This window comes from Pseudomonas sp. UFMG81, assembly GCF_015354575.1.
In the GTDB taxonomy this organism is placed as follows: domain Bacteria; phylum Pseudomonadota; class Gammaproteobacteria; order Pseudomonadales; family Pseudomonadaceae; genus Aquipseudomonas.
This window is the reverse complement of record NZ_JACAFQ010000017.1, coordinates 1-57,671: the sequence shown is the minus strand read 5'-3', so window position 1 is coordinate 57,671 and position 57,671 is coordinate 1. Positions and strand designations below refer to the sequence as shown.

Below are 57,671 nucleotides of genomic sequence, written 5' to 3'. Positions count from 1 at the left end.
CGGGGCGCGTAGTGGTGGCAGGCGATCAACCCCCACAGCGCGCCATCGACGATGATCGAAATGGACATCGAGGCGCCCACGCCCATGTTGCACAGGTATTCGCAGTGCACCGGCGACACGCTGCGCAGGTGCGCATAGGACAGGTCCAGCGGTTCGCCTGACGGGTCCAGCAGCGGCTGGATCGGCACCGACTTGAAACGAGTGTCGGCGATCACCCGGATCGGGTTGCGCAAGTACAGGGCGCGGGCCTGCTGCGGGATATCCGAGGCGGGGAAATACTGCCCCATGAAGCTTTCCAGGTCGCCGCGCTTGGCCTGGGCCACCACCTTGCCGGCGCCATCGGCACCCAGCTGGTAGATCATCACCCGGTCGTAGCCGAGCACGGCCCGGACGAAACGCGCCGAGTCGCGGAACAGCTTGGCGGTCTGGTCCACCTCGCGCAGCTGGGCGATCAGCGCGCGGGCCAGTTCGATGGGCTCGGCGACACTGGCACCGGCGGGCTCGAACTCGAGGATGGCATTACCCTTGAACACATGCGCCGACACATCGAAAGCCCGGCCGCAGGGCAGGCGCAGGCCGAAAGTGAGCGACGGCCGCGCGGCTTCGCGGGTACGGGCGAGCGCGTTGCGCAGGGTATGGGCGGCTTCGTTGCCCAGCAGTGCGTGGAGTTTCTGGCCGTTGAGCTCACCGCTCAGGCCCAGCATCTCAGCTACGTTGCCGGAATTGCGCAGGACCCTGTGCGCCGAGGCATCGCAGGCCAGCAGGCAGCCGTGGGGCTGGATGCTGCCGGGGATCTGGATCGGCTCGCGATCGCAGTTGGTCAAGTTTACCGGTGGTTGCGAGGCCATCATCCCCTGCCTGTTGACGAAAAGGCGGCTGCCCAACTGACTGTCGAAGTCATTCAAGAGGGATTGGCTGGCAAACGCGTGCGGTGGGTAGAACGCCTGCGCCCCGTCGCAGACGACGTGAGTCTAGCAGGCTTCGCTTGTGCGCATGGGGTGGCATGAGGGCCGCCAGGTGCTTGCCGAGAGGTTTGCAGCGCCTATGAGATCGAGCGCCGCCCGCGCGGCGCATCGCTGGCAAGCCAGCTCCCACATCTGTTTCGGGACAGTTACTCCTGGTCCATCTCCACTGTACGCCTTGTTTATACGACGCGGTTTCAGCGTTGGCGCTGATGCCGCACCACCAGACTTGAGACATGCACCAAGGCGGACAGTGAAGACCTCACAGGATGGATTGGCCCGAAACAGATGTGGGAGCTGGCTTGCCAGCGATGCGCCGCGCGGGCGGCGCTCGATCTCAAGAGCGCTGCAAACTTCTCGGCAAGCACCTGGTGGCCCTCCGCCGATTTCCCTCCATCCACCCGCAGCGGCCCCTGCATTACCAGGCTGAACACAACCCTGCACATCACCAAGCCAGCAGCCCCGGACCTTGCAATCCCTCCGTCACATCGAGACAATGCGAGCAATTACCATTTACATCCTGGGTCCCGCTCTATGTCGACGCTCGACCGTTCGGCGCTTCACCAGCTGTACAGCGAAAACAACGGCTGGTTGAAAAGCTGGTTGCGCGCCCGCCTGGGCAATGCCGCCGATGCGTCCGACCTGGCCCACGACACCTTCCTGCGGGTCATGACCGCCCGCAACCAAGTGCCCATCCGCGAGCCGCGCAGCTACCTCAGCGCCATCGCCCGCGCGCTGCTGATCGACAAGGTTCGCCGCCGAGCCATAGAGCAGGCCTACCTACAGGCCCTGGCCCTGCGGCCCGAGCCGGTCGAGGTGTCGCCGGAGACTCGCCTGTCGATCATCGAGATGCTGCTGGCGGTCGATGCACTGCTCGACGACCTCGGCCCCAGAACCCGCGATATCTTCCTCGCGGTGCAGTTGGAAGGGCTGACCTACGCAGCGGTCGCCGAACGCTTCGACGTCTCGGTCACGACGGTGAAGAACCATCTGATCCGGGCCATGACCCGTTGCCTGCTCGTGGTCGAGAGCTGAGGGGCCGGGCCGTGGATCTGAAAACCCTCGAAGCCGCCGCGACCTGGTATGTGCAACTCAATGAGGGTGATGCGGACGCCGCGCAAACCCATGCCTGGCAAGCCTGGCTGGCCGCAAGTCCAGCCCATGCCGAAGCCTGGGCGCGGGTGGAGAAACTCCAGCAACAATGGGCGAGGGTGCCGCGCCAGGCCGCGCTGTCGAGCCTGGGGGCGGCCCAGGCGCAGCGCCGCGACGTGCTGAAAGTGCTGGGCATGCTGCTGGCCGTCGGCGGTGGCACCTGGCTGGTGGGCGAGCAGGTGCCTTATCAGGCCTTGCTCGCCCAGCAGCGCACCGGTAGCGGCGAGCGGCGCTCGCTGCGCCTGGACGACGGCACCCAGCTGGAGCTGAACGTCGACACTGCGCTGGATGTGCGTTTCGATGCGCAGGTTCGGGCCATCCAGCTCTACCGCGGAGAGATCCTGGTCAGCACCGCCAGCGACCCTGCCCGGCGCCCGTTCATCGTGCACACCGACGACGGCAGCGTACGGGCGCTGGGGACACGGTTCAGTGTGCGCCAGTTGGCGCAGCAGACGCGGGTCGGTGTATTGCAGTCGGCCGTCGAGATCCGCCCTCTGCACCACCTCGACCAGGTGCTGCGCCTGGACGCCGGGCAGCAGGCGGGCTTCGACCGCGACACCCTCGCCAGCGCCCAAGCCCTGCCGGCCGACTCTACGGCCTGGGTCCAGGGAATGCTCAGCGTCAACGACTGGCGCCTGGGCGATTTCATCGACGAGCTGGGGCGCTATCGAACCGGGGTGCTGCGCTGTGCCCCGGCTATTCGCGGCATGAGCATCTCGGGTGCGTTCCGCATCGACGACACCGATATCGCCCTGGCGAACCTGCCCAAATCCCTGCCGGTGAAGGTGCGCTACCTGAGCCGCTACTGGGTGAGCGTGGAGCCTGCCTGAGGGCTGAACGAAAAAAGTTTTTCCGTAATCTTGCTGATTTCGATTCTCGTCCGTCCATGACACAAGCCGCGACGACAGCGACTTTCCGCCATGACACGCAAGGATCACCCAATGCCCGTTCCTCACCCCACCCGCCTGCGTCAGGCCATCCGCCTGTGCGCCTTGAGCCTGTCGCTCGTCACCGTGCCGGGCGCGCTGCTCGCGCCGGCCCACGCCATGGCCAGCAGCCAGGTTACCTACCACATCGCCGCCGGCCCCCTGGGTAACGCCATCACCCAGTTCGGCGTACAGGCAGGTGTGACCATCTCGTTCGACACCGAGCAGACCCGCCACCTCAGCACTGCCGGGCTCGACGGCAGCTACAGCGTCGAGGAAGGCTTGCTGCGCCTGCTCGGCAGCAGCGGGCTGCAAGCCCAGCGCCAGGGCAACGGCGGTTACGTGCTGGTCCCGGCCGACCACGGTGCGGCAATGGAGCTGGGGCCGTTGACGATCGACGCCAACCGCCTCGATGCCACCAGCGAAGGCACCCAGTCCTACGCGGCGCGCGCCGTGACCATCGGCAAAGGCGTGCACACGCTCAAGCAGACCCCGCAATCGGTCACCGTCATGACCCGCAAGATGCTAGACGACCAGAACCTCAACACCCTTGAGCAGGTGCTGGACAAGACGCCTGGCATCACCGTCTACGACTCGCCCATGGGCGGCAAGTACTTCTACTCCCGCGGCTTCAACCTCGACGGCCAGTACCAGTACGACGGCGTGCCGCTGGATGTGGGTGGCAACTACGTGCAGGCCAACAGTTTCTCCAGCGACATGGCCTTCTATGACCGCGTCGAGATCCTCAAGGGCGCGGCGGGCATGATGAAGGGCTCCGGCTCCTCCGCAGGCGGCGTCAACTTCGTGCGCAAGCGCGGCCAGGACAAGGCCCATACCACCGTGACCCTGTCCGCCGGCACCTGGGACAACTACCGCGGCCAGGTGGACGTGGGCGGCCCGCTCAACGAGTCCGGCAGCGTGCGCGGCCGCGCCGTGGCGACCCTGCAGGACCGCCAGTATTTCTACGACGACGCCAAGCGCCAGGACCAGGTGCTGTACGGCGCCCTGGACTGGGACATCACCCCCGACACCACCCTGGGCGTCGGCCTGGCCTACGAGGACGTCGATGCCTCGCCTTGCTACCACGGCCTGCCGCGCTATGCCGATGGCAGCGACCTCAAGCTGTCCCGTTCGACCTGCCTGGGTGCCAGCTGGAATGACCTGCAAAGCGAGCGCATCACCGGCTTCGCCGACCTCAAGCATCGCTTCAACGATGACTGGTCGCTGAACGTCGCCTCGGTCTACACCCACAACAACCAGAACATCGAGTACGGCTACGCCGAAGGCTCGGTACCGGTTGGCGCCACCAGCGGGGCGATGGGGCGCTATTCGGGCCGCTTCGACTACGACCAGACCGACTACGGCTTCGATAGCTACATCGATGGCAAATTCGAGGCCTTCGGTCTTGAGCACGAACTGATCATCGGTGCCAACGCCAGCCGGCAGAAGAACCACGACTACTTCGCACTGCTGGCGTTGAGCGGCAAGCAAAACCCGTTCGCCCCGTCGGATGACTTCCCACGCCCAACCAAGGCCGACTACGCCACGGGCACCCTGCGCGGCGGCCCGTTCCCGACCGACTCCACCACCAGCCAGTGGGGCACCTATGCCAACCTGCGGCTGAAGCTGGCCGAGCCCCTCACCCTGGTGCTGGGCAGCCGGGTCAGCTGGTACCGCAATGATCGCGATTCCTACACCCAGCGCTGGGATACCTGGGAACACATCCGCAGCAAGGAAAACGGCGAAGTCACGCCGTTCGGTGCCTTGCTCTACGACCTGAACGACCAGTGGACTGCCTACGCCAGCTATGCGCAGATCTTCCAGCCGCAAGGCAACCTGACCACCGCCGATGGGCAATCGCTGCAGCCCAAGACCGGCGGCAGCTATGAGCTGGGCATCAAGGGCGAGCTGTTCGACGGCAACCTGAACACGGCATTCAACCTGTTCCGCACCATCGAAGATCACCGCGCCGAAACCGACTACGAGAATGTCTGCGGCGGTTCGAGCGACGGTTACTGCTACACCGACAGCGGCAAGGTCCGCGCCCAGGGCTTCGAGGCCGAGATCAGCGGCGCGCCGATCGAACGCCTGCAAGTGCTGGCGGGCTATACCTACACCCAGACCAAGTACCTGGAGACCATCAACGCTACCGATCCGACCGAGCTGACGTTCACCTCCAGCTTCATTCCGCGGCACATGCTCAAGGTCTGGGGCGACTACCAGCTGGCAGGCGCGCTCGAGCGCTGGACCGTGGGCGCCGGGGTGTCCAGCCAGAGCGACAACTTCCGCCGCCAGGGCAACCTGAAGATCGAGCAGGCGGGCTACACCCTGTGGAGTGGCCGCGTGCAGTACCGCATCGATGAGCACTGGAGCCTGGCGCTGAACGGCAACAACCTGCTGGACAAGCGCTATTACTCGACCGTGGGGGCCACGGGCTGGGGCAACTACTACGGTGAGCCGCGCAACTTCATGCTGACGCTCAAGGGCAGTTTCTGAGGTAGGGGAGGCGCGGGCCTGCTGAGGGCCGCGCCTGTTACCCAAATCCAGCGGTATAGCGCACAGGCGCCTGTCTTGGGATCGCATGACGGCCACCAGGTGCATGCCGACAGATTCTCATCGCCAATGAAATCGAGCGCCGCCCGCGCGGCGCATCGCCGGCAAGCCGGCTCCCACATCTGTTTCGGGCCAATGATGCCTGTGAGGTCCCCACTGTCCGCCCTGGTGCATGCCTTGAGTCATGTGGCGCGGCGGCAGCGCCCACGCAGAAACCGCGTCGTACAAACTAGGCGTACAGCCGCGGCGGCGCAGACATAACTGGCCCGAAACAAACGGTGGGAGCTGGCTTGCCAGCGATGCGCCGCGCGGGCGGCGCTCGATCTCAAGAGCGCTGCAAAAACACCGGCAGGCACCTAGCGGCCTTCACCCAAGATTCAGGCATGCACCTCCAGGCCACCGCGCAATTCTGCTTGTCCAAGTCCAGCGGTGTGACGCCCAGGCGCCTGCCTTGGTCGCCCTCATGCGCTAGCCGTCAGGACCTTGAAAGGGCCGATTTATAATCCATGCGAATGAGTAATCCCTTTAACCTCTTTGAACCCCCTTACAGTTAATCACGCGAGGAATCGAATAGTCAGATGCCAAGCGTTGTAAAAGATCTGCTTCTTTCATGGGCTTATCAAAGAGGAAACCTTGAGCTGAACGTATACCGAGCCGATGCAAATGCGCCCGTTGTTGCTCTGTCTCGACACCTTCGGCCACGAGTTCCAAATTAAGCGATTTGGCCAGTCCAACCAAGGCTTCAATAATACGGGTCTCTTTAATTCTCATGGCGTTGCCGATCAGGCCAACGTCCAGCTTGATTTGACTAAATGGAATATCGGCAAGGCGCATGATTGACGAGTGCCCAGTGCCGAAATCATCTAGGGATAACCTGACTCCATGCTTCATCAATAGACAGATGTTCTCGATGCTCTGCATGTCTAAATCAAGGGCTTCACGCTCCGTAATCTCCAAGATTACCCATTGCTTCAAGACCTTCGCGTCGTCGATTCGACGCAGAACCAATGCAGCAAACTCAGGAGCGTTTAATAGACTGGCCTCGATATTGTAGGAGAACGCCAAGGTATCGCCAAGGGCGTGTGTACGCAAATGTCGCTGTAAGCGTAGCCCTTGTTGGAATAGACAATCAAACAACTGGATCTGGCGCTCCATGCTGTCGAGTAGGTGTAAAAAAGAATACGGTCCTAGTAAGCCCTTGAGTGGGTGCCGCCAACGGGCCAACACTTCCACGCCATTGATCTTTCGGCTCTTCAGGCAAACTTGGGGTTGAAAATAAGGTGCTATCTGTTGGTTGTTGATTGCATGGGATAGGTCTGAGTCAAATGTCCAATTGTCGGTGGTGCTGCGCGATGAGACGTTTTTAACCGTACGTTTAACAAGCATGGCTTTGCCAAGCAATTCATTTATATGTACTGCGTCCAGGTCGTTGTAGCTGCCGAGTGCGTACTTTCCCGAGCACTCTCGAAATTTAGCCAGGCTCCAGCGAATGGATGCCTCCAGGGCCTCGCACTCGATAACTGAGAAAAAGCTGTGGTGCTGGTAAAGCCTGCGTAGGTAATAAATGGAATCATTGGTGTGCAGCGAATCACAAATTACCAAGTCAAGATTGTTCGGTTCTGGTGGGGCTTGGTTCCAGTCACTGTCTCGGTCGAGTACGCTTAAGCTCACAGATTTGGAGGCTGTCAAGATCTTTGAAAGTTGTTTGGCTCGGAAGGGGTTTGAGCACAATAACAGTACGTTCAACGAAGGCATGAGTCAGGTTCTCGATAAAGGTGTGTTCTAGTCTGGCCTGCTCGTAAAGTGCCTTGAGTGACACGCTGGCAGTCTGTGTGGTCGGAATTTGCTAAGCTGCTTACTTGTAGGTAAGTGTAAATTTCGCTCGGGCATTGGCAATTCCGGGTTCTGGGCCAATTTTCGAGTCTGAGGTTTGGATGTAGCGTGCTTTCAATTCGATGTTCATGCTGTCATCTTTTAGTTGAGCGATTGAAACATCCTCACCCAACATTAGCGGCGTGACGCCATCTTTGCGTAGTACTTGAACAGCCAAGCCCTTTGCCGTGGAGTCTTGCGATAGGCCAAGAATTCCTCTTCCTGCATCAAGGACAGAAGAACCCTGAACACCCTCCATGCGCAGATACGCATTGGCGTTCTGGTAGTAGTTCCAACCCTGATCCGTCGGGTAAGCCCCGGCCGTGCAGTTGATCAAGGGGATCACTATGTCCTTGCTCTCCAAATGGCTATTCTTTCCTTTGAAGTCTCTTCGCATGACATCGCCCATTGGTACTTCAATATTGGCATTGGCGCCGCCAGCCAGCGAGCACTCAGAACGAACCACCGTGCCCGTTAGAAAGACACTATGAAAACGTCGATTGCCCGACCAGAACCCCACGGCAGATGTGCTGTTGCTGATCGATGAGCTCCCCATTGGGATATCATCACTGATCTTGATCAAGGTGAAGCTGGTCGATACCGAGTAGATATTTTGGAGTGACTTGTTTGTAAGCGCGTAAGGGACGTTTGGGTATACCCCAGCAGTGACACTCCAGTTATTGATAGTGCGACCAGATGCCGTAACTATGAGGCCGACACCGGGTACATTAGTCTTGGAGACAGTGAGGTCGCCCGCTCCAAGCCCAGGGATTGACGGAAGGTTAATCCCTGTCACTTTCGGCCAGGAATTGAGTCTAGCTTCCCACGAATCTGGATTAGGCTTGAGCCACGTTCCAGGCCTGCAGGTGATTGTTGGGGCTTTATGAGTATATGTCTGGTTAGCCACCCCAATCACAGAACCAATAGGCGCATCTCTTGGGATATACTGAACGCCCAAGTCAAATTCCGGATAAACATCAGTTTCTCCGCCCTCGCAATCTGCCCATGCATTAGCAGACGCACAACAAAGCAGCATAAGAAATCGACTGTACATCAAGCGCCTCTGAGTTTTTAACCTGTACCTGAAGGGCGCCAAACTAGCAAAACCGCACCCGAAAAAAACCAAGATGCGTCTTGCAGAATGGCAAGAACAGTCTTGAATTCGTCTTGGTGCAAGCGCAGCATCAGGGTGGTTGTCTCAAAAAAGATCGTTTCAAGCTATAATGGCAGACGCCTTAATAACCAAAGTGTCGATACCATGAGTAAAACTCTGCTAATCGTTGATGACCACCCCATCATCTGTGGTGCGATAACAGCCGCCTTGGAGCGGAACGGTTATACCGTCGTTGCAACCTCGACCGACGGGGTTGATGCGTTATTGAAAATCCGCACTCTGTCGCCGGAATATTTGCTGCTGGACATAGGGCTTGATGGTTTGGATGGGCTGTCAGTGCTGCAACGACTCAACTCGGAAAATATCAAGATCAAGACCTTGGTCTTCACCTCGCAGGCGGCGGGTATCTATGCCGCTCGCTGCATGCAGGCTGGCGCCTCGGGGTTTATAAATAAAAGCGCTACAATGGATGAACTTATCAAGGGCTTTGATGCAATAAATGATGGGTATCTTTACTTTCCAAGGGAAGCGCTGGATCAGTATGTAGAGCATGGCTTTGGCAGTGAGCTCGACGCCAAGAAGCTTACCAATAAGGAAATAATTATATTGCAACTGCTGGTGCAAGGCTTGAGTAACGTGGCAATTGGTGAGCAACTGTTTTTGAGTCATAAAACTGTTAGTGGGCACAAAATCAATATCCTTCGCAAGTTGGGGGTGCGTACGACGATAGAGTTGGCAAGTGTTGCAAAAGAAATGAATCTTATTTGATTGGCCTGGCTATGAAAGTCGTTCAACTGTTGATGCTTGCTGCGTTGTACTTGGTGTTGCCACCTGGCGTAGCAGTGGGCGCCGAAAGCTATCAGCTTACCTCTCGTGGGCAGGGCCTGAGTTTTTCTGCTCCGGTAGGATCAGACGATCAGGCGTGGCTTGCCAAGCACAAGGCCGTGAGGGTTGGCGTCAGTTTCCCTGACTACCCACCCCTGACCATATTTACGCAAAAAAAAGAGTTAAAAGGCATTCTCGCGGAAAATTTGCTGGCCCTGCAGGATGCGCTGGGCATTCGTTTTGAAGTCGTTGCCTACGCGAATCGAGATAGCGCATTCAACGCGTTGAAAAGGGGCGATATAGACCTGGTTGACGCGGCCACTCGACCAGAAGCAGAACGGTATGGGGTACAGATATCCGCACCCTACGCATATACTCAAATTGCATTGTACTCTACGACCGGCAGCCTATTGGATATCGATCTGCGTGACGCGTCTTCGGAGATATCAACGACTCAAGATGGGTTTATCGATGATAAAACGCTTGGAATATTTCGTAGTGCGACCATCAAAAGCTATGCCTCTCCCTACGATGCGATAGCGGCGGTCCTGAATGGCCGGGCGCAGGCTTATTTGGGAGATACCGTCAGTACTAATTATCTGTTGAGTCAAAGTTTTAATAACCAGTTGGTGACCAATATAAGTGTGAACGGCCTGGAAGAGTTTATAGGCTTTGCTCACACTGATAATAGTAGTCGCCTTGTTTCAATTCTAGATCGGCAGCTGCAATCTCATAGTCGCTGCCAGATCATCAGCATGATCAACTGGTGGGTGACGACGCTAAAGTGCAGTGATGATGAGCTCGTTAGTGCGCTTGATCATGATGAAAAACAACTGCTTAGCCGCAAAGAGCCGTTTAGGGTCGCCGTCAGCGAGGACCTGGCACCCTATGCGCTGTTCGATAATCGTGGCCAGTTCGGCGGTACCATGTCCGATATTCTGGAACTGATTCGCCTGTATTCGGGCCTGCATTTTAAAATTGTGCGCACCCGTTCGGTGCATGAAGCGATGCAATTGCTGGACTCCGGCAGTGTTGATCTGACTATCATGTCGGAAACAGACTCCCGAGATCAAAAATATTTATTCACTCGGCCAATAATTACTGCGCCATACATGTTCATCACCAAGCAAGATGTGGAAGGTGAGTTCGCGTTGCATGAGGGTGCGGGCCAAAGCATTGCGCTGCCCAAGTCCGATGCTTTGTTGGAGCATCTGCGCAAATACTATCCGCGCTTGAGGGTTGATATCACCGACAATATTGCTGATGCGCTGAGTAATGTTCGGGATGGGAAGAGCGATGTCACGCTGACCTCCACCAATCAAGCCAGGTACTACCTTTCGTATAAGTATGAAAGCGCACTAAAAGCTTCCGGCTTGTATAAAGGTTTTAACGCGCGGGTAGGCCTCGCCAGTCAACCGCAGAACCGAGTGTTGGTGTCCATCATCGAAAAGGCGTTGCTACGCATATCCCCAAGCGATACAGCGGCCATCTCTGGGCGCTGGCGGGCCAATGCGGCTACCGATAACTTGTATTGGGAAAATGCTACCTTAAGAATCTATCAGGTTCTCAGTGTCTCATTTATATTGCTTCTGGCCACCTGTATATGGATTCTTTACTTAAGAAAAATAATTTTCAAGAAAAGCATCGTACGTGAACAGTTGCAAAAACGCTTGAGTTTGATCCAGAATATTGTCGACAGCATTCCGCACCCCATTTATGTGCGCGATACTGATGAAACGCTGCTCCTTTTCAACACCCCCTACGCTCAAACATTTATTCCAAATGCCACTTCCAGCACCCGTAGTGAGCTGCTGGAATCGATGTTGGATCGCACCGTTTTTGCTCAATGGCAACACGAGTATAGGCACGTCGCGAAAAGCGGTGTCGCTATTTCGCGTGATCAGACTTTGTCGCTCGGGGGGTATACCCTGGAGATCTACCACTGGATACAGCCATTACGCGATGACAATCAGCAGGTTTTTGGTGTGGTCTGTGGGTGGCTGGACATCGGTGATCGTTTACGAATTCTTGAAGAGCTTCGCGAGGCTAAAGAGTCCGCAGACCGTGCAAACAGTAGCAAGTCGATCTTTTTGGCTACGATGAGCCACGAAATCAGGACGCCAATGAATGCCATTATCGGCATGCTTGAACTGGTACTGACCCGGCCCGAAACCCAGGGCAAGAACCTTCAATCATTGCAGGTCGCCCATGAAGCTGCAGTAAGCCTGTTGGAGTTGCTTGGCGGTATTCTAGATTTTTCCAGTATCGAGTCCGGGCAGACTCGCTTAAATTATCAAATATGCAATCTGAGGCAGATCATCACCTCCATTCATTCGATTTTCGATAGCCTTGCGGCCCGTAAAGGACTGTGGATCAAGGTCGAATGCGATGCCTATGGCGACCTGCCAGCGCGTCTGGACGCTTTGAAAATCAAGCAGATTCTGTCAAATCTGATGAGCAATGCCATTAAGTTCACCGACCGCGGTGGCATCACGCTGCGCGTTCATGGTTTTCGCATGGAGGCGCGGCGCTTTGGCTTCGAAATCAGTGTGCAAGACACCGGCCCAGGCATTCATCCAGCCGATATGTCTACGCTATTCACACCTTTTTCCCAAGGCTCATTCAATCGGAACAGGGGTGCCGGGATTGGCCTTTGTATTTCTCAATCCTTGAGTCGAATAATTGGCGGTGACCTGCTGGTAGATAGTATCCCAGGAACCGGTACTACCCTGACGCTGACAGGCTCTGCTGAAGAAGTCGCACCTGGTGACATCCCGCAGATAGTGCCGTCAAGCAAACCTTTAATTCCCATCGATCAGCGACTTAAAATTCTGATTGCCGAGGATCACCTGCCCAGCCTGATCTTGCTTAAAGAGCAGATTGAGTTGTTCGGCCATGTACCAATTTTGGCCAATAATGGCCTGGAGGCACTGTTTATTTGGGAAGAGGGCGATATTGATATTGTGATTACTGATTGCAATATGCCGGAGTTGGATGGTGTCGCCCTGGCCGAAGAGATACGTAGTCTGGAGCAGCGGTTGCAGAAACGACCGTGTACTATCATTGGTACTACGGCGAGTGCCCGTAGCGAAGACATTCAAGCGGGTCTCAGCGCTGGCATGGATATCTGCCTGCTCAAGCCGCTGAACGTGTCAATGCTGGCGCTCCACGTTCCCGCATACACGGGTAATACAACGCTGGAAACCGTGATGGCCGCGCCCTCAGCCGTAGTACTGTTCAATCTGCCACAGGAAAAACAGCGCGATTTGCTGCGTCATCTGGTTGTCTGCAATCAGCAGGATCTACAGATATTGGAGGATGCCCTCGCGCAACGCGACCTCAAGTTAGTAGCCAGCCAAGCACATAAATTGAAAAGCTCTGCTCAAATGGTGCAGTCCGAGCCGTTGTTGCGGTTATGCGAAGCTGTGGAGGAAGCCGTAGAACAAAATGCCACGATGGAGAGCTTGCTCCTGCTCTGCAAAGAGCTGCAGTTGCTCATGGGTAAGCTCAACGACAGCTTAGCGGCAACTGCTGATCAAAAAAAATGAAAAACTAAACGGGAAAGTCCTCAAGCCTCGCTTTGAGGACCTTACCAATACCTGTGTGACTACAGAAACGCACAGCGTGCATTCGCCATCTTGAACCCTTCCTCTTCATGAGTCTGGTTAAGGTCCAAGGTAATGGCGCATTGCTGATCTTCTGCTGGCCCCCAAACCACACGGAAATCACGACTCTCACCGACGGCTAGCAATACCTGCCCCATTGGCCCTACGGCGTTGATTTTCTGGCCGGCGGTGTCCAGTACGGCAGCCCCGAAGGGCACCACTGGGCCACGCGTCGTGGCGATAGTGACCAACACTTTTTCAGTGCGTTTCACATTAAAGCGAGCTGCCACTACTGCTCCTCGTCGGGGCGTCACCATCGTCACTCCGCTATCGATGTCGGTGTTGCTATCTAATCTTTTGGTGTCTAGGCTGATGCGGTTGCGCCTATAGGGCTGAACATAGGGCACCAAACTGTAACCCTGTGCGTTGGTATAGGTGCCAGGGGCATTGGTGACGCCAACGTTGGGCGTGTCTTTAATCTCTACAAGCGCCATTGTTTCACCCAAACTCTGGCCCACCAATACCCCTCCAGCATGGGCCAGCACGGAGCCGGAGATGCCGATATTCGCGGTCTTGTAATCACTGCTGCTACTCAAGCCGGCATTCACGTTGGCCCACGGAGCGCGATAACCAATAGAGGCTGACCCCGTATTGGGCGAGCCCTCACTGCGCTGCATATCCAGGTTGTAATTGAGGTTGTTATAGTCCCCGGCCAAGCCGCTCAAACCCAGGCGCTGAGCGTTGGACCCGTCGGCGTTTCGTTCCAGGCTGACGCTGCTGTTTTGTCGGCCCAGCGGAAAGCTCAAGGTTAAACCAAGTTGCAAACCCTCATTGTCGTCAGCGCTTAAGCTTTTACTGGCATACAGGGCAAGGTTGACGCGCTGAACCTGACCACTAATGCCGAACTGCAACTGGCGCTGTTGCCGGGAAGAATTCCAGTAATCCTGCTGTGACAGATTCAGATACAGTGAGGTGCTGCTAGCGAACGATTGAGAAATGTTGGCTTCCAGTCGGCTTCGACGACTGACGCGCGAATAGTCTACTGACTCATCGAAATCGCTGCCCCATGTACGTAGGCCAACCACCTCGCTGAAGTCCCGGTAACCCGGTGTCGAGTAACGGTAACCGGCAAAACGCAGGTTGGTGCCGGTAGCGAACGCCTTACCGTAACGCAAGCCATAGCTCTGGCCGCTCACAGACAGTTCGCGCGTATCGGTTACGGCTTGGGTTACGTCCAACGACAATGCACCCAACACCCCAAGCCCTTTACCCACACCCACTTGATAAGCGCGATAGCTATCTGAGATGAGTGTGCCCAATGACAACGTATAATCATTGGGCATGCCGTAAGCCATGGACACTTGGGTGAAAATTGGCTGTTCAACTCGCGCGGCAGGTTCATGATACTGGCCGACGGTGGCGCTGTAGCTCCACGTGCCGTCGCGCAACAAATTGCCGAGGGTTGCATAGGGTTGGATAAACCGCCGTTCAGTGCCATCCGCCTCAGTAATAATTACCTCAAGGTCCCCGCTACCCGAGGCTGCGTTGAGGTCACGAATCTCGAACGGGCCCGGGGAGACGAAGGTGCTGTATAAGGAATACCCGTGCTGTCGCACCTCGACACGTGCCTGAGTCTGGGCCACGCCGTGAATTACAGGCGCATAGCCTTGAAGCGAGTCAGGAAGCATTTGCGTGTCTGAAGCCAGTTGCAGTCCACGAAAAGGTACGCTCTGGAAAGTACCACCTGGCGTCACACTTTCCCCTAAAGTCAGATTGCCCATGGTCCCAGGCAGGTCCCTCTGCACATAAGTGGCAGCACTCTCCCACGTACCGTCCTTGCGATAAGACGAACTGGAGCGAAACTGCCAGTCACCCAGGTTTAGTCCGCCATTAAGGTACACATTGTAGTTTTGTGCATTTTGCTTCTGGTTCTTGCTCTGCGAGCCCGAGAATTGGTAGTTTATGAAGCCTGCATTGATGCCACGGTCCCATTCTTCGGGTGACACATAACCCCGGGCATCTCGCCCCATGTAAATCTGGGGGACAGTGATGTCCAGTTCGAGTTTTCGACTGTCGAAGTGCACCGTTGAACCTTCAATCAGCGCCTTTAGGTCCAGGCATTGTTCATCAACTTCAGAGTCTTGAGCGGGTAGCCTGATCCCCATTTCTGAAACCAATGCGGTCGACAGGCAAGCACTCAGATGCTGACCCCGACGAACAAAGTTGATTTCACGCTGGCCAAAGAAGTCGCGGTTAATATTGACTCCCACCAAGTAATGACCCGGCCCGACGTCTTGCTCATGAAGCATGGATTCAAGATCGCTTTTCAATGCGTCAGCGCCACCAAAATCTGCGACGAAGCCTGTATCGAATTGAGCGGCAACAACAGGGGTGCTTTTTACGCTAACCAGTACAAACGATCCTGCAAAACAGCCCACCAAGACTCTTTGGAAGACACACATCCCAACCTCAAAAAAACCTTAGTTTTGATAAGCCGACCTAGAACGAGACGCTGGATTTTAACGGGGCACTGTAGCCACCAAAATCGTTGATGGTCGAGTACTCGACGCTTGCCGTCGTGGACTTCACCTTACGTTTGAGCGTGTAGTCCACGCTCGACTTGGGAGGGACCATGTCAACATCCTGCAGTTCGATTGGTGGGCCACCATCCATCAACTGGATACCGATAAAGGTAATAAAATAATCACTGGAATTGGTTACCCGCAGAACACTGCCTGCCGGCTGCTCGAGTAGTTTCCATGAGAGTTTTTTTGGGGCATCCTCAGCGCTGCCCTGCAAATTTGCTGGCCGATAAAAAAGCTTTACACGTGTGCGTACAGACACCTTCAGCGAGTTGCTTGTTTTTTCATCCAGCGCAGGAATTTCCTGAGCGTTGAAGTAAAACACCGACTCCCGATCTTCTGGCAGTTTCCCCGGCGTCTTGATGATCCGCACGACTTGCTCTTCGCCCGCGCGAACCTTGAATAGTGCTGGCATCGCTATGAATGGGCTGAGTTGGTCTTTGTCGTCTTTTGCATCATTGACCCATGCCTGCACCGCGAAATCACTTTTACTCGGATTTGACACAATTGCCGATGTGCTGCGGTCATTAGCGCCAAGGATAATTCGCGTGCCGTTGAGCATGATCCCGGCAGACGCTTCTTGCGTCTGCCAGAAGACCATGAGTGCCGCATAAACAAGCCGGCGCTTAAAGGAAAGCGCCTGGCGCTTTCGAAGAAAAATGCTCATATACATTAACCTGGAACAAGTTGGGGCGACCGTGATTACTACCATCGCCCCTCTGGGTTCGCTTACTTGTAGTCGACGCTGAAGGAGGCCTTGGCGTTGGCGCTACCTGGGGTGGCTTCGCCGGTGGCGATATAGTTCGCGGTGAAGCGCATAGGTTGAGTCAAGTCTGCGTATTCGCTAGACGCGCGACCCAGTTGTACATCCATGCCCTTGGCGTCCCGAATCTGGACGGCTACGTTCTTTGCCACACCTGCGCCACCTGCACCCTCAAGCGCCAACCATTCACCGTTGGGGCCTGCCGCTCCGTTCATGCTGAGGAAGCGTACCGTCGCGGTCTTGCCGGTCAGTACGCAGTTGTCTTCGCCCTCTGTCACTGTCGGCGCGGTGAGAGTCAAGGCAAAGGAGGCTGCGCCTGCGATATCACCCACTTTCTTCAGCGACTGAGCAGGCACATTGCCCAGCGATACGTTAGGGCCAGCGCCCCCATTGAGATCACCCACATTCACTGAACAGGTGTTAGCCGTCACAGAGCCTGTGAAGTTAATTTCACCATCTGCTGCCATGGCCTGAGCAGCAATAGAACATGTTGCGATAACCATTGCTGACCTGATGTGTCTCATAAGTTTTATTCCTGTTTCGTGTTGGACGATTGCCAAAAAGGCGCCGCAAAGACTACAGGTGCAAGAAATTGGAAACGATAAGAGGGGTCTTGGTTTTTGCTGAGATAGCTCTTGAATCCAGCCAAGATTTATGAGGCTGCTCGTTTAAGAGCGAGAGGGTGCATGATCAAGAAATTAAAATTTGATCAGGCTTTGCAGCTTATAAGTAAGTTTGGTGGCACTGTTGGTGCGTGAAGTGACGGCTTTAATCTTGCGGTTCATTAGTTTGTATGGGCGGTATATCGACTGTGTGAGCAAAACCCGGGTGAATGCTTTAGCGGCCCTCACCCAATATTCAGGCAGACAGCCACAGGGCACAGCGCCATTCTGATTCCCAAAGCCAACGGTATGGCGCCCAGGCGCCTGTCTTGGGATCGCATGAGGGCCACCAAGTGCATGCCGACAGATATGCAGCGCTCTCAAGATCGAGCGCCGCCCGCGCGGCGCTTCGCCGGCAAGCCGGCTCCCACATCTGTTTCGGGCCAGTTATGCCAGCGCCGCCGCGGCCGTACGCCTTGTTTGTACGACGCGGTTTCTGCGTGGACGCTACCGCCGCCCCACAAATTCAACTGCTGCGAAAACCACATGGTCCATTTGAGGGATGCCAACCCCGCACCCCCTTGTTGCAATGCCCCTCACGCCCCGGCACCCGGGACGACCCGAGGAGAACAACAAGATGACCCAGGACCTCATACGCCACCAACTGCGCACCCGCGCCCGCGAGCTGGTACCGATCCTGCGCGAGCGCGCAAGCGATGCCGCGCGCCAGGGGCGCCTGCCCGAAGAAACCCTGGCCGACTTCCACGAGGCCGGCTTCTTCCGCATCCTCCAGCCCGCCCGCTGGCAGGGCCTGGAGCTGGAGCCCAAAGACTTCTTCGACGTACAGATGACCCTCGCCGAAGGCTGCATGTCGTCGGCCTGGGTGCTGGGCGTGGTGGCCATCCACAACTGGCAGCTGGCGCTGTTCGACGACCGCGCCGCGCAGGATGTGTGGGGCCAGGACAGCAGTGTGCTGATCTCGTCCTCCTACATGCCGGTGGGCAAGGTCGAGCGGGTCGACGGCGGTTTCCGCCTCAGCGGCCGCTGGGGTTTCTCCTCGGGCAGCCGCCATTGCCAGTGGGCGTTCCTCGGGGCCCTGGTGCCACCCGAGCAGCCGGGCGGGGCGCCGGACTACCGCACCTTCCTGGTACCGCGCAGCGACTACCAGATCCTCGACAACTGGGAGGTGATGGGCCTGGAAGCCACCGGCTCCCACGACGTGCTGGTGGAAGGCGCCTTCGTGCCCGAGTACCGCACCCACCGCGCCGCCGATGGCTTCATGCAGCAGAGCCCGGGCAACGACGTGAACAGCGCGCCGCTGTACCGCCTGCCGTTCGGGCAGATCTTCGTGCGCGCGGTGTCGTCCGCCGCCATCGGTGCCTTGCAGGGCGCGGTGGACCAGTTCATCGCCCATAACCGCACGCGGGTGGCGGTCAATGATGGGCGCAAGATGCTCCAGGACCCGGCCGCCCAGGGCGCCCTGGCCAATGCCATGGTTTGCGCCGACGACTGCCGCACGGTGCTGCTGCGCAACTTCGAACTGATGCTCGACAGCGCCCAGGCCGGCACCCCGCTGGACATGCAGGGGCGGGTGAAGATGCGCTACGACTCGGCGCTGGTGGCCGACCGCTGCGCCAAGGCGGTGGCGGAGCTTATGTTCAACAGCGGCGCCGCCACCATCTTCCGCGAGCACCCCATCAACCGTGCCTTCCGCGACATCCACACCGGCCGTGCCCACGTCGCCAACAACCCGGCCAAGTACGCCTGGAACCTGGGCGGCGTGAGCATGGGCCAGGACAGCACCGACTTCTTCCTCTGACGGCCTGCGCGCTCACCGAAATCGGCTAGTCCATTTGCACGATTCGGCCGCCCCGGTGATACCCGACGATGTGACCAAGGCCGGCACTGCCGGCCACCGTCCCCGCAACAACAAGGAACGCACATGAAATTCTCGCTGATCTATGAAGCCCAGACCCTCGATGCCAGCCGCGAGGGCGACCGCAAGGTCTTCGACGACACCGTCGAGCAGGCGGTACTGGCCGACCAGCTGGGCTTCGACACCTTCTGGTGCGTGGAGCACACCGCGCTGACCAACTACTCGCACATGTCGGCACCGGAAACCATGCTGGCCTTCGTTGCCGGCAAGACCGAGCGCATCGGCATCGGCCACGGCGTGGTGTGCCTGCCACCGGCGATGAACCACCCGGTCAAGGTGGCCGAGCGCATCGCCACCCTCGACCTGCTGTCCAAGGGCCGCGTGCACTTCGGTGTGGGCAAGGGCGGCACCCAGCAGGAGGCCGGCACCTTCGGCTACGACCTGGCCACCCTGCAGCCGCAGATCGACGAAGCGATGTACCTGATCCCGAAGATGTTCGTGCAGGACGAGATCGAGCACCACGGCGACTTCGTCAAGATCCCCAAGCGGCCGATCCACCCCAAGCCCTACCAGGACCCGCACCCGCCGATGTACCTGGCCTGCACCAACACCGAATCGCTGAAGAACGCCGGTGGCCGGGGCATGGGCGCGCTGGTGCTGGGCTTCGGTGGCCCGGAAGAGATCGCCAAGAAGGTCGAGGTGTACCACCAGGCTTTCGACAACCGTGACGCGCACAACCAGGTGGGCTTCCGCCCCAACCGCCACATCGCCGCGCTGTGCCCGGCCATCGTGCTGGACGACAACGAGGCCGCGCGGCGCATCGGCATCCGCGGCCAGCGCTACTTCATGGAGTCGCTGGGCTACTGGTACGGCGGCGGCGAGCGCCCGGACCCGGAGCAGTGGAAGGATGACACCTACGTCGATGGCAACGGCCAGGCGGTGATCAAGTCGCGCTTCGCCTCCGAAGAGGTCAGCGTCGATTTCTCCGACCCGACCATGGCGATGATGAACCCCAACCACGCCTACGGCACAGTGGAGGACTGCATTGGCTACGTGCAGCGCCTGATCGACGCCGGCGCCGACGAGATCCTGTTCATCTGCCAGATGGGCACCGTGCCGCAGTGGGCGCAGCTGGAGACCCTGCGCAACATCGGCGAGAAGGTGATCCCGCACTTCCGCAAGCAGCAGTGAGGTCTCGTGGGAGCAACTGGCTTATGCCGGTTGCCTGTAGGAGCGGCCTTGTGCCGCGAAAGGGGTTCGCAGCGCCCCCAGGATCTCGAGTACGCCCAAGATCGCCGGGGCCGCTCTGCGGCCCTTTCCGGCCGGTCCGGCGCCCCGGCAAGGCCGCTCCTACAGAGACCGCGCAAGGCGTGGGAGCCGGCTTGCCGGCGATCACCGGCACTGCCGGTGCCATGCACCGCGGTGGCTGCATCGCTGGCAAGCCAGCTCCCACAGGCGCTAGTCCCATCGGACGATGCTGCCACCCCACCAACTGGCTTGAATACGACCACCACAACAACATGAGGAGACGGCACATGGATATCCGTGGCCTGGGCTACGTCACTGTGCGTTCCACCGACCTGCAGCAATGGCGCCACTACGCCAGCCAAGTGCTGGGCATGATGGTGGTCGAGGACGCCGCCGCCAGCCAGCTGTTGCTGAAGATGGACGCGCGCCCCTACCGCCTGCTGGTGCAGCAGGACACCCAGGACGGCTTCGGCGCCTGCGGTTGGGAGGTGGCCGGCCAGGCCGCCTTCGACCAGGCCCTGGCCGAGCTGCGCGCCGCCGGCGTGGCGGTGGAGCAGGGCAGCGTCGAGCTGGCCGCCCAGCGCCAGGTGCAGGCCTTGGCCAGCTTCGCCGACCCCGACGGCAACTGCCACGAGCTGTACTGGGGCCCGCGCCAGGACTTCGCCCGCTTCGTTTCGCCAGTGGGCGTGCGCGGCTTCGTCAGCGATGAACTGGGCATGGGCCACGTGGTGCTGCCCGCGCCGACCTTCGAACGCTGCCGCGACTTCTACGAACAGGTGATGGGCTTCGGCCTGTCCGACCTGATGAAGGTGCGCTTCACCCCCGACCCGGCCGAGCCGGAAAAACGCATCCACTTCCTGCATTGCAACAACGGCCGCCACCACTCCCTGGCGATCTTCGAGTGCCCGGTGCCCAGCGGCTGCGTGCACCTGATGGTCGAGGTCGATGGCCTGGACGAGGTCGGCCGCGCCCTGGACCGCCTGCACACCCATGGCGTCAAGCTCACCGCCACCCTGGGCCAGCACACCAATGACCAGATGATCTCCTTCTACATGCGCACCCCGGCCGGCTTCGACCTGGAATACGGCTGCGACGGCCTGGTGGTCGACTGGAGCCGCCACACCCCGTTCGAAAGCACAGTGGTCAGCCACTGGGGCCACGACTTCAGCGTTGGCCGCCAATGAGGACCGCCACCATGGACAAACAGATGACCACCGCGCAGATGGTCGCCCAGCTGCGCGACGGCATGACCCTCGGCATCGGTGGCTGGGGCCCGCGGCGCAAGCCCATGGCGCTGGTGCGCGAAATCCTGCGCTCGGACCTCAAGGACCTGACCATCGTCGCCTACGGTGGCGCCGATGTCGGCCTGCTGTGCGCCGCCGGCAAGGTGAAGAAGCTGGTGTTCGCCTTCGTCTCCCTCGATTTCATCCCCCTCGAGCCGCACTTTCGCAAGGCGCGCCAGGCCGGGGCCATCGAGGTGATGGAAATCGACGAAGGCATGCTGCTGCTGGGCTTGCGCGCAGCGGCCATGCACGTGCCGTTCATTCCCACCGCGGTGGGCCTGGGCACCGACGTGCTGCGCCACAACCCCGACATCAAGCTGGTCGCCTCGCCCTACGGCGACGACCGCGACTGGGTGGCCATGCCGGCGCTCAAGCTCGATGCGGCCTTGATCCACGTGGACCGTGCCGACGCCCGCGGCGTGTGCCAGATCGCCGGCCCCGACCACTACATGGACGACCTGTTCGTGCGCGCCGCGCGCAACACCTACGTCACCTGCGACGAGCTGGTCGACAGCGACTGGCTGCATGCCGACCCGGTCCGCGCCCACCAGGTGTTCTGGGAGCGCAACCTGACCACGGCGGTGGCCCACGTGCCGGGCGGTGCGCACCCGTCGTCCTGTGCGCCGCTGCACGGTTTCGATGTGCCGCACTTCAAGGCCTACGCCGCCTCGGCGCAGAGCGAGGAGGGCTGGCAGGCCTACGTCGAGCAGTACGTGGCCTGCACCCACGACCAGTACCTGGAGCGCTGCGGTGGCCTGGCGGCCATTCGCGCGCTGCCCCTGCCGGTTTTCTAAGCGAGGACACCATGACCACCGCATCCCCCTACAGCCTCGCCGAACTGATGATCTGCGCCGCCGCCGAAGCCTGGCGCCACGACGGCGAAGTGCTGGCCACCGGCATCGGCGTGATCCCGCGCCTGGCGGCCTCACTGTGCATGCTCGACCTCAACCCGCAGTTGCTGATGACCGACTCCGAAGCCTACATGGTCGCCGAACCGGTGCCGCTCGGTGCGCGCAACGGCTATGAACCCAAGCGCGACAGCTGGATGGGCTTCTCGCGGATTTTCGACAACGTCTGGGGCGGTCGGCGCCACGCCATGATCGGGCCAATCCAGGTCGACCGCTTCGGCCAGGCCAACATCTCCTGCATCGGCGACGACTACGCCAGGCCCAAGGCGCAGATGCTCGGCGTACGCGGCCTGCCGGGCAACTCCATCAGCCACGCCAACTCGTTCTACGTGCCCAGCCACAACCGCCGGGTGTTCGTCGAGGGCGAGTGCGACATGGTCGCCTCGGTGGGCTACAACCCGGCGCGCCTGGCCCGGGGCTGGTCGCTGGAGGACATCGATATCCGGCTGATCGTCAGCGACCTGTGCGTGCTGGATTTCCTCGGCCCCGGGCACCAGGCGCGGGTGCGTTCGCTGCACCCGGGGGTGAGCCTGGACGAGGTGCGCGACAACACCGGTTTTGCGCTGCATGCCGCCGAGCAGGTGCCGGTTACCGCAGCGCCGAGCGAGGCGCAGTTGCGCCTGATCCAGCAGTTGGACCCGCACAACCTGCGCGCCAGCCAATTGAAGGACAACCCGCCGGGCCAACGCTGAACCCGCCCAGCCAATCATCTTTCCTGTGGGAGCGGGCATGCCCCGCGAATGCGATGTTGGCTTCACCGGCGCTATCGCGGGGCAAGCCCGCTCCCACAGGTTTTTTGCAAGCCAGGCGAGTTGGCCTGACACCTCTATCCGGAGTCACAGCGATGAACGAGCAACACAACGAAGTAACCGAAGAGGTGGTGCTGTACGAAGTGCGCGACGCGGTGGCCCTGGTGACCATGAATCGCCCCGCCTACCACAACGCGCAGAACTCGCGCATGACCTACGCCCTGGACGCCGCCTTCGCCCGCGCCTGCGCCGACGACGCGGTCAAGGTCATCGTCCTGCGCGGCGCCGGCAAGCACTTCAGTGCCGGCCACGACATCGGCACGCCGGGGCGCGATGTCGACCAGAGCTTCGAGCGTGTCAGCCTGTGGTACGACCATGTCGACAAGCCGGGCGCGGAGTTCCTCTATGCCCGCGAGCAGGAGGTGTACCTGGGCATGTGCCGGCGCTGGCGCGAAATGCCCAAGCCGACCATCGCCATGGTCCAGGGCGCCTGCATCGCCGGCGGCCTGATGCTGGCCTGGGTGTGCGACCTGATCGTCGCCAGCGACGATGCCTGGTTCCGCGACCCGGTGGTGCGCATGGGTATCCCGGGGGTGGAGTACTTCGCCCACGCCCACGAGCTCAACCCGCGCATCGCCAAGGAATTCCTCTTTCTCGGCGGCCCCATGCCCGCGGCGCGAGCCTACCAGATGGGCATGCTCAACCGCGTGGTGCCACGCGAGCAACTGGAACAGGAAACCCTGGCCATGGCTGCGCAGATTGCCCAGATGCCGCGCCTGGGCCTGCAACTGAGCAAGCAGGCGCTGAACAACGCCGAGGACCTGATGGGCAAGCGCGCCACCATGGACATGGTGTTCGGCCTGCACCATTTCGCCCATGCCCACAACGAGCTGGTGTCCGGTGACCGCCTGGGTGGGCACGACGCCCGCAGCATGGCCAGCGCCCAGCGCGATGCGGGGAGGGCGTAGGTATGGCCGTGTCCCTGTCAACCCGCCTGACCGAACTGCTCGGTTGCCGCTACCCGATCATCCAGACCGCCATGGGCTGGGTCGCCGACCCGCGCCTGGTGGCCGCCACCTGCAATGCCGGCGGTTTCGGCTTTTTGGCCGGGGCCACCATCGAGCCCCGGCACATGGAGGCGGCCATCGTTGAAACACGGCGCCTCACCGCGCAGCCGTTCGGGGTCAACTTCCACATGTACCAGGCCAACGCCGCCGAGATCGTCGAGCTGGTGCTCAAGCACCAGGTGCGCGCGGTCAGCTACAGCCGCTCGCCGGGCAAGCAGATGATCGCCCGGCTCAAGGGCGCCGGGGTGGTGTGCATGCCCACCGTGGGCGCCCTCAAGCACGCCTGCAAGGCCGTGGAAATGGGCGCCGACGTGGTCACCGTGCAGGGCGGCGAGGGCGGTGGCCACACCGGCGCGGTGCCCACGGCGCTGCTGCTGGGCCAGGTGCTGGACGCGGTGCAGGTGCCCGTGGTGGCGGCCGGTGGCTACAAGGATGGCCGTGGCCTGGCCAGCGCCCTGGCCCAGGGTGCCGATGGCATCGCCATGGGCACGCGCTTCTTGATGAGCGCCGACAGCCCGGTGCCCGCGGCCACCCTGGCGCGCTACCTGGCAGTGAACGACCCGGCACAGGTGATCGTCAGCCGCGCCATCGACGGCATGCCGCAACGCATGATCCGCAACGAGTTGCTCGATGCACTGGAGACCGGGGGCGCCCTGCGCCGCTGGCTGCTGGCCGCGCGCAGTGGCCTGGCCTACCGCCGCCATACCGGGCTGGGCCTGGGCCAGTTGCTGGGCAGCGCCCTGAAGATGCGCCGCGACGGCGAGTTGAGCGCCGCCCAGAGCCTGATGGCCGCCAATGCGCCCATGGTGATCCAGAAGGCCATGGTCGAGGGCCTGCCCGCCCAAGGCGTGCTGCCGGCCGGGCAAGTGGCCGCGAGCATCGACAGCCTGCCCGGCTGCGCCGAACTGATCGCGCAGATCGTCCAGGACGCCGAACGGCACCTGGGCGCGCTGTGCCGCCGAATTTCGTAAGGGGGAATCGCAATGCAAGCGTTCAATGTCAGCATCGACAACGGCATCGCCGAGATGGTCTTCAACCATCCCCCGGTCAATGCCTTCAACCGCCAGGGCTGGGCCGCCATTGCCGCAAGCCTGGAGGCCCTGGGCCGCGATCCGCAGGTGCGGGTCATCGTCATCCGCGCCGAAGGCCGCGGCTTCTGCGCCGGCGTCGACATCAAGGAACTGGCCGCCGACGCCAACCTGATCGTCGCGGTGAACAAAGGCAACTACGACACCTTCAAGGCTGTGCACCGCAACCCGCTGCCGGTGATCGTCGCCGTGCACGGCTTCGTGCTGGGCGGTGGCATTGGTATCTGCGGCGCCGCCGACATCATCGTCGCCAGCGACTGCGCGCGCTTTGGCGTGCCCGAGGTGGACCGTGGCGCCATGGGCGGCGGTGCCCACCTGCAGCGCCTGTTCCCGGTGCAGAAGGTGCGTCACCTGTACTTCACCGGCGAGATGATCGACGCCGCCGAGGCCTATCGCCTGGGCGCCGTGGAGCGGGTGGTGCCCCGTGAGCAGCTGCGCGAGACGGCGCTGGGTATCGCCGCGGCCATCGCCGCCAAGAGCTCGGCGATGATCCGCCTGGCCAAGGAGGCGCTCAACGGCATCGAGGACGGCAACCTGGAAGACAAGTACCGCTGGGAACAGGGCTTCACCCTCGAAGCCTACCGCAGCCAGGACTCCCAGGAAGCCCGCGACGCGTTCGTCGAAAACCGCAACGCGCAGTTCAACGGCTGAGGAGGGCGAACATGGACCTGACCTACACCGCTGCCCAGCAGGCCCTGCGCGCCGAAGCGCGGGCCTGGCTCACGGCCAACGTGCCGGCCCAGCCGCTGCCCTCGTTCGACACCGAGGCCGGCTTCGCCGCCCACCGCGCCTGGGAAGCGCGGCTCAATGACGGGCGCTGGGGCATGGTCACCTGGCCCACCCATCTGGGCGGGCGTGGCTGCGACCTGATCGAGTGGCTGATCTTCGAAGAGGAGTACTACCGCGCCGGTGCGCCGGCACGGGTCAACCAGAACGGCATCTTCCTGCTCGGCCCCACCCTGATGGAGTACGGCAGCGAGGCGCAAAAGGCGCGCTTCCTGCCGCGCATGGCCACCGGCCAGGACATCTGGGCTCAGGGCTGGTCGGAGCCGGGCGCCGGCTCCGACATGGCGGCAATCCGCTCCCGCGCCGAGCGTGATGGCGACCACTACGTGATCAACGGCCAGAAGACCTGGTCGACCCGTGCGGTGTGGGCCGACTGGGTGTTCGGCATCTTCCGCACCGACCCCGGCTCGCAGCGCCACCATGGCTTGACCTTCATCCTGGTGCCGTTGGATACACCGGGCATCACCGTGCGCCCCATCGAGCAGCTCAACGGCCTGCCGGGCTTCGCCGAGATCTTCTTCGACGATGTGCGGGTGCCGGTGGACAACGTGCTGGGCGGCGAGGGCATGGGCTGGCACGTGGCGATGTCCACCGCAGGCTTCGAGCGCGGGCTGATGCTGCGCTCGCCTGCACGCTTCCAGGAAACCGCGCGGCGCCTGGTGCGGCTGTACCTGGACAACCGCGCCACGGCCGACCGCGACCCGGCCATCGGCGAGGCGGTGATGCGCGCCTGGCTGGAGGCCGAGGCCTACACCCAGGCCACCTACATGACCGCCTCCAAGCTGGTGAAGGGTGGGCGCATCGGCCCGGAATCGTCGACCAACAAGATCTTCTGGTCCGAGCTGGACCTGCGCCTGCACGAGACGGCCATGAGCATCCTCGGCGCGCGCGCCGAGCTGTTGCCCGAGGCCCCAGCGGCCGGCGAGGTCGGCCAGTGGCTGGATGGCTTCCTGTTCGCCCAGGCCGGGCCGATCTACGCCGGCACCAACGAGATCCAGCGCAACATCATCGCCGAACGCATGCTTGGCATGCCGCGGGCCTGAGGAGGGACCATGGACTTCAGTTTCAACAGCGACCAACTGCTCTTCCAGGACAACGTGCGCGGCTTTCTGCTCAATGAAGTGACCCCCGAGCGCATCCGCGCGCTGTGGCAGACCGACAGCGGCCGCTGCGACCCGCTGTGGGCGCAACTGGCGGAGCTGGGCCTGACTGCCCTGACCGTGCCCGAGGCCTACGGTGGCCTGGGCCTGGGTGCACTGGACTTTGTTTTGCTGGCCCAGGAGTGTGGCTATGCCGGGCTGCCCGAGCCCCTGGTGGACACTATGCTGGTGGCGGTGCCGCTGCTGGCCGGACTGGATGCCAGCCACGAAGCGCTCAAGCACGACTGGCTGGGGCGCGTGGCCGCCGGGCAGGCGCGGGTGGCGGTGTGCGAGCCGGGCAACCCACTGGTGGCCGATGCCCATGTCGCCGACCTGCTGTTGCTCAGCCACGACGATGCCCTGCACGCCGTGCCGCGCGCGGCTGTGGAGCTGGTGCGCAACCCGTCGCTGGACCCGAGCCGGCAACTGTTCCAGGTGCGGTGGACGCCCACCGAGGCCACCTGCGTGGCCCGTGGCGAGCAGGCCCGTCAACTGCTGGCGCAGGCCTTCGAGCACGGCGCCCTGGGCTGCGCCGCGCAACTGCTCGGCCTGGCCAAGCGCATGGTCGACCTGGCCGTGGACTACAGCGCCGAGCGCAAGCAGTTCGGCAAGCCAATCGGTTCGTTCCAGGCGATCAAGCACCTGATGGCTGATGCCGCAGTGCGCATCGAGTTCGCCAAGGGCCCGCTGTACCGCGCAGCCCACGCCGCGGCCCACGGCGAGGCGGGGCAGGCGCTGGCGGTGTCCCATGCGCGCCTGGCCAGCGCCGAGGCGGCGCTGCTGGCCGCGCGCAACGCGATCCAGACCCACGGTGCGATGGGGTACACCTGGGAGGTCGACCTGCAGCTGTTCGCCAAGCGCGCCTGGGCGTTGGACAAGGCCTGGGGCGATGCCGCCCTGCACAAGGGGCGCGTGCGCGAGGCGCTGTTCGAGCAACAACGCGCCATCGGTGCCGGTACCACCTTCTGAGGCGAACTGTCCCCTGTGGGAGCTGGCTTGCCGGCGATGCAGACGCCGCGGTGGAGGGCACCGGCTGCGCCGGTGATCGCCGGCAAGCCGGCTCCCACAGTGTTCCTCCCTACAACCTGAACAGGAACCCGAACATGCCCCAAGCCTACATCGTCGATGCCCTGCGCACCCCCACCGGGCGGCGCAAGGGCGGCCTGGCCCAGGTGCACGCCGCCGACCTGGGCGCCCATGTGCTGCGCGCCCTGGTCGAGCGCAACCCGATCCCCGACCTCGACTACGACGACGTGATCTTCGGCTGCGTCGACACCATCGGCCCGTTGGCCGGCGACATCGCCCGCACCGCCTGGCTCGCCGCCGGGCTCAGCCAGGCGGTGCCCGGCACCACTGTCGACCGCCAGTGCGGTTCGTCGCAGCAGGCGGTGCACTTCGCCGCCCAGGCGGTGATGAGTGGCACCCAGGACGTGGTCGTCGCCGGGGGCGTGCAGACCATGACCCAGATCCCCATCTCCTCGGCCATGACCGCCGCCGAGCCATTGGGCTTCAGCGACCCGTTCACCGGCTCCGAAGGCTGGGTGCGCCGCTATGGCGCGAACGCACCGACCCAGTTCCGCGCCGCGCAGATGATCGCCGAGCGCTGGCAGCTCAGCCGCGAGGCCCTGGAGGCCTACGCCCTGGAGTCGCACCGGCGCGCCCTTCACGCCATCGAGCAGGGCCGCTTCGACCGCGAGATCGTGCCGCTGGCCGGCGTGCTGCGCGACGAGACGCCGCGCCACACCAGCCTGGAGCAGATGGCCGGGCTGGACACCCTGTTCGGCTGCGACCGGGTCACCGCCGGAGTGTCGAGCCAGACCTGCGACGCCGCCAGCGCGCTGCTGATCGTGTCCGAGGCGGCGCTCAAGCGCTACGGCTTGAGGCCCCGGGCGCGCATCCACCACCTGAGCGTGCGCGCCGACGACCCGGTGTGGATGCTCACCGCACCGATCCCGGCCACCGCCTACGCCCTGCAGCGGGCCGGCATGCGCCTGGAAGACATCGACCGGGTAGAGATCAACGAAGCCTTCGCCTCGGTGGCCATGGCCTGGCTCCAGGAGACCGGCTACCCCCACGCCCAGACCAACGTCAACGGCGGCGCCATCGCCCTCGGCCACCCGCTGGGCGCCACCGGCACCCGGTTGATGTGCAGCCTGCTCCACGAGCTGGAGCGCAGCGGCGGGCGCTACGGCCTGCAAACCATGTGCGAAGGCGGCGGCCAGGCCAACGTGACCATCATCGAGCGCCTGTAGGCGCAGGAGAACACCATGCGCAGTTGCGACAATCGAAGCGTGATCATCACCGGTGCCGGCGGCGGCCTGGGGCGCGCCTACGCCCTGGCCTTCGCCGCCGAGGGCGCCCGGGTGCTGGTCAATGACATCAACCGCGAAGCCGCCGAAAGCGTGGCCGCGCAGATCCGTGACGCGGGCGGGCAGGCCCAGGCCAACAGCAACGACATCACCGACTACCGCGATGCCGGGCTGATCCTGGCTGCGGCCCTGGAGGCCTTTGGCGGCGTCGATGTGCTGGTGAACAATGCCGGCATCTGCCGCGACCGCATGTTCGCCAGCCTCACCGAGGCGGACTGGGACGCGGTGGTGGCGGTGCACCTGAAGGGGCATTTCTGCCTGGCCAGCCATGCCGTGCGCCACTGGCGTGAGCTGGGCAAGCAGGGTGTGAAGGTCGATGCGCGGATCATCAACACCAGCTCCGGTGCCGGCCTGCAAGGCTCGATCGGCCAGTCCAACTATGCGGCGGCCAAGGGCGGCATCGCTGCCCTGACCCTGGTGCAGGCGGCAGAGCTGGCGCGCTACGGCATCACCGTCAACGCCCTGGCCCCGGCGGCGCGCACCGGCATGACCGAGCAGGTGTTCGCCGAGGTGATGAAGCGCCCGGAGCAGGGCTTCGACCACTTCGCTCCGGAGAACGTCGCGCCGCTGGTGGTGTGGCTGGGCTCGACGGCCTCGGCCGGGGTTACTGGGCAGCTGTTCGAGGTGGAGGGCGGCAAGCTGTCCATCGCCGACGGCTGGCGCCGTGGCCCGCAGGTCGACAACCAGGGCCGCTGGGCAGTGGCCGAGGTGGGCGCGGCGGTGGCCGGGCTGCTGCAATGCGCGGTGCCGGCGCAGAAGGTCTACGGCACCTGAGATCACGTTTTTTGCCTGCTTGGCGAACCGTGCCACATGCCAGGGTGGCGCGGTTTTTTTGTTTGTCTGACCTTTGCCCAAGGCTTTTGTGGGAGCGGGCTTGCCCCGCGATTGCAGCACCGCTGTGCAGGGCACCGGCAAAGCCGGTGATCGCGGGGCAAGCCCGCTCCCACACCTAGTCCGATCGGCCGATTCTGCGCCCCAGCCATCCGGCCACACTCGTCACCATCTGAGCCAGACGAGTAGAAGACGCCGCGATGGACTTTGCATTCACCGACGAGCAGGAAATGATCCGTGAATCGGCCGAGGGCTTCCTCGCCGATGTCAGCGACTGCGCCGCCGTGCGCGTGGCCATGGCCAGCGAGCTGGGCTACGACGCCGCGCTCTGGCAGCGCGTGTGCAGCGAGCTGTGCTGGCCAGCCATCCACATTCCCGAAGCCTACGGCGGCCTCGGCCTGGGCTTTGTCGAACTGGCCATCCTGCTGGAGCAGATGGGCCGCCGGCTGTTCTGCTCGCCGTTCTTCGCCACTGCCTGCCTGGCCACCCCGGCCTTGCTGCTGGCGGGCAACGAGGTGCAGAAACAACGTTGGCTGCCGGCCATCGCCACGGGCGAGCTGAGCGCCACCCTGGCCTGGGGTGACGGCGGCGGTTGGCTGGCCGAGGGTGTTGGCGTGACCGCAACGCCCGAGGGCGAGGGCTATGTGCTGGAGGGTGAGTACGGCCAGGTAGTCGACGGCCACAGTGCACAGCTGCTGGTGATCGCCGCGCGCGTAGCCGAGGGCATCAGCCTGTTCCTGGTCGAGGCCGGGCAGCAAGGCCTGACCCGCCAGTGGCAACCGACCATGGACCAGACCCGACGCCTGGGCAAGGTCAGCCTTGAGCGCGTGTACGTGGGGCCCGAGGCCCTGCTGGGCGAGGCCGGCAAGGCCTGGCCGGTGTTGCAGGACGTGCTGCGCCTGGCCTGCGTGGGCCTGGCCGCCGAGCAGGTGGGCGGCGCCCAGCAGGCGCTGGACCTGAGCGTGGCCTACTTGCAGGAGCGCCAGCAGTTCGGCCGCCCGTTGGCGACGTTCCAGGCCCTCAAGCACCGCGCGGCGGACATGATGCTGCAGGTCGAATGCGCCCGCTCCGCCAGCTACTACGCGGCCTGCGTGGCCCAGGAAGTGCTCGACGAGGCCGGCGACCGGCAGGTGGCCGAGGAGTTGCCGCTGGCGGCGGCGCTGGCCAAGTCGCAGTGCTCGCACACCTATTTCCACTGCGCGGCGGAGGCGATCCAGCTGCACGGCGGGGTCGGCTTCACCTGGGAGTACGACCCGCACCTGTATTTCAAGCGCGCCCGGGCCAGCGAAAGCTACCTCGGCGCCCCCGCCTGGCACCTGCGCCAGATCGCCGACCGAATCATTGCCTGACCTTGTGGGAGCGGGCTTGCCCCGCGAATGCGGCATCGGCCTCACCGACGCTATCGCGGGGCAAGCCCGCTCCCACGAACTCAGGAATCATTTTTTGTACCAGACAGTTTGGGTGTCGAGGGCCAAGGAGCAACCATGAAGATCCGTTTCAGTGAGCAGGACGAGCGCTTCCGCCAGGAAGTCAGCGCCTGGCTGGCCGCCAACCTGCAAGGCGAATTCGAGGCCCTGCGCTTTCGCGGTGGGCCCGGTGACGAACACATGTTCCCCGAGGCGCGCAAGGCTTGGGAGCGCAAGCTCGCCGAGGGCGGCTGGACCTGCGTGGGCTGGGCACGCGAGCACGGTGGCCGTGGCCTGTCCATCAGCCAGCAGGTGATCTTCCACGAGGAATACGCCCGCGCCGGCGGCCCCGGGCGCATGGGCCATATCGGCGAAGGCCTGGCCGGGCCGACCATCGCCGCCTTTGGCAGCGAGGAACAAAAGCAGCGCTTCCTGCCGGGCATCCGCGCGGGCACCACGTTCTGGTGCCAGGGCTATTCGGAGCCGGGCGCAGGCTCCGACCTGGCGGCGGTGAAGACCCGCGCCGCCCAGGCCGCCAACGGCGACTGGCGGATCAACGGCCAGAAGGTCTGGACCTCGCTGGCCCATGAATCGGACTGGTGCTTCGTGCTGGCCCGCACCGAGCCGGGCAGCATCGGCCACCATGGCCTGTCGTTCCTGCTGGTGCCAATGGACCAGCCAGGGGTCAGTGTGCGGCCGATCGAGCAACTGACCGGCACCTCGGAGTTCAACGAGGTGTTCTTCGACGATGCCCGCACCGAGGCGGCCAACATCGTCGGCCAGCCGGGCGAGGGCTGGAAGATCGCCATGGCCTTGCTCGGTTTCGAGCGGGGCGTGTCCACCCTGGGCCAGCAGATGCAGTTCCAGAACGAGCTGGACGAGGTGATCGCCTGTGCCCGGCGCAACGGCGCCGACCGCGACCCGCAGCTGCGCCAGCGCCTGGCCGAGGCCTGGTGCGGCCTGCGCATCCTGCGCTACAACTCGCTGCGCATGCTGTCCGGGCCGCAGGACGGCAGCCTGCGCCGCGAGGCGAGCATCTACAAGCTGTGCTGGTCCACCTGGCACGCCAACCTCGGCAAGCTGGCCATGGACGTGCTCGGCCCCCAGGCCGAACTGCTCGAGGGCACGCCCTACCAGCTCGGCCGTTTGCAGTCGCTGTACCTGTTCAGCCGCGCCGACACCCTGTACGGCGGCAGCAACGAAATCCAACGCAACATCATCGCCGAACGCGCCCTGGGCATGCCCCGGGAGCCGCGTGTGCGTTCCTGACCGAGGAGTCCTTGCATGTCCGTTCCCCCTTATGTTCCCGGCCACGGCCTGCTGCGCGGCAAGTCGGTGCTGATCACCGCCGCGGCTGGTTCCGGTATCGGCTTTTCCGCCGCCCAGCGCGCCGCCGAGGAGGGCTGCCGGGCCCTGATGCTCAGCGATATCCACGAAGGCCGGCTGTTCGATGCGGTGGCGCGCATTCGTGAGGCCACCGGGCTTGAGAGCGTGCATGGGCAGCTGTGCAACGTCACCGACGAAAGCGAGGTGCGCGCGCTGGTGGCCGCCGCCGAGCAGGTGCTGGGCGGGGTCGATGTGCTGATCAACAACGCCGGGCTGGGTGGTTCGCGGGCCTTGGTGGAGATGCCCGACGAGGAATGGCAGCGGGTGCTGGACGTGACCCTCACCGGCACCATGCGCATGACCCGCGCCATGCTCCCGCACATGATGCAGCGCCGCGCCGGGGTGATCGTCAACAACGCCTCGGTGCTCGGTTGGCGGGCGCAGAAGCAGCAGGCCCACTATGCCGCGGCCAAGGCCGGGGTCATGGCCCTGACCCGCTGCGCGGCGGTGGAGGCGGCCGAGCACGGCATCCGCATCAACGCGGTGAGCCCGAGCATTGCCCTGCACGATTTCCTCTCGCGTTCGGCGCCCCAGGCGGTGCTCGAACGGCTGGCCGCGAACGAGGCGTTCGGCCGTGCCGCCGAGGTTTGGGAGGTGGCCAACGTGATGATGTTCCTGGCCAGTGACTACAGCTCGTACATGACCGGCGAAGTGCTGTCGGTCTCCAGCCAGAGGGCCTGAACATGCCACGCATTTTCGACACGCCCCAGGCGCTGCATGCGGCGGTGGGGCAGGCGCTGGGCGAGAGCGACTGGTTGCAGGTGGACCAGGCGCGTATCGACCTGTTCGCCGAGGCCAGTGGTGACCATCAATGGATTCACGTCGACCCTGTGCGTGCGGCCCAGGGGCCGTTCGGCGCCTGCATCGCCCACGGCTACCTGAGCCTGGCGCTGGTCAACCTGTTCCTGCCACAGATCATCGAGGTGCGCGGCATCGCCATGGGCGTCAACTACGGCTGCGAGCGGGTGCGCTTCCCGTCGGTGCTGCGGGTGGGCGCGCGGGTGCGCGGCAGCGCGGTGCTGGTGGCGACCGAGGCAGTGGGCGACGCCGTGCAGGCGCAGATCCGCGTGACCGTGGACATCGAAGGCCAGGCGCGCCCTGCGTGCGTGGTCGACACCCTCAGCCGTTACTACCCGGCGTGATACGCCGCTCAAGGAGTGCAGCATGAACGAAGCAGTCATCGTGGCCACGGCGCGCACGCCGATCGGCAAGGCCTTCCGTGGCGCCTACAACGACACCGAGGCACCGACCCTGGGCGGCCATGTGGTGGCCGAGGCCCTGCGCCGCGCGGGTGTCGCCCCGGGCGAGGTGGACGATGTGATCATTGGCGCCGCCGCCCAGCAGGGCACCCAGGCCTACAACCTCGGACGTCTGTGCGCCACGGCCGCCGGGCTGCCGGCGCAGGTCGCCGGCATGGCGGTGGAGCGCCAGTGCGCCTCGGGGCTGATGAGTATCGCCATCGCCGCCAAGGGCATTGTCTGCAATGAGCTGGATATCGCCGTGGCCGGTGGCCTGGAGTCGATCTCGCTGGTGCAGAACAAGCACAAGAACACCTACCGCAACCAATCCAGCCAGGTGCTGGCGCACGACCCGCGGGCCTATGTGCCGATGATCGAGACCGCCGAGATCGTCGCCCAGCGCTACGGCATCGGCCGGGAAGAACAGGACGCCTACGCCCTGCAAAGCCAGCTGCGCACCGCCCACGCCCAGCAGGCCGGGTTGTTCGACCTGGAGCTGGCGCCGTTGACCACGCACAAGTTGCTGGTGGACAAGGCCAGCGGTGAAAGCCGCCACGAAGCCGTGACCCTGCTGCGCGACGAGTGCAACCGTGCCGACACCAGCGCCGCCAGCCTGGCCGCCCTGCAGCCGGTGTGGGGCGGCGGGCAATGGACCGGGGCCGGGCGCTTCATCACCGCCGGCAACGCCTCGCAGCTGTCGGACGGCGCCTCGGCCTCGGTGCTGATGAGCGCGCGCCTGGCCGAGCAGCGCGGCCTGCAAGCGCTGGGCATCTATCGCGGCCTGGCGGTGGCCGGCTGCGATGCCGACGAGATGGGGATCGGGCCGGTGTATGCCATCCCCAAGCTGCTCAAGCGCCACGGTTTGAAGCTCGACGACATTGGCCTGTGGGAACTCAACGAGGCGTTTGCCTGCCAGGTGCTGTACTGCCGCGACACGTTGGGTATCGACAACGACCGGCTCAATGTCAACGGCGGCGCCATCGCCATTGGCCACCCGTTCGGCATGTCCGGGGCGCGCATGGTTGGGCACGCCTTGATCGAGGGCAAGCGCCGGGGTGTGCGCTATGTGGTGGTGAGCATGTGCATCGGTGGCGGCATGGGTGCCGCGGCCCTGTTCGAGGTGGCCTGAGATGGGGAGGCCAACGGCGGAGCAGGTACGGGCGATCATGCAGCGCTATGTGGAATTGGTGGATGCCGGGGATATCGACGGCATTTTGCGGCTGTATGCCGAGGACGCCACGGTCGAAGACCCTGTGGGGCAGCCGGCTTTGCGCGGGATGGAGCAGATTGCCGGGTTCTATCGCCAGGGGCTGGGGCAGGCCAAGGTGCGGGCGACGCTCACTGGGCCGGTCTGTGCGACCCAGGCGGGGTGCGGGGCCATGCCGTTTCGCGTCGATATGCAGTGGCAAGGGCAGGATCGCTCGCTGCAGGTGATCGATGTGATGCGGTTTGATGAGCAGGGGTTGATTGTGGAGATGAAGGCTTATTGGGGGTAGAGGATCTGGTGGGGTTCGCCAGGTGCTTGTCGGGGTATTGGGTGAGGGCCGCCAGGTGCTTGTCGGGGTTTTTCTAGCGCCCTCAAGATCGAGCGCCGCCCGCGCGGCGCATCGCTGGCAAGCCAGCTCCCACATCTGTTTCGGGCCAGTTTCTCCTGGTCCATCTCCACTGTCCGCCTTGTTTGTACGACGCGGTTTCTGCTTTGGCGCTGATGCCGCACCACCAGACTTGAGACATGCGCCAAGGCGGACAGTGAAGACCTCACAGGATGCATTGGCCCGAAACAGATGTGGGAGCTGGCTTGCCAGCGATGCGCCGCGCGGGCGGCGCTCGATCTTGAGAGCGCTAAAAACCTATCGACATGCGCTCGATCTTGAGAGCGCTAGAAGCCTATCGACATGCGCTCGATCTCAAGAGCGCTAAAAACCTATCGACCTGCCCCTGGCGCCCGCCATGCGATCCCAACCCAGGCACCTGATCGCCACCCCCCATCAGCGCCCGGCAAAATCCCCATTCTGCGTGCACCCACTCTCGTAATACCCCTTCAAATTCTCACCAATTTCCCGCACCACCTTGTCGAACACCCCGCGCATCAGCCATTCGGCCAACCGCCCGCCACGCAACCGATAGTGCAGGCTGGTGGTCATGCAACTCTGCGCGCCATCCCCCTCCAGCTGGTAATGAAACGCAGCATGGCGAAACGGAAAGGGCGCGCCCGCATCCCCCTTGTGCAGGGTGACCACGAACCCCTCGCCCTCGGTCCAGGCCACCACGCTTTCATCCAGCCACTGCCCACCCTTGCGCATGACCCGGCGGCTGGCCCCGAGCCCGTGCTCGGGCCCGGGGTGCAGGGTGCAGCCGGTCAAACCGGGCACATAGTGCGGCGCCAAGGTGAGGTCGCGCAGCTTGCCCCAGGCTTCGCCCTGGGGCAGGGCGAGGGTCACGCGGTGACGGGCTACCAAGGTCATGGGTGTCTCCTTCAATGGTCGTGCGCTTGAGCAGCATCGAGAAAGGCGGGGCGTTCGCCACCGCCGTGCACCAGCAGGTCGGCGCCGCTGACATAGCGCGCTAGCGGCGAGGCCAGGTACAGGCAGGTGTCGCCGATATCCTCCGGCTCGGCCAGGCGCCCCAGGGGGATGGTCGCGGCCACCTCGGTTTGCTGCTGGGCGTCACCATAATGCAGCTCGGCCTGCTCGGTCAGTATCAGCCCGGCGGTGACCGCGTTGACCCGCACCTTGGGTGCCCATTCCACCGCTAGCGAGCGGGTGAGGTTGAGCAGCCCGGCCTTGGCCGCGCCATAGGCGGCGGTGCCCGGCGAGGGGCGGGTGGCGCTGACGCTGCAGATATTGATGATGCTGCCGCCTTCGGTTTGCCCTTGCATGACGCGGTTGGCCAGCTGGCACAGGTTGAGCGGGGCCAGCAGGTTGAGCCGTACGATCGCCTCGCTGAAGCGCGGCGAGGCACTGGCGGCTTCGGCGTAGGGCGCGCCGCCAGCGTTGTTGACCAGCACATCGAGGCGGCCGAAGTACTTGAGGATGTCGTCCAGCAACCGCTCCAGCTGCGCCAGGTCGCGCACGTCGCAGGGCATGAACAGCGCCTGGCGGCCGTTGCTGCTGGGCAGGCGCTCCGGCACCTGGCGCCCGCAGATCACCACTTGGGCACCGCAGGCCAGGAAGCGCCGTGTGATGCCGCGCCCGACGCCTTTGCCACCGCCGGTGACCAGTACCACTTTGCCGTGAAAATCCAGGGGGTCGTGCATGGGAATACCTGTCGAAGGGGAATCCCGCGAGCCTAGGTGGCGAGGGCTTTTGGGCCTACGTCCGAAAGGACTAGCTGGGAAGAAGGAATGGCTCGCTCGACCCCTGTAGGAGCGGCCTTGTGCCGCGAAAGGGCCGCATAGCGGCCCCAGGTTTTCAACGGCGCAGCTGAATCTGCCGGGGCTGCGTCGCAGCCCTTTCGCGGCACAAGGCCGCTCCTACACAGAAAGCTGTGCTAGTCCTGTCGGACGATGCCGCCCCCGGCCAGCGCTGCGGATACTCCCGCCACACCAACAAGCCGGGAGGTTTCCCATGGGCGCAGCAGCGCAAGGGCACACGGTCAGGCTGGCAAGCGGCCTGCACCTGCATTACCACGACATCGGCAGCGGCGAGCCGGTGGTGTTCATCCATGGCAGCGGCCCGGGGGCCAGCGGGCACAGCAACTTCAAGCGCAACTACCCCGCATTCGCCGAGGCCGGCCACCGGGTGATCGTGCCCGACCTGCCGGGCTATGGCGCCTCGGACAAACCCGAGACCGCCTACACCCTGGACTTTTTCGTCGACGCCTTGCTCGGCCTGCTCGATGCCCTGGATATCCAGCGCTGCGCCCTGGTGGGCAACTCCCTGGGTGGCGCCATCGCCATGGCGATAGCCCTGCGCCAGCCGCAGCGGGTCACACGCCTGGTGCTGATGGCGCCCGGTGGGCTGATGGACAAGGCGCTGTACTACCAGCAGATGGAGGGCATCCAGCGCATGGCCGCCGCCTTCGCCAGTGGCGAACTGCGCGAGGCGGCCGGTATGAAGCGGCTGCTGGCCCTGCAACTGTTCGACCCAGCGCTGATCGATGACGACACCGTCGCCGAACGGGTGGCGGTGGTGGCCGAGCAACCGCCGTGCGTGCTGTCGACCATGGACGTGCCGAACATGGCCGCGCGCCTGGGCGAGCTGAGCTGCCCGATCCTGGTGTTCTGGGGCATGAACGACCGATTCTGCCCGGTGTCCGGCGCCCATACCCTGATGCAGGCCTGCCGGCAGATCCGCTGCGTGCTGCTCAGCGAGTGCGGCCATTGGGTGATGGTCGAGCACCGCGCGCTGTTCGACCGCGAATGCCTGGCATTCCTGGCGGAGGCACGGCCATGAGCGAAGCCTTGCGCCGCCAGCATGGCGACGAGCTGTACCAGGCACTGTGCGAAGGGCGGACCCTGGCGCCGCTGACCGAACGTTGGCCGCAGATCAGCATCGAGGACGCCTACCACGTCTCGCTGCATTGCATCGAGCGGCGAGTGGCTGCGGGCGACCGTATCGTCGGCAAGAAGATCGGTGTCACCTCGGCGGCGGTACAGCGCATGCTCGATGTGCACCAGCCGGACTTCGGCTTCATCACCCAGGCCATGGCCTTCGACGATGGCGCCAGCATCTCGCTGGCCGAACACCGGCTGATCCAGCCCCGCGCCGAGGGCGAGATCGCCTTCGTGCTCAAGCATGACCTGGCAGGCCCGGGGGTGACCGAGGCCGATGTGCTGGCGGCCACCGATTACGTCTGCGCGTGCTTCGAGATCGTCGATTCGCGCATCCACGACTGGCGCATCCGCATCCAGGACACCGTGGCCGACAACGCCTCCTGCGGGGTGTTCGTGCTGGGCCAGAACAGGGTCGACCCGCGCACGCTCGACCTGCCGGCCTTGCACATGCGCGTGCGCAAGAACCACCAGCCGCTGAGCGAAGGCCTGGGCGCGGCGGTGCAGGGCAACCCGCTGACCGCGGTGGCCTGGCTGGCCAACACCCTGGGCGCCTTCGGCATCCCGTTCAAGGCCGGCGAGGTGATCCTGTCCGGCTCGCTGGTGCCGCTGGAGCCGGTGCGCGCCGGCGACCATTTTTCCCTGACCATCGACGGCCTGGGCAGCGCCCAGGTGTCGTTCCGTGCCTGAACGAGGAGCAACGGCCATGCGCCAGAAACTGAAAGCGGCCATTATCGGCCCGGGAAACATCGGCACCGACCTGCTGATGAAAATGCGCCGCTCGGAATGGATCGAGCCGGTGTGGATGGTCGGCGTCGACCCCGAGTCCGAGGGCCTCAAGCGCGCCCGGGCGATGGGGGTGAAGACCACCGCCGAGGGCCTCGACGGCCTGCTGCCCCATGTGCTCGACGACGATATCCGCATCGCCTTCGACGCCACCTCCGCCTATGCCCATGCCCACAACAGCCGCAAGCTCAACGAACTGGGGGTGGTGATGATCGACCTCACCCCGGCGGCCATCGGCCCGTACTGCGTGCCGCCGGTGAACCTCAATGAGCATGCCAGCCGCCTGGCGATGAACCTGAACATGGTCACCTGCGGTGGCCAGGCGACCATCCCCATGGTCGCGGCGGTGTCGCGCATCCAGTCGGTGGCCTATGGCGAGATCGTCGCCACCGTGTCGTCCAGTTCGGTGGGCCCCGGCACCCGGCAGAACATCGACGAGTTCACCCGCACCACGGCCGGGGCGGTGGAGAGTATCGGCCGGGTCCGGCGCGGCAAGGCGATCATCGTCATCAACCCGGCCGAGCCGCCGCTGATGATGCGCGACACCATCCACTGCCTGACCGACGACACCCCCGACCAGGAGGCCATCCGCGCCTCGGTGCTGAGCATGGTCAGGGAGGTGCAGCGCTATGTGCCTGGCTACACCCTGGTCAACGGCCCGGTGTTCGACGGCAACAAGGTGTCGATCTTCATCGAGGTGCAGGGGCTGGGGGACTTCCTGCCCAAGTCTGCCGGCAACCTCGACATCATGACCGCCGCCGGCCTGCGCACCGCCGAGATGTTCGCCGAACAAGCCCACAAGGGCACCCTGCAACTGCCCGCCCGCTGAGGAGCACGACGATGAACCTGCAAGGTAGGAACGTGCTGCTGCACGACATGAGCCTGCGCGATGGCATGCATGCCAAGCGCCACCAGATCAGCCTGCAACAGATGGTGGCGGTGGCCACCGGGCTGGACGCCGCCGGCGTGCCGCTGATCGAGATCACCCATGGCGATGGCCTGGGCGGGGCCTCGCTCAACTACGGCATGCCCGCTCACAGCGACGAGGCCTATTTCAGCGCGGTAATCCCCAAGCTCAAGCAGGCCAAGGTGTCGGCGCTGCTGTTGCCGGGCATCGGCACCCTCGACCACCTGAAGATGGCCCATGAGCATGGGGTGTCGACCCTTCGCGTGGCCACCCACTGCACCGAGGCCGATGTGTCCGGCCAGCATATCGGCATGGCCCGCAAGATGGGCCTGGATACCGTGGGCTTCCTGATGATGGCGCACCGGGTCAGCGCCGAGAAACTGCTGGAGCAGGCGCGCCTGATGCAAAGCTACGGCGCCAACTGCATCTATTGCACCGACTCGGCGGGCTACATGCTGCCGGATGAGGTGCGCGAGAAAATCGGCGCGCTGCGCGAGGGGCTGGAGGCGGATACCGAGGTCGGCTTCCATGGCCACCACAACCTGGGCATGGCGATTGCCAACTCCCTGGCCGCCATCGAGGCCGGTGCGGCGCGTATCGACGGCTCGGTGGCCGGGCTCGGCGCCGGGGCCGGCAACACACCGCTGGAGGTGTTCGTGGCGGTGCTGGAGCGCATGGGCGTGCACAGCGGGGTGGATTTGTACCGGATCATGGATGTCGCCGAAGACCTGGTGGTGCCGATGATGGACCAGCCGATCCGGCTTGACCGCGATGCGCTGACCCTGGGGTATGCGGGGGTGTATAGCTCGTTCCTGCTGTTCGCCAAGCGTGCCGAGCTCAAGTATGGGATCGCGGCAAGGGATTTGCTGGTGGAGCTGGGGCGGCGTGGCACGGTGGGGGGGCAGGAGGACATGATCGAGGATTTGGCGCTGACCCTGTCGCGGGCGCGGGGGGTGTTGCCGACTTGAGTTAAGTGGGGTAGGGCGCTTGGCTGGGGATTGCGTCAGGGCGGGCAGGTGCCTGCCGGTGTTTTTGCAGCGCTCTCCAGATCGAGCGCCGCCCGCGCGGCGCATCGCTGGCAAGCCAGCTCCCACATCTGTTTCGGGCCAATCCATCCTGTGAGGTCTCCACTGTCCGCCTTGGCGCATGCCTCAAGTCTGGTGGGGCGGCATCAGCGCCCACGCTGAAACCGCGTCGTACAAACAAGGCGGACAGTGGAGATGGACCAGGAGTCACTGGCCCGAAACAGATGTGGGAGCTGGCTTGCCAGCGATGCGCCGCGCGGGCGGCGCTCGATCTGGAGGGCGCTGCAAACCTGTCGACGAGCACCTTGCAGCCCTCACTCCTAACCCCTCACCCCAGCGTCGCCACACTCCGCAAGATCAACCTCACCAACATGGTCTGGCGGGTCACCCCGGTCTTGGAAAACGTCGAACGCAAGTGCGCCCGCGAGGTGTTGCGGCTGATACCCAGCTCCTCGCTGGCTTCATCCAGGGTCAGGCCATTGGCCAACAGCATCGCCAGCTGGGTCTCGGCCGGGGTGAAGTCGAACAGCGCCCGGACGATCTCCTGGGGCGCCGAGGATTGCTGCTCGGGGTCGCTGATGAAGATCACCACCGTGGGGCACTGCTTGCCCTCGCTCCAGGTCGCCAGCGGCACCGAACGCACGATCACCCCCAGGTCGGCGCGCCCGGACGGGCGCGACACGCGCATCGCCTCGACCACCGAGGCCAGGTTGCCCTTCTGCGACAACATGGCCTGGCGCACCAGGCGGCGGAACTCCTGGGTGTCGCGGGCGCTGCCCACCTGCAGGCCGTCGTTGACCTGCTTGATGCCGTCCTTCTCCTGCAACAGCTTCTCGGCCACCTGGTTGGTCTGCAGCACCTTGCCGGTTTCGTCGAGGATGATGGTGCCCACCGCCATCTGGTCGACGGCGCCGGCGTAGAGGTTGCGCTCGGTCTCGATGCGGTTGAGCTGCATGTGCAGCTTGATCGAGCGTTCCAGGTGCGGGACGAAGCCGGCCAGCAGGCGTTTCTCGTGCTCGCCGAAGGCCGCGTCGTCGTGCCCGCGACTGATGCGCAGGCGGCACTGGGCGCCGTCGCAGGTGTTGATGTCCACCCCCAGGATATGGAACACGCCCACCGGCTCGAGGAAGTTGCGGAAGAACTCCGACTGCTTCAGCTCACTGTCCGGCAGGTAGTCGGCCAGGGCCACCACTTCGCGGTTGGGCAGCCCGACGAAGGGGTCCATGGCGTAGAAGTGCTTGTTGTAGGAGGCGGTGGCCTCGGTGGAGGTGCCGTTGGTGTTGACCATCAGGCCGTCCACCTGGGTGCTGGGCGGGCGCAGGATGAAGGTGACGTACTTGCTGTGCAGCAGGCCGTTGAGCTGGTTGAGGAAGCTGCCCCAGGGGATGTTTTCGAGCGGGCCCTGGTACAGCTGGCCGACCAGCTCGCTGAAGGCGTCGAGGCTGAGACTCTGCATGGTTGGGTACCGGAATATTCTTATTAGTATGGGCGTCGGCGAGCATAAACGGCGTTCATGCCCGCGCGCAATGTCGGGGTACGAGCCCCGGCGGCGGCCGTTGCCGACCGCGCCGGGCGGTGCCAGGTGCAAGGGGTCAGGCGCGTTCGGTGCTGCGCACGATGTAGCGTTTGCTGTCGTGGGTCTCGCCGGTGACCAGGGCGATATCGGTGTAGAACTGCTCGTACCAGCGGCGCAGCTGGTACACCGGGCCGTCGCCGTCGCACAGCAGCGGGTTGTCGACCCGGGTCTTGCTGTGCCAGATCGCCACGTCCTCGTAGAACGCCGCCTGGGCCTGGGCCACGTAGGCCTTGGCGATGGCCTGGTTCTCGGCTTCGCTCAGGCCGGGGATCTTCTTCACCAGCACGCCATAGCGCAGGGTGAAGCTGTCGAGGTCGATCGGCACGTGGCAGTTGAGCAGGATCGAGTGGATCGGCTGGCCGTTCATGGCGCCGTTCATCTCGGTGATCTGGTAGGCCGGGCCGAAGTAGGTGGCCACGGTGCTCAGCTCGCTGTCACCAGACAGCCGCTCGCTGCGGGCGCGCATGATCTGGGTGGCCATGTGGCCTTCGAAGACATTGCTGAACTCGTCCACCGGTGCCCCGTGCACCGTGCCGAAGTGCGCCATGTCGGCGATGTTGTCGATCAGTTCGCGGCAGTTGGTCTGGATGATCAGCTCGGCGATTTCCCAGCTGGCCCAGCTGTCGTCGTGGCAGGCGTCGATGCGCGGGATGGCCTGCTCGGGCAGCGGCGGGTTGCCCTCGGGGTCGTTCCAGACGAACAGCAGGTGGTTCTGCTGCATGATCGGCCAGCGCTTGATCTTCGCCCGTGGCGGGATGCGCTTGGCGTAGGGGATGTCGTCGCACACGCCGTCGGCGTTCCAGCGCCAGCCGTGGAAGGGGCAGCGGATGGCGTTGCCTTCGACGCAGCCGGTGCTCAGGTCGGCGCCCATGTGCGGGCAGTAGCCGTCGAGGACGTTCAACTCGCCATCCTCGCCCTGGAACGCCACCAGGCGGGTGCCGAACACCTCCAGGCGGTGGGCCTTGCCGTCGCGGTACTGGTCGGCCAGGCCCAGGCAATGCCAGCCCCGGGCGTAGCGGTCCTCCAGCAGTTTGGCTTCGATACGGTGCAGTGTGCTCATCTTGTTGTTCTCCGGTTTTCGAGGGGGCCGCCGGCGATGCCTGGCCACCTCGGTCACAGGTGGCCCGGCCAGCGGATTTGAAGCACTGGGCCGATTCTGCCGCCCGTGACGCTGCGGTCATCGTCTGAACGGACGATGGCCGCCGCTGCCGGGGCCGTTCTACTGGGCAACCATCAGCCACGCTCAGGAGAACAAGATGGCGGGTCGAGTAGCAGTGATCACCGGCGCGGCCAGCGGCATTGGCCGCGGGCTGGCCGAAGAGGGCGCGCGCCAGGGCTTGCGCCTGGTGCTGGCGGATATCGACGAAGCCGCGCTCAGGGCATTGGCGGCGCAGTTGCAGGGGCAGGGCAGCGAGGTGCTGGCCTGCGTCACCGACGTGGCCGACCCGGAGCAGGTGGCGCGTTTGCGCGATGCCGCCGTGGCACGTTTCGCGGGTGTCGACTTGTTGTTCAACAATGCCGGGGTGATGCAGACCGGCTACAGCTGGACCATCGATGCCCGGCAGTGGCAGCGCATGCTGGACATCAACCTCAAGGGCGTGATCAACGGCATTCATGCCTTCATGCCGCTGCTGCTGGAACAGGGGCGCCCGGCCCATGTGGTCAACACCGCCTCGCTGGCCGGGCTGGTCAGCAGCCCGCTGATGGCGCCGTACAACGTGACCAAGCAGGCCGTGGTGGCGCTGTCGGAAACCCTGCATTACGAGCTCGAGCAACTGGGCGCGCAGGTGGCGGTGTCGGTGCTCTGCCCGGGGCCGGTGGCCAGCGCGATCATGGCCTCCGACGCGGTGGCCGAAGGCCCGGCGGCCGCGCTCAACGCGCTGCTCGACGACAGCATTCGCGCCGGCATGGCCCCGCGTGCGCTGGCCGAGCTGGTGTTCCAGGCGGTGGCCGAGAAGCGCTTCTGGATCCTGCCGCACAAGTTCTTCAAGCCGGCGCTGGAGCAGCGCCTGCGCAGCATCCTCGATGAATCCAACCCACGCTTTGTCATGGCCGACGGCCAAGGAGACGCCCATGCCGCTCGATAACCAGCTTGCCGCCGTGCTCCAGGGTTTTGCTGCCCTGGCCGAACCCGACTGGGCCAGCCTCGATGCCCGCCAGTTCCGCCAGCAGGCGGACAACCAGATGCCCCCGCTGGCCGGGGCCGACATGGCCGAGGTGCGCGAACTCGAGGTCGATGGCGCGGCCGGGCCACTGGCGGCGCGGCTGTACCGGCCCGTGGCCCGCCGCGACCTGCCGCTGCTGGTGTTCTTCCATGGTGGCGGCTTCGTCATCGGCAACCTCGACACCCATGACAGCCTGTGCCGCACCCTGGCTCTGGAAACCCAGGCGGTGGTGGTGGCCGTGGCCTATCGCCTGGCACCGGAGGCGCGTTTTCCGGCGCCACCGCAGGACTGCTACGCCGCCACCTGCTGGCTGGTTGCCCAGGCGGAGCAACTCGGCTTCGACGCCAGCCGCCTGGCCGTGGCCGGCGACAGCGCCGGCGGCAACCTGGCCATTGCCGTCAGCCGCCTGGCCCGTGAGCGACGGGCCCCGCTGATTCGCCACCAGTGCCTGTTCTACCCGGTCACCGACGCGGCCTGCGACAGCGCCTCGTACAGCGAATTCGCCGAAGGCTACCTGCTGTCGCGGGCGATGATGGGCTGGTTCTGGCGTCAGTACCTGCCGTCCTCCGAGCAGGTCGACGACCCGCTGGCGTCGCCGTTGCGCGACGACAACCTGGCAGGCCTGCCGACGACCACCGTGCTGACGGCCGAATTCGATCCGCTGCGCGACGAGGGCGAGGCCTTCGCCGAGCGCCTGCGGGCGGCTGGGGTGGCGGTGCGCCTGGAGCGCTGCCAGGGCCTGGTGCATGGTTTCGCCAACCTGGCGCCGTTCGTCGAGGCGGCATCCCGGGCCTTGCTGGGCGCGGCGGCGGATGTGCGGCGGGCGTTGAACTGACGGCAAGCGCCTCGTCCATTCGGACGAGGCGGGCAGGGTGCGGCGCTTCTAGTCTGGCAGCAAACAGCCCCTTGCCCACGCCGAGGAATGGCCATGAAAACAACAAGAATATGCCTTGCCCTGACCGTCTGTGCCTTTGCCGCCGCCTACGTGGCGGCGCTGACACGGCCGTTGCCGATGCCGCTGGTGTATTACTGCCAGCCAGGGTATGTGAATTGCTGGATGCCAGTGCCGGGGGTGATGCGGTTGTTGCCTTGAAAGATGAGCGTGCTCAGGCCTGAGTGTGGTCGTTTCGGCTGAGCAGAGTGAAATTAAACCGAGTTCAAATTGGCATTTGGCCTGTTCAAGCGGGGTCAACGGGACTCGATTCCAACCAGATAATAGGCTTACGCGTACCATTGCACGGTCTGCTTAGTTCATGGCATTCAACCAAGGCGCAGTGGCGCTTCTTGCGTTTAATGTTTTATTGGTAGTAAGTGTTTAGAGCTTTCTGATGGGTTCCAGCATTTTTAAGTTGCCGGGTAGGCTATTGCAATGCGCTTTCAGTGGGGGCGGTTTTTACATGGGGGTTAAAGTAACTCCGAGGCTTCTGAGATTCTTTTTTTAAGGTTGTCGATGTTTTTTGCAGTGCCATGGTAGATGGGGTGCTCCCAGTCATAGTCTTTAATTAGCGCTACATAGAACTGCCCGTTCGAATTAAAGGATGGTCGCCACCCTATATCGAGAATGTAGCCGCCAGGGTATTCGACCTGCAACATGTCTTCTTTCAGGTCATCCAGGCATTGGGTGAGTGGTATGTTTTCATTCAGCTTGAAGTCGTCAAGAGTGATATTGCCATTCTTGATTGGTAGCCGTGTGCCGGTCATTTTGTCAGCCCTATGTACTCAGGTATTGAAGTGGGTTGTCAATGGATGGTGCTCGCTTATACCAAGTCAGGTAGGTAATTCTCAATAGCAGTCTCTTTTTTGAGCTGCACAACACACTCCTGGCTTCCATTAATATATCCTTTAATGTCATGGATCACTCCTAGATAAGTCCATGCATCAAAAAGCAAAACTACGGACAAGCAAGCACTTTACGCATCCAGTCAACGCTCCAAAAAATCTGACATCTTGACCGATAACGCTTCAGCACAAAAATCTATTGCATCAGACAGTCTGTCAAAATCTTTGCGCAAATAAGTTATATATAAATCAGTGGTGTCCTCATATTTATCCGGATAATGATCAAAGCCCACGGTAAAGCCAAAATCAGAAATCCTCAGGAAAAGCTCTTTCTTTATGAGTTCTCCCGCCTCCATATACTCTTCATTAATCCATATGCGCCCCTTATTTCTAAGGCGGGTATTTAGTTCTTTCAAAACATTTACCTCAACCAACCAGGTGTCCTCCTATTTTCGCGGATAGCTAGTGCGGTGTTTGAGGTTTTCAATGGTTGTTTTGCCCTATTTGGTTCTTTCTTGAATGTTCATCGTTGCTGTCTCAATCACACCTTCATTCACATCGCACCACAGTCGCTCCAACATGTGCAGAGGTGCTTTCCGGTTGGCGGCATAAAGTCGAGCGCGCCGCCAAACATGTGCTCGATCTTTTCTCTATGTATGGCATGCTTGATCTATGTATAGGCCTCAAGAGGAAGTATAATAGCCGTGGCTCGCCGGGTTGTAGTTGGCTTGGTGTTTAAGGGCGCTCTTCGACATGGAGTCAAGGGCTGCCAATGAGGCCGTAATTAATGCTCTCAATACGAGCCCAGTCGTAAGAGAATTCTAGTTCGCATTCGTTTTCGAATTTTAGCATCAGTCTCTCTCTGTCATCCATGAGTTGGCTCGAGATTTCTAGGACTAAGTTGCTCCTTCCCCATTTGGAAAATCTCGAAACTTCTATTGTGCCAAATGAAATCTGCATGTGTACAACGTCGTATGTGTTCGGCCATCTTGCAGGCTTTTTTATAGGTTTCTCCTTCGTCATGAACCTAACAGAAACCGATGGGCCATCTTGAGTAAAGGAAATCTCGAGTACTTCGGTGCCGATAAAAGAAGGTATCCCACCATACATGGCTGTTAATGCCTGAGGGTTCATAAGTCTAGTGATGCTCATTATTTTCTGTTCCGACAATTGAAGTAGTAGTGGTCATCCATGCCGTCAATAGAGCCGGTTCTTGGGTTTTCTATAGGCCTAACATTATGATGCGGCGGCTGGTCTCCAATTCCGCCTTCGTCATAATAATGACCGGCAGAGTGATCTTGTATTATGATGTCCTTGCCATTGACTCGATAAGTAAGCTCTCGACTCATTATGGGTTTTTTATTTTTGTCAAGAATTGATTCGCCGTCACGGTTGGTTAATCTGACCATTTTTTGGCTTATCGGCTGCTGACTTTTCGGAATGCCCAGTTGCCGGCGTATTTCCCTCAAGCTTGCTCGTCTTGACAGCCCACATGTGAGGCCTAATGGGTCAATCCAGCTGACCGGATTAGGAGCGTAGAGATGAAGATTTATACCCCCGGCGTAACTGATAGGATCTAGGCTGAGAAACTTCCCTACGGAAGGATCATAGTACCGATGGCGATTGTAATACAGCCCGATCTCATGGTCGTGGTACTGCCCTTGAAAACGAATTGGGTTGCTTAGACTGTGCTGTTTGGCCCAGTCCGAGCGCTCCTCGCGGACTTCACCCCAGGCCTTGTACTGCCCGGCCCAAGCGACATTGCCCTGCTCGTCGGTGAGTTCCATCGGCGTACCGAGATGGTCGCACTGGTACCAGGCAATGGCGTCGAACGCCTGTGGTTTCACTTCTGTGTGCCACAACGGATCCTGATCGAAGTCGTACTCGCGCTGACTCCAATCCGGTCGCTTGTGCAAGCGGATCGGACTTTTGCGCAGAGCTTGGGCGACCGGCACGAAGCTGCCCGGTTCGTACAGGAAATGCACAGTGCGGCCGGTATCGCCTTCGTCGCGTGGCGGTGAGCTTTCCCAGGCCAGGGTGTCGCCGTCCCAGCCGAACAGGGTAAAGCCACAGCCCAGTTCACGTTGGCGCTTGGCCCGTTCCAGCTGGTTCCAACCGGTACCGGCCTCGGGCCGATCCCAGAAGTGCGCCACCGAGTGCTTGTGCAGTCGGCGCCCCAGAGCGTCGTAGCTGTAGTCGACCTTGAGCTTGTCATCGTTGTAGCTGGCCAGGCGGTCGAACAGATCCCAGGTGAAGTGGGCATGGGAACCGTTATGCAAACGGTGGATCAGGTTGCCACGCTCGTCGTACCGGTAATGGGTGCCGGCGTATTCACGCAGCAAGTTGTCCATCAGCTTGTTACGACGCGGATCCGCTTCCAGCGGGCGATTCAGCTCCTGGGCCTTCTGATCCAACAGGTTTCCCGCCGGGTCGAAAGCGAAGGTCTCCACGCCGAGGCGGCTGGTGGCCTGCAACAGACGGCCGACTGGATCGTACTGGTACTCAAGCTGGCCACGGCGGCTGTCGTGGATGTTGGTCAGCTGGCCGCCGGCATCGTAGCGGTACTGGCGCTTGAGCAGCGTGGACTGGCCGTCATGGCTGCCCAGCAGTTGCTCCTGCAAACGCCCAGCCGGGTCCCAGGCCTGGGTTTGCATCAGCTTGTTGCCCTGGTGGCGCACCACCTCGCGGTGCAGGTCATCGCGCTCGTAGGCCAGCATCTCGTGCTGGTCGAGGGTCATGCCGAGCAGGTGGCCGCTGCCATAGGTCAGCCAGCTGACCTTGTGCCCGTCCGGGCGAAGGGTTGTCACCCGCTGGTTGAGTGCGTCGTATTGGTGCTGCCACACCGCGACCATCGGTGTGCCGGTGGCCAGGTAATGCTGGTGCTCGCGGGTCAGATTGCCGGCGTCATCAAAGAACCACTGCAACTGGCTGGCGGCGTTGAGGGCCTGGATCAGCTGGCCATTGCCGTCGTAGGCGAAGGTCTCGGTCTGGTGCTGGTCGCCCAGGCGGGCGGTACGCTCGCTCAAGCGGCCCATGGCGTCGAAGGTCAGTTCGATACGACGTTGGCCGACCTGGGTGCTGGCCAAGCGACCGCTGTACGAGTCGTACTGGTAGCGGGTCACCAGGCCGTCGAAACCGGTTTCTTGCAGCAAGCGGCCGACCGGGTCGTAGAGGAAACTGGCCTTGCTCTCGTTCTCGTTTTCCAACCCGGTCAGGCGGCCGAGCTTGTCCCAGCGGTAGCGCAGGGTGTGCTCGTTGGCATCGACCCGCTCGGTCAGCAGGCCGGCGGCGCTGTAGGCCCAGGTGGTGCAGCGGTCGAGGGCGTCGACATGGGCCAGCAGGCGGCCTTCGGCGTCACGCTCGAAGCGCTCTTCGGTCTTGTCCGGGTGGGTGACCTTGGCCAGTTGCCCGGCCTTGTAGGTGTAGGCGGTCTTGTTGCCGGCGGCATCGGCGAATTCGCTCAGCTGGCCGAGGGCGTCGTACACCCAGCTGCTGGCCTTGCCGGAACAGTCGGTGTATTCGAGCAACTGCCCGGCAGCGTTGTAGGCGAGTTTCTTTTCGTTGCCCAGGGCGTCCTTGATCGCCTTGACCAGGCCGGCCGGGGTGTAGGCGAATTCGGTCTTGTTGCCCAGCGGGTCGGTGGTTTCGACCAGGTTGCCGCGCGCGTCGTACTCGCGCAGCCACAGCCCGCCCTCGGCATCGCGGACCTTGATCAGCTGGTCGTGCTCGTCGTAGGCGTAGTGCACCGCGCTGTGGTCGGCGCGGAGGTGCTGCAGCAGGTTGCTGCGTTCATCGTAGGCGTAGCGGTCCTGGCTGCCGTCGGGGTGGACGTGGCGGATGACGTTCTTGCGCGCATCGCGGAACAGCCATTCCTCGCGGCCGTCCGAGTGGATGAGGCGGTAGGTGTAGCCGAGGGCATCGTAGTAGTGCCAGGTTTCCTGGCCGTGGGCGTCGGTGACGTAGGTCAGGCGGATGTTGGCATCCCAGGCCAGGCGGGTTTCGAAACTGCCGTCGTCGGCCCATTCATGGATGGCCTTGGCCTGCGGGCCGCTGCCGTCCCACTGGAGGTTGATGCCGCGCCCGGTGCGGTCGGTGTAACGGGTGATCAGGTGGTGCTGGTACTGGTAGTGCCAGGCGGCGCCGTGCTCGTCCTGGGCGGCGACCAGGTCGCCGTGGTCGTCGTAGTGGTAGGCGCACAGCTGGCGCAGCGGGGTGCCATCGACCACCTGCCACAGGCCCTGGAGGTGGCCGTTTTCATCGAGCAGGGTGCCCAGTTGCAGGTGCACCTGGGTGGTGTCGTCGTCCTGGTAGGTGTTGATGTCCGACAGCACCGGGCGGCCCTGGTGGCGGTGCTCGTAGTGCAGCATCGCCCCGGCGCCGCTGCGCAGGCGGATATGGGTCAGGTAGAAGCGCTCGCCCTCGCGCTCGTAGGTTTCGAAACGCTCCTGGTCGCGCACCAGGATCAATTGCCGTTCGCCGGTGCGCTTGAGGGTGAGGTATTCGATCGGGTCGTAGTGCCAGGCGCCAACCTTGGGCAGTGGGAAGTCGTGGCTGCGGCCATCGCTGTCGTGCAGCACCAGGCCCTGGTCGCGCACATCGATGCAGGTGGTGAATTCGGTCACCCAGCGGGCGCCCAGGCTGCCGGTATCCAGCGCGGCGAGCCGCGAGTTGTACACCCGCGTCCAGTTGACCGGGAACGGGCCGGGCAGGGCGAAGTCCTGGTGGGCCAGGGTTTCGTCGCCGAGCACATGGCCGATGCTGAATTCGGTGCAGGCGCAGGGGCCGTTCTTGCTCGGCTTGGGCGCCTTGCCGGCCTTGACCTGGCTGCGCACCACCTCGGTCGGGCCTTCGCTGTGGATGTGCCGGGCCTGGTGGGTGACGCCGGGGCGGATGGCCACGGCCATGCCCGGGCGGCGTGGGTTGGCCAGCACAGTGTCGAGCAGGCGGGTCAGCAGCCAGGCGATGCTGTTTTCCAGGCCGGCGCTGCCCAGGGCTTCGAGGCGCCGGGGCACGACCTTGGCCAGGTCATCGAGGGTGCGTACCAGGGGGCGCAGCAGGCCTTCGAGTTCGTCGGCGAAGTGGCTGGCAACGCTGTTGTAGCCATCCTTGAGGCTGCCTTCGGCGGCATTGGCCAGGGCCGACAGGGCCAGGCGCCAGGCGTCGGTGTCCAGGGCCGAGTCGTACAGCGCCACCTGGGCCATCTGGGCGCGGGATAAACGATGGCTGCTGGCGGCATCGAGGTCGCCGCGGGCGGCGGCGTCGAGGGTCCTGGCCAGGCCGTTGAACAGCAGGCGCGCGGTGTCGGCGGCGGCGCTGAGCATGGCCGGCAGCTGGGCCAGCGCCTCGCGCACGTACTGCTCCAGGGCGCCGCGGATATTGGCGTGCAGGTGGCCGTCGATGATCTCCAGGATCACCGCACCCATGTTCGCCCCGGGGCGCCGGCGCAGGGTCTGGCGGGTCAGTTGCAGCACCGGGCGCAGCACCGTGCGGGCGCGGGACAGGCCGGGCGGGTAGGGGGTGATGCCGATCAGGTTGATGCCCAGGCTGACCCACAGCAGCGGGTCGGGGGAGGGGCTTTCGACCAGTTCGAGGATATCGATCAGCGCGTCCACGCAGGCCAGGGCGTTGGCCATCGCCGGTACGCTTTCGGCGCTCTGGCGCAGCAGCTGGAGGTCGACCAGGCCGTAGCTGATCTCGCGCAGCCAGGTGTCGACGGAGGCTGCAGCAGCGCCGAGGTCTTCGCTCAGCAGGGTTTCGAGAGGGGCAATGGCGACTTGGATCTCACGCTCGCTGGGCGTGGATCCGGAGGGGGCAGCAGACATCGTGCAAGAGCCTTCCTAGGCAAGGGCGCAGGGCCCGGGTGATCCGTGAGGGCGGCATGATACGCGGCTGCGGGTGGCCCGGCCATGAGGGATAGTGCTGAGGGGGTTGCAGGATTTATCGGGGAAAGCCCGATGGGGCGTACGCTGGGTAAGGGGGGAGGTGCTTGAGCGGCGAACACCGGCAACGCCGGTGCCCGCCACCGCAGCCCGACCGGGCTTGGCGGGTTGCTTTATCAGCGACGGTAGTAGCGGTGGTCATTTTCATAGCGGTAGTGCATCGCCCGGTCATGATGGCGTTCCCAGTCCCGGCGGCGCTCCGCTTCGCGGCGGTAGTAGTCCCGGCGCATCTGCTCGCGGCGCCATTGTTCGCGGCGCCAGTCGTCGCGGCGGTCATGCCAGCGGCCGTCGCGCCAGTAACGGTCGTCATGGGCGAGCAGGGTCGCGGGCTGGTCGGCGGTCATGCCGGCCAGGTTCGGCCAGGGGGCCTCGGCTGCCGGGGCAGGGGCCTGGGCGAGGGCTGGGTCGGCGGTCTTCATCTGTGCGGCCGATGCCGAGCCGGCAGCCGCGAATGCGACCAGACCGAGGAGCAGCAAGCGTGGAAGATGCATGTTCATGGTGAAGACAACCTCTGATTGGCAGTTGAACCTGTGGCCAGCTGGTGCGGGACTGTCGAAGCCCGCTCAAGCAGATAGACCGGCAAACGGCCAAAAGTTCTGTAAAGGTTCTGTCAAATTAGTCAGTTGTTTCAGCGTGTTACGGCTGCGGGTGGTCAAAGTGGCTGAAGACTGGATTGTCGCGCTGGCAATGGAATTTCTACTGGCTTGGCTTCCCTGGGCGAGCCGGTCGGTTTAGCCTCGACTGCGTCATCCCGCACAGAAGCCTTGCCATGCCCGCTGCCTTCCCTTCGCTGCCCTCGCTCAATGCCCTGCGCATGTTCGAGGTGGTCGCGCGCCACCTGAACTTTCGCCTCGCCGCCGAGGAACTGGGGGTCACCCAGGCCGCCGTGGCCCAGCAGATTCGTGGCCTGGAAGCGGGCTTGAATATTCGCCTGTTCGAGCGCCTGCCACGTGGCCTGGGGCTGACCGATGCCGGGCGCGGCTACAGTGCCAGCGTGCGCGACGCCCTGGCGATGATCGACGAGGCCACCCGCCTGCTGCGCCCGGCGCCGTCGCAGCTGACGGTCAGCGTTACCCCGACGTTCGCCGCCAAATGGCTGATCCCCAGGCTCGGCCATTTCGCCGAGGGGCAGCCGGGCATCGACCTGCGCCTGCTGGCCACCGACCGCTTGTCGCACTTTCACACCGATGGCGTCGACCTGGCCGTGCGTCACGGCCTGCCGCCATTCGGCCCTGGGTTGAACAGCGAGCTGTTGATGGAGCAGCGGGTGGTGGCGGTGGCCAGCCCTGCGCTGTTGGCGGGCAAGGGCGCGCCAGACAGCTTCGAAGCCTTGCAGGGGTATGTGGCGCTGCACGATGCCCATGACTACTGGCCGGCGTTCAATACCGCGTTGTTTCCGGGGCATGGGCCGGGGACGGCGCGCAACTTGCGCTTCAACCAGACCTCCCTGGCCATCGAGGCCGCCGTGGGCGGGCAGGGCATCGCGTTGGCCGAGCAGGCCTTCGTCGCCCACGACATCGCTGCGGGCCGCCTGGTGCAGGTATTCCCCTTGCAGTTGCGGCTGGACAAGGCGTTCTACCTGGTGTGGCCACGCCGGGCCAGGCAACCGGCTGGGCTGGCGGTGGTCAAGGCCTGGTTGAAACAGCAGGCAGCCGATAGTTGAGCTACTGGCTCGGCGATGCGCGGCTGTCTCCCTCGAGAGGCAGCGCGCTGCTAGGGTGAATGAACTTGCAACAGCAGGGCTCATATTCCCCAGGAGGCAGCATGTCAGTAGAGAAAGTGGCAATCATCACCGCCGGTGGCAGCGGCATGGGCGCGGCTGCGGCCCGGCGGCTGGCCGCCGAGGGCTTCAAGGTTGGCATCCTGTCGTCGTCGGGCAAGGGCGAGGCGTTGGCCGCCGAGCTGGGCGGTATTGGCGTGACCGGCAGCAACCAGTCGGTCGACGACCTGCAACGCCTGGTCGACGCGGTGATGGCCAAGTGGGGGCGGGTGGATGTGCTGGTCAACAGCGCCGGCCACGGCCCGCGCGCACCGATACTGGAGATCACTGACGAAGACTGGCACAAGGGCATGGAAGTGTACCTGCTCAACGTCATCCGCCCGGCGCGGCTGGTGACGCCGATCATGCAGCGCCAGCAGGGCGGGGTGATCATCAACATCTCTACCGCCTGGGCCTTCGAACCCAGCGACATGTTCCCCACTTCGGCGGTGTTCCGCTCGGGCCTGGCGGCGTTCAGCAAGGTCTTCGCCGACACCTACGCCGCCGACAACGTGCGCATCAACAATGTGCTGCCGGGCTGGATCGACAGCCTGCCGGCCACCGAGCAGCGCCGGGCCATGGTGCCGCTCAAGCGCTATGGCACGAGCGAGGAGATCGCTGCGACCATCGCCTTCCTGGCCAGTGACGGTGCGGCCTATATCACGGGGCAGAACATCAAGGTCGATGGGGGGTTGACCCGCAGCATCTGAAACCCTGTGGCCGCCATAGGCGGCCGCCGGAAAGCGCAGCGGCGGCTTAGGGCGTGTACGAGCATGATGCCCCCTAGGGGGCACAACGCTTCAGGAGAGGGGGCGTTTGTGCTGCTTGAGCGAGCGCCCCGCATAAGCAGAGGTTTCGACACGGGAGAAGGCCGCCACGGCCTCCTGGGTGAGGAAACTGTCGAACTGTGGCGAGCCCCGCAGGCGTGCCAGCTTTTCGTCGGCTATGGCTTTGAAGTGGGCGACGGTTGCGTCAAATTCGTTGGTGTGGGTGGTCATCGGATGTCCTTCTGATTGAGGGCAGTGCAGCCATCGGCCAAGTCGTAGGCAAAGGCCGATACCGCCTCGCGTCGATTTCGCCGATGTGAAGCAACTTGGCCAGCAGTGGGTTGTTCCGCTCGATTTTCAGTCGGACCTGCCCGCGGGCAGCCTGTTTGAATCCGGCCAGCTCGGCCAGTCGTCGATCCTCCATGTCATACCCATTGTCGGTACTCACTGAGGTCAGACGAGGGTAATGGGGCTCGGGCTCGGATAGGCCCGTGAGTCCAGAGGTTGAAACGCTGTAGGACCGATCCGAGCAGTTGTCTCAGCCCTTGGCCGGCCGGGTCAGCGCATCCACCAGCAGCACCAGCGCGCCGGCCATGATGGCGATATCCGCCAAGTTGAACACTCCGGTATGCAGCGAGCCGATGTTGAGCACCAGGTAATCCACGACGTGTCCGTCGCGAAACACTCGGTCGATCAGGTTCGACAGGCCGCCCACGGCGATGAACCAGGCGGCGCTGGCCTTGACCGGTGCCGTCTGCCACTGTTTGAACGCCCAGACGCTGGCCCAGCAGCACACGACGCCGACCAACACCACGAAGACCAACAGCTTCAAACCTGCCGACAGGCCCGCGCCCAGGCTGAGGAAGGCACCGGGGTTCAGGCTCAGGGCCAGGTCCAGCCAGATGTTCTGGTTGCCCAGGACGTAGCTGTGGTTGTTCAGGGCGACCAGGGCGATGAGTTTCACCCACTGGTCGATGATGATGAAGGCCAGGCCCAGGACAAGGACGAAGGTACGGCTGGTGAACATGGTGGCAATTCCTTTGCTGCGCGGGGCAGCCGTCCGGTATTGGCGGCTGTGGCGGCAGCGCGGCGAAGATAGCGCAGGCGGGTCTAGACTTAAAGCCCGGGCCGGCGCGGCTGCTGGCCTAACATCGACTCGACCACCGCCCTCGGAGCGGATACCGCCGACGGTGGCCTTCTGAGTAGAGGAGGTCAGGTCATGGACGAGGCAAGGCTTCATGAGTTCATGGGCAAGCTGGTAGGCGACATGGGGGCTGCGGCAACCCTGGCCAACGTCGTGCTGGGCGATGAGCTGGGGCTGTACCGGGCCATGGCGGACAGCCAGCCGGTCACCCCCGAGGTGCTTGCCGAGCGCACCGGTTGCCAGGCCCGGCTAGTGCGCGAATGGCTCAATGGCCAGGCTGCGGCGGGTTACGTGGTGCACGATCACGGCAATTTCACCCTCCCCGAAGAGCAAGCCATGACCCTGGCGCTGGAAGACTCGCCGGCCTACATGGCGGGCGGCGCGGCGGTGCTGGCGGCGCTGTTCCACGACAAGGACAAGTTGGTCAAGGCCATGCGCGGCGATGGCGCCCTGGCCTGGGGCGATCATCATCCGTGCATGTTCAGTGGCACCGAGCGGTTCTTCCGTCCGGGCTATCGCACCTTCCTGGTGGCGGACTGGTTGCCAGCGCTGGACGGGGTGGTGGCCAAGCTGCAGGCCGGTGCGCAGGTGGCGGATGTCGGTTGCGGCCATGGCGCCTCGACCATCGTCATGGCCCAGGCGTTTCCCCAGTCGCATTTTGTCGGCTACGACTATCACGCGCCTTCGGTGGTCACCGCCACCGAACGGGCACGGGACGCTGGTGTGGGCGGTCAGGTGAGCTTCCAGCAGGCGTCGGCCAAGGATTACCCCGGCCATGATCTGGACCTGGTGTGCTTCTTCGATTGCCTGCACGACATGGGCGACCCGGTTGGCGCGGCGCGGCATGCCTACAAGGCGCTGAAGGCCGATGGCACGGTGATGCTGGTCGAGCCGTTCGCCGAGGACTCGCTCGACGCCAACATCAACCCGGTGGGGCGGTTGTTCTATGCAGCGTCGACGTTCATTTGCACGCCCGATTCGCTGTCGCAGGAGGTCGGGCTG

The 57,671-nt window shown here is 63.3% G+C and carries 50 protein-coding genes (1 of these 50 running past the window's edge); 33 read left to right on the top strand and 17 right to left on the bottom strand.

The window, feature by feature from the left end; genetic code table 11:
• Positions 1-848: the 5' portion of an HWE histidine kinase domain-containing protein gene (locus IX761_RS14995; RefSeq protein WP_194790352.1), read on the bottom strand. It extends 1,699 nt beyond the left edge of the window; 848 of the gene's 2,547 nt are visible here — the first part of the coding sequence; its start codon is at positions 846-848; the stop codon falls past the left edge of the window.
• 648 nt (positions 849-1,496) lie between these two features.
• On the opposite strand from IX761_RS14995, the gene IX761_RS14990 reads away from it, so the two are divergent.
• The 3 genes from IX761_RS14990 (at position 1,497) to IX761_RS14980 (ending at position 5,536) form a co-directional block, all read left to right on the top strand.
• On the top strand, positions 1,497-1,997 hold the full coding sequence (locus IX761_RS14990; protein WP_194790351.1) for a sigma-70 family RNA polymerase sigma factor: 501 nt from the start codon (positions 1,497-1,499) through the stop codon (positions 1,995-1,997).
• 11 nt (positions 1,998-2,008) lie between these two features.
• A complete protein-coding gene (locus IX761_RS14985; protein ID WP_194790350.1) occupies positions 2,009-2,944 on the top strand; it encodes a FecR domain-containing protein in 936 nt (311 codons plus the stop codon).
• A gap of 111 nt (positions 2,945-3,055) precedes the next feature.
• A complete protein-coding gene (locus IX761_RS14980; RefSeq protein WP_194790349.1) occupies positions 3,056-5,536 on the top strand; it encodes a TonB-dependent siderophore receptor in 2,481 nt (826 codons plus the stop codon).
• A 582-nt stretch (positions 5,537-6,118) separates the two neighbouring features.
• On the opposite strand, the gene IX761_RS14975 is transcribed toward IX761_RS14980, so the two are convergent.
• Together IX761_RS14975 and IX761_RS14970 are read right to left on the bottom strand one after the other, a co-directional pair.
• Positions 6,119-7,348, bottom strand: coding sequence for an EAL domain-containing protein (locus IX761_RS14975; RefSeq protein WP_194790348.1), 1,230 nt, complete (start codon positions 7,346-7,348; stop codon positions 6,119-6,121).
• Between the two features lie 100 nt (positions 7,349-7,448).
• Positions 7,449-8,048, bottom strand: coding sequence for a fimbrial protein (locus IX761_RS14970; RefSeq protein ID WP_194790347.1), 600 nt, complete (start codon positions 8,046-8,048; stop codon positions 7,449-7,451).
• Between the two features lie 675 nt (positions 8,049-8,723).
• Here IX761_RS14970 and IX761_RS14965 point away from each other — a divergent pair.
• Complete coding sequence (locus IX761_RS14965) at positions 8,724-9,347, top strand: response regulator transcription factor (protein ID WP_194790346.1); 624 nt, start codon at positions 8,724-8,726, stop codon at positions 9,345-9,347.
• 11 nt (positions 9,348-9,358) lie between these two features.
• Positions 9,359-12,952, top strand: coding sequence for a transporter substrate-binding domain-containing protein (locus IX761_RS14960; protein WP_194790345.1), 3,594 nt, complete (start codon positions 9,359-9,361; stop codon positions 12,950-12,952).
• A gap of 59 nt (positions 12,953-13,011) precedes the next feature.
• Here IX761_RS14960 and IX761_RS14955 read toward each other — a convergent pair whose 3' ends face one another.
• The 3 genes from IX761_RS14955 to IX761_RS14945 form a co-directional block, all read right to left on the bottom strand.
• The gene (locus IX761_RS14955; RefSeq protein WP_194790344.1) at positions 13,012-15,471 is read right to left on the bottom strand and encodes a fimbria/pilus outer membrane usher protein; all 2,460 of its coding nucleotides are present in this window, start codon (positions 15,469-15,471) and stop codon (positions 13,012-13,014) included.
• A gap of 37 nt (positions 15,472-15,508) precedes the next feature.
• Entirely contained in the window at positions 15,509-16,258 is a 750-nt protein-coding gene (locus tag IX761_RS14950) for a molecular chaperone (RefSeq protein WP_228533574.1), read from the bottom strand.
• A gap of 62 nt (positions 16,259-16,320) precedes the next feature.
• Complete coding sequence (locus IX761_RS14945) at positions 16,321-16,878, bottom strand: fimbrial protein (RefSeq protein ID WP_194790343.1); 558 nt, start codon at positions 16,876-16,878, stop codon at positions 16,321-16,323.
• Between the two features lie 715 nt (positions 16,879-17,593).
• Here IX761_RS14945 and IX761_RS14940 point away from each other — a divergent pair.
• From IX761_RS14940 to IX761_RS14855, 18 genes are all read left to right on the top strand, one after another.
• On the top strand, positions 17,594-18,775 hold the full coding sequence (locus tag IX761_RS14940; RefSeq protein WP_194790342.1) for an acyl-CoA dehydrogenase family protein: 1,182 nt from the start codon (positions 17,594-17,596) through the stop codon (positions 18,773-18,775).
• Between the two features lie 123 nt (positions 18,776-18,898).
• Positions 18,899-20,023, top strand: coding sequence for an LLM class flavin-dependent oxidoreductase (locus IX761_RS14935; protein WP_194790341.1), 1,125 nt, complete (start codon positions 18,899-18,901; stop codon positions 20,021-20,023).
• 344 nt (positions 20,024-20,367) lie between these two features.
• Positions 20,368-21,264, top strand: a complete 897-nt coding sequence (locus IX761_RS14930) for a VOC family protein (RefSeq protein WP_194790340.1) — start codon at positions 20,368-20,370, stop codon at positions 21,262-21,264.
• 11 nt (positions 21,265-21,275) lie between these two features.
• The gene (locus IX761_RS14925) at positions 21,276-22,157 is read left to right on the top strand and encodes a CoA transferase subunit A (protein ID WP_194790339.1); all 882 of its coding nucleotides are present in this window, start codon (positions 21,276-21,278) and stop codon (positions 22,155-22,157) included.
• A gap of 11 nt (positions 22,158-22,168) precedes the next feature.
• Positions 22,169-22,963 carry a CoA-transferase subunit beta gene (locus IX761_RS14920; RefSeq protein WP_194790338.1) on the top strand — a complete coding sequence of 265 codons (795 nt, stop codon included), beginning with the start codon at positions 22,169-22,171 and terminating at the stop codon, positions 22,961-22,963.
• A 152-nt stretch (positions 22,964-23,115) separates the two neighbouring features.
• Positions 23,116-23,988 carry an enoyl-CoA hydratase gene (locus IX761_RS14915; protein WP_194790337.1) on the top strand — a complete coding sequence of 291 codons (873 nt, stop codon included), beginning with the start codon at positions 23,116-23,118 and terminating at the stop codon, positions 23,986-23,988.
• A gap of 2 nt (positions 23,989-23,990) precedes the next feature.
• Complete coding sequence (locus IX761_RS14910) at positions 23,991-25,058, top strand: NAD(P)H-dependent flavin oxidoreductase (protein WP_194790336.1); 1,068 nt, start codon at positions 23,991-23,993, stop codon at positions 25,056-25,058.
• Positions 25,059-25,070: 12 nt separating this feature from the next.
• Complete coding sequence (locus IX761_RS14905) at positions 25,071-25,826, top strand: enoyl-CoA hydratase family protein (protein ID WP_194790335.1); 756 nt, start codon at positions 25,071-25,073, stop codon at positions 25,824-25,826.
• A gap of 11 nt (positions 25,827-25,837) precedes the next feature.
• Positions 25,838-27,004, top strand: a complete 1,167-nt coding sequence (locus IX761_RS14900) for an acyl-CoA dehydrogenase family protein (protein ID WP_194790334.1) — start codon at positions 25,838-25,840, stop codon at positions 27,002-27,004.
• A 9-nt stretch (positions 27,005-27,013) separates the two neighbouring features.
• Positions 27,014-28,069 carry an acyl-CoA dehydrogenase family protein gene (locus IX761_RS14895; protein WP_194790333.1) on the top strand — a complete coding sequence of 352 codons (1,056 nt, stop codon included), beginning with the start codon at positions 27,014-27,016 and terminating at the stop codon, positions 28,067-28,069.
• Positions 28,070-28,203: 134 nt separating this feature from the next.
• Positions 28,204-29,352: an acetyl-CoA C-acetyltransferase gene (locus IX761_RS14890; protein WP_194790332.1), complete on the top strand. Its 1,149-nt coding sequence runs from the start codon at positions 28,204-28,206 to the stop codon at positions 29,350-29,352.
• A gap of 15 nt (positions 29,353-29,367) precedes the next feature.
• Positions 29,368-30,243 (top strand): SDR family oxidoreductase, encoded by an 876-nt coding sequence (locus IX761_RS14885; protein WP_194790331.1) that lies wholly within the window; start codon positions 29,368-29,370, stop codon positions 30,241-30,243.
• 257 nt (positions 30,244-30,500) lie between these two features.
• Positions 30,501-31,649 carry an acyl-CoA dehydrogenase family protein gene (locus tag IX761_RS14880; protein ID WP_194790330.1) on the top strand — a complete coding sequence of 383 codons (1,149 nt, stop codon included), beginning with the start codon at positions 30,501-30,503 and terminating at the stop codon, positions 31,647-31,649.
• A gap of 135 nt (positions 31,650-31,784) precedes the next feature.
• A complete protein-coding gene (locus tag IX761_RS14875; protein ID WP_194790329.1) occupies positions 31,785-32,975 on the top strand; it encodes an acyl-CoA dehydrogenase family protein in 1,191 nt (396 codons plus the stop codon).
• A gap of 15 nt (positions 32,976-32,990) precedes the next feature.
• Entirely contained in the window at positions 32,991-33,773 is a 783-nt protein-coding gene (locus IX761_RS14870) for an SDR family oxidoreductase (protein WP_194790328.1), read from the top strand.
• A gap of 2 nt (positions 33,774-33,775) precedes the next feature.
• Positions 33,776-34,234, top strand: coding sequence for a MaoC family dehydratase (locus IX761_RS14865; RefSeq protein ID WP_194790327.1), 459 nt, complete (start codon positions 33,776-33,778; stop codon positions 34,232-34,234).
• 22 nt (positions 34,235-34,256) lie between these two features.
• Positions 34,257-35,459: an acetyl-CoA C-acyltransferase gene (locus IX761_RS14860; RefSeq protein ID WP_194790326.1), complete on the top strand. Its 1,203-nt coding sequence runs from the start codon at positions 34,257-34,259 to the stop codon at positions 35,457-35,459.
• A gap of 1 nt (position 35,460) precedes the next feature.
• Entirely contained in the window at positions 35,461-35,826 is a 366-nt protein-coding gene (locus IX761_RS14855) for a steroid Delta-isomerase (RefSeq protein ID WP_194790325.1), read from the top strand.
• Between the two features lie 492 nt (positions 35,827-36,318).
• Here IX761_RS14855 and IX761_RS14850 read toward each other — a convergent pair whose 3' ends face one another.
• Together IX761_RS14850 and IX761_RS14845 are read right to left on the bottom strand one after the other, a co-directional pair.
• A complete protein-coding gene (locus IX761_RS14850; protein WP_194790324.1) occupies positions 36,319-36,795 on the bottom strand; it encodes an SRPBCC family protein in 477 nt (158 codons plus the stop codon).
• 11 nt (positions 36,796-36,806) lie between these two features.
• Positions 36,807-37,586, bottom strand: coding sequence for an SDR family oxidoreductase (locus IX761_RS14845; RefSeq protein WP_194790323.1), 780 nt, complete (start codon positions 37,584-37,586; stop codon positions 36,807-36,809).
• Between the two features lie 310 nt (positions 37,587-37,896).
• On the opposite strand from IX761_RS14845, the gene IX761_RS14840 reads away from it, so the two are divergent.
• From IX761_RS14840 to dmpG, 4 genes are read left to right on the top strand one after another with little or no spacing between them, the layout of a single operon-like run.
• The gene (locus IX761_RS14840; protein ID WP_194790322.1) at positions 37,897-38,724 is read left to right on the top strand and encodes an alpha/beta fold hydrolase; all 828 of its coding nucleotides are present in this window, start codon (positions 37,897-37,899) and stop codon (positions 38,722-38,724) included.
• Positions 38,721-39,512 carry a fumarylacetoacetate hydrolase family protein gene (locus tag IX761_RS14835; protein WP_194790321.1) on the top strand — a complete coding sequence of 264 codons (792 nt, stop codon included), beginning with the start codon at positions 38,721-38,723 and terminating at the stop codon, positions 39,510-39,512. Before IX761_RS14840 ends, IX761_RS14835 begins: the two co-directional genes overlap by 4 nt.
• Positions 39,513-39,528: 16 nt before the next feature.
• Positions 39,529-40,437 carry an acetaldehyde dehydrogenase (acetylating) gene (locus tag IX761_RS14830; protein ID WP_194790320.1) on the top strand — a complete coding sequence of 303 codons (909 nt, stop codon included), beginning with the start codon at positions 39,529-39,531 and terminating at the stop codon, positions 40,435-40,437.
• Positions 40,438-40,448: 11 nt separating this feature from the next.
• On the top strand, positions 40,449-41,483 hold the full coding sequence (dmpG, locus tag IX761_RS14825; protein ID WP_194790319.1) for a 4-hydroxy-2-oxovalerate aldolase: 1,035 nt from the start codon (positions 40,449-40,451) through the stop codon (positions 41,481-41,483).
• Between the two features lie 385 nt (positions 41,484-41,868).
• Here the strand turns inward: dmpG and IX761_RS14820 are convergent, their stop codons facing one another.
• Together IX761_RS14820 and IX761_RS14815 are read right to left on the bottom strand one after the other, a co-directional pair.
• The gene (locus IX761_RS14820; protein WP_194790318.1) at positions 41,869-42,996 is read right to left on the bottom strand and encodes a helix-turn-helix transcriptional regulator; all 1,128 of its coding nucleotides are present in this window, start codon (positions 42,994-42,996) and stop codon (positions 41,869-41,871) included.
• A 136-nt stretch (positions 42,997-43,132) separates the two neighbouring features.
• On the bottom strand, positions 43,133-44,176 hold the full coding sequence (locus IX761_RS14815) for a Rieske 2Fe-2S domain-containing protein (protein WP_194790317.1): 1,044 nt from the start codon (positions 44,174-44,176) through the stop codon (positions 43,133-43,135).
• A 196-nt stretch (positions 44,177-44,372) separates the two neighbouring features.
• On the opposite strand from IX761_RS14815, the gene IX761_RS14810 reads away from it, so the two are divergent.
• The 3 genes from IX761_RS14810 (at position 44,373) to IX761_RS14800 (ending at position 46,374) form a co-directional block, all read left to right on the top strand.
• Positions 44,373-45,203, top strand: coding sequence for an SDR family NAD(P)-dependent oxidoreductase (locus tag IX761_RS14810; RefSeq protein ID WP_194790316.1), 831 nt, complete (start codon positions 44,373-44,375; stop codon positions 45,201-45,203).
• Positions 45,190-46,116 carry an alpha/beta hydrolase gene (locus IX761_RS14805; protein WP_194790315.1) on the top strand — a complete coding sequence of 309 codons (927 nt, stop codon included), beginning with the start codon at positions 45,190-45,192 and terminating at the stop codon, positions 46,114-46,116. Before IX761_RS14810 ends, IX761_RS14805 begins: the two co-directional genes overlap by 14 nt.
• Before the next feature lie 93 nt (positions 46,117-46,209).
• A complete protein-coding gene (locus IX761_RS14800) occupies positions 46,210-46,374 on the top strand; it encodes a hypothetical protein (RefSeq protein ID WP_194790314.1) in 165 nt (54 codons plus the stop codon).
• A gap of 311 nt (positions 46,375-46,685) precedes the next feature.
• Here the strand turns inward: IX761_RS14800 and IX761_RS14795 are convergent, their stop codons facing one another.
• From IX761_RS14795 to IX761_RS14775, 5 genes are all read right to left on the bottom strand, one after another.
• Positions 46,686-46,982 (bottom strand): hypothetical protein, encoded by a 297-nt coding sequence (locus IX761_RS14795; protein ID WP_194790313.1) that lies wholly within the window; start codon positions 46,980-46,982, stop codon positions 46,686-46,688.
• Between the two features lie 221 nt (positions 46,983-47,203).
• Positions 47,204-47,494 carry a hypothetical protein gene (locus IX761_RS14790; RefSeq protein ID WP_194790312.1) on the bottom strand — a complete coding sequence of 97 codons (291 nt, stop codon included), beginning with the start codon at positions 47,492-47,494 and terminating at the stop codon, positions 47,204-47,206.
• 325 nt (positions 47,495-47,819) lie between these two features.
• Complete coding sequence (locus tag IX761_RS14785; protein WP_194790311.1) at positions 47,820-48,212, bottom strand: Imm50 family immunity protein; 393 nt, start codon at positions 48,210-48,212, stop codon at positions 47,820-47,822.
• Positions 48,212-52,882 (bottom strand): RHS repeat-associated core domain-containing protein, encoded by a 4,671-nt coding sequence (locus tag IX761_RS14780; protein WP_194790310.1) that lies wholly within the window; start codon positions 52,880-52,882, stop codon positions 48,212-48,214. Before IX761_RS14780 ends, IX761_RS14785 begins: the two co-directional genes overlap by 1 nt.
• 233 nt (positions 52,883-53,115) lie before the next feature.
• Complete coding sequence (locus tag IX761_RS14775) at positions 53,116-53,496, bottom strand: hypothetical protein (RefSeq protein WP_194790309.1); 381 nt, start codon at positions 53,494-53,496, stop codon at positions 53,116-53,118.
• A gap of 272 nt (positions 53,497-53,768) precedes the next feature.
• On the opposite strand from IX761_RS14775, the gene IX761_RS14770 reads away from it, so the two are divergent.
• Positions 53,769-54,662: a LysR substrate-binding domain-containing protein gene (locus tag IX761_RS14770; RefSeq protein WP_194790308.1), complete on the top strand. Its 894-nt coding sequence runs from the start codon at positions 53,769-53,771 to the stop codon at positions 54,660-54,662.
• A gap of 101 nt (positions 54,663-54,763) precedes the next feature.
• On the top strand, positions 54,764-55,468 hold the full coding sequence (locus IX761_RS14765) for an SDR family oxidoreductase (protein ID WP_194790307.1): 705 nt from the start codon (positions 54,764-54,766) through the stop codon (positions 55,466-55,468).
• 90 nt (positions 55,469-55,558) lie between these two features.
• Here the strand turns inward: IX761_RS14765 and IX761_RS14760 are convergent, their stop codons facing one another.
• Together IX761_RS14760 and IX761_RS14755 are read right to left on the bottom strand one after the other, a co-directional pair.
• Positions 55,559-55,756 carry a hypothetical protein gene (locus IX761_RS14760; RefSeq protein WP_194790306.1) on the bottom strand — a complete coding sequence of 66 codons (198 nt, stop codon included), beginning with the start codon at positions 55,754-55,756 and terminating at the stop codon, positions 55,559-55,561.
• Positions 55,757-56,063: 307 nt separating this feature from the next.
• Positions 56,064-56,552 (bottom strand): signal peptidase II, encoded by a 489-nt coding sequence (locus IX761_RS14755; RefSeq protein ID WP_194790305.1) that lies wholly within the window; start codon positions 56,550-56,552, stop codon positions 56,064-56,066.
• A gap of 192 nt (positions 56,553-56,744) precedes the next feature.
• On the opposite strand from IX761_RS14755, the gene IX761_RS14750 reads away from it, so the two are divergent.
• The coding region (locus tag IX761_RS14750) for a class I SAM-dependent methyltransferase (protein ID WP_194790304.1) at positions 56,745-57,671 on the top strand (927 nt) is incomplete at its 3' end.

Bases quoted from the DNA above. Each gene is read 5' to 3' on its own strand.
- IX761_RS14990 (WP_194790351.1), top strand. From the start codon at position 1,497: ATGTCGACGCTCGACCGTTCGGCGCTTCACCAGCTGTACAGCGAAAAC.
- IX761_RS14980 (WP_194790349.1), top strand. From the start codon at position 3,056: ATGCCCGTTCCTCACCCCACCCGCCTGCGTCAGGCCATCCGCCTGTGC.
- IX761_RS14975 (WP_194790348.1), bottom strand. From the start codon at position 7,348: ATGCCTTCGTTGAACGTACTGTTATTGTGCTCAAACCCCTTCCGAGCC.
- IX761_RS14965 (WP_194790346.1), top strand. From the start codon at position 8,724: ATGAGTAAAACTCTGCTAATCGTTGATGACCACCCCATCATCTGTGGT.
- IX761_RS14960 (WP_194790345.1), top strand. From the start codon at position 9,359: ATGAAAGTCGTTCAACTGTTGATGCTTGCTGCGTTGTACTTGGTGTTG.
- IX761_RS14955 (WP_194790344.1), bottom strand. From the start codon at position 15,471: ATGTGTGTCTTCCAAAGAGTCTTGGTGGGCTGTTTTGCAGGATCGTTT.
- IX761_RS14950 (WP_228533574.1), bottom strand. From the start codon at position 16,258: ATGAGCATTTTTCTTCGAAAGCGCCAGGCGCTTTCCTTTAAGCGCCGG.
- IX761_RS14945 (WP_194790343.1), bottom strand. From the start codon at position 16,878: ATGAGACACATCAGGTCAGCAATGGTTATCGCAACATGTTCTATTGCT.
- IX761_RS14940 (WP_194790342.1), top strand. From the start codon at position 17,594: ATGACCCAGGACCTCATACGCCACCAACTGCGCACCCGCGCCCGCGAG.
- IX761_RS14935 (WP_194790341.1), top strand. From the start codon at position 18,899: ATGAAATTCTCGCTGATCTATGAAGCCCAGACCCTCGATGCCAGCCGC.
- IX761_RS14930 (WP_194790340.1), top strand. From the start codon at position 20,368: ATGGATATCCGTGGCCTGGGCTACGTCACTGTGCGTTCCACCGACCTG.
- IX761_RS14925 (WP_194790339.1), top strand. From the start codon at position 21,276: ATGGACAAACAGATGACCACCGCGCAGATGGTCGCCCAGCTGCGCGAC.
- IX761_RS14920 (WP_194790338.1), top strand. From the start codon at position 22,169: ATGACCACCGCATCCCCCTACAGCCTCGCCGAACTGATGATCTGCGCC.
- IX761_RS14915 (WP_194790337.1), top strand. From the start codon at position 23,116: ATGAACGAGCAACACAACGAAGTAACCGAAGAGGTGGTGCTGTACGAA.
- IX761_RS14910 (WP_194790336.1), top strand. From the start codon at position 23,991: ATGGCCGTGTCCCTGTCAACCCGCCTGACCGAACTGCTCGGTTGCCGC.
- IX761_RS14905 (WP_194790335.1), top strand. From the start codon at position 25,071: ATGCAAGCGTTCAATGTCAGCATCGACAACGGCATCGCCGAGATGGTC.
- IX761_RS14900 (WP_194790334.1), top strand. From the start codon at position 25,838: ATGGACCTGACCTACACCGCTGCCCAGCAGGCCCTGCGCGCCGAAGCG.
- IX761_RS14895 (WP_194790333.1), top strand. From the start codon at position 27,014: ATGGACTTCAGTTTCAACAGCGACCAACTGCTCTTCCAGGACAACGTG.
- IX761_RS14890 (WP_194790332.1), top strand. From the start codon at position 28,204: ATGCCCCAAGCCTACATCGTCGATGCCCTGCGCACCCCCACCGGGCGG.
- IX761_RS14885 (WP_194790331.1), top strand. From the start codon at position 29,368: ATGCGCAGTTGCGACAATCGAAGCGTGATCATCACCGGTGCCGGCGGC.
- IX761_RS14880 (WP_194790330.1), top strand. From the start codon at position 30,501: ATGGACTTTGCATTCACCGACGAGCAGGAAATGATCCGTGAATCGGCC.
- IX761_RS14875 (WP_194790329.1), top strand. From the start codon at position 31,785: ATGAAGATCCGTTTCAGTGAGCAGGACGAGCGCTTCCGCCAGGAAGTC.
- IX761_RS14870 (WP_194790328.1), top strand. From the start codon at position 32,991: ATGTCCGTTCCCCCTTATGTTCCCGGCCACGGCCTGCTGCGCGGCAAG.
- IX761_RS14865 (WP_194790327.1), top strand. From the start codon at position 33,776: ATGCCACGCATTTTCGACACGCCCCAGGCGCTGCATGCGGCGGTGGGG.
- IX761_RS14860 (WP_194790326.1), top strand. From the start codon at position 34,257: ATGAACGAAGCAGTCATCGTGGCCACGGCGCGCACGCCGATCGGCAAG.
- IX761_RS14855 (WP_194790325.1), top strand. From the start codon at position 35,461: ATGGGGAGGCCAACGGCGGAGCAGGTACGGGCGATCATGCAGCGCTAT.
- IX761_RS14850 (WP_194790324.1), bottom strand. From the start codon at position 36,795: ATGACCTTGGTAGCCCGTCACCGCGTGACCCTCGCCCTGCCCCAGGGC.
- IX761_RS14845 (WP_194790323.1), bottom strand. From the start codon at position 37,586: ATGCACGACCCCCTGGATTTTCACGGCAAAGTGGTACTGGTCACCGGC.
- IX761_RS14840 (WP_194790322.1), top strand. From the start codon at position 37,897: ATGGGCGCAGCAGCGCAAGGGCACACGGTCAGGCTGGCAAGCGGCCTG.
- IX761_RS14835 (WP_194790321.1), top strand. From the start codon at position 38,721: ATGAGCGAAGCCTTGCGCCGCCAGCATGGCGACGAGCTGTACCAGGCA.
- IX761_RS14830 (WP_194790320.1), top strand. From the start codon at position 39,529: ATGCGCCAGAAACTGAAAGCGGCCATTATCGGCCCGGGAAACATCGGC.
- dmpG (WP_194790319.1), top strand. From the start codon at position 40,449: ATGAACCTGCAAGGTAGGAACGTGCTGCTGCACGACATGAGCCTGCGC.
- IX761_RS14820 (WP_194790318.1), bottom strand. From the start codon at position 42,996: ATGCAGAGTCTCAGCCTCGACGCCTTCAGCGAGCTGGTCGGCCAGCTG.
- IX761_RS14815 (WP_194790317.1), bottom strand. From the start codon at position 44,176: ATGAGCACACTGCACCGTATCGAAGCCAAACTGCTGGAGGACCGCTAC.
- IX761_RS14810 (WP_194790316.1), top strand. From the start codon at position 44,373: ATGGCGGGTCGAGTAGCAGTGATCACCGGCGCGGCCAGCGGCATTGGC.
- IX761_RS14805 (WP_194790315.1), top strand. From the start codon at position 45,190: ATGCCGCTCGATAACCAGCTTGCCGCCGTGCTCCAGGGTTTTGCTGCC.
- IX761_RS14800 (WP_194790314.1), top strand. From the start codon at position 46,210: ATGAAAACAACAAGAATATGCCTTGCCCTGACCGTCTGTGCCTTTGCC.
- IX761_RS14795 (WP_194790313.1), bottom strand. From the start codon at position 46,982: ATGACCGGCACACGGCTACCAATCAAGAATGGCAATATCACTCTTGAC.
- IX761_RS14785 (WP_194790311.1), bottom strand. From the start codon at position 48,212: ATGAGCATCACTAGACTTATGAACCCTCAGGCATTAACAGCCATGTAT.
- IX761_RS14780 (WP_194790310.1), bottom strand. From the start codon at position 52,882: ATGTCTGCTGCCCCCTCCGGATCCACGCCCAGCGAGCGTGAGATCCAA.
- IX761_RS14775 (WP_194790309.1), bottom strand. From the start codon at position 53,496: ATGAACATGCATCTTCCACGCTTGCTGCTCCTCGGTCTGGTCGCATTC.
- IX761_RS14770 (WP_194790308.1), top strand. From the start codon at position 53,769: ATGCCCGCTGCCTTCCCTTCGCTGCCCTCGCTCAATGCCCTGCGCATG.
- IX761_RS14765 (WP_194790307.1), top strand. From the start codon at position 54,764: ATGTCAGTAGAGAAAGTGGCAATCATCACCGCCGGTGGCAGCGGCATG.
- IX761_RS14760 (WP_194790306.1), bottom strand. From the start codon at position 55,756: ATGACCACCCACACCAACGAATTTGACGCAACCGTCGCCCACTTCAAA.
- IX761_RS14755 (WP_194790305.1), bottom strand. From the start codon at position 56,552: ATGTTCACCAGCCGTACCTTCGTCCTTGTCCTGGGCCTGGCCTTCATC.